Origin of the sequence: Agriterribacter sp., from assembly GCF_035497235.1 — a bacterium.
Lineage (GTDB): Bacteria > Bacteroidota > Bacteroidia > Chitinophagales > Chitinophagaceae > Agriterribacter.
In genome coordinates this window covers 1-43950 of sequence record NZ_DATJEB010000017.1, presented here as the reverse complement: position 1 = coordinate 43950, position 43950 = coordinate 1, and the positions used below count along the sequence as shown (strand labels likewise).

General features: G+C 42.5%; 40 protein-coding genes. 31 read left to right on the top strand and 9 right to left on the bottom strand.

Features of this window, described 5'->3' with window-relative positions; all coding sequences use genetic code 11:
• Window positions 1–97 precede the first annotated feature (97 nt).
• The 4 genes from VL121_RS05905 to VL121_RS05890 all read left to right on the top strand — a co-directional run bounded on the left by VL121_RS05905 (window position 98) and on the right by VL121_RS05890 (window position 2682).
• A complete protein-coding gene (locus VL121_RS05905; protein ID WP_325403154.1) occupies window positions 98–553 on the top strand; it encodes a thiamine pyrophosphate-dependent enzyme in 456 nt (151 codons plus the stop codon).
• Between the two features lie 44 nt (window positions 554–597).
• Window positions 598–1278 (top strand): tetratricopeptide repeat protein, encoded by a 681-nt coding sequence (locus VL121_RS05900; RefSeq protein WP_325403152.1) that lies wholly within the window; start codon window positions 598–600, stop codon window positions 1276–1278.
• 154 nt (window positions 1279–1432) lie between these two features.
• Window positions 1433–1936, top strand: coding sequence for a 6,7-dimethyl-8-ribityllumazine synthase (gene ribH / locus VL121_RS05895; RefSeq protein WP_325403150.1), 504 nt, complete (start codon window positions 1433–1435; stop codon window positions 1934–1936).
• A 26-nt stretch (window positions 1937–1962) separates the two neighbouring features.
• The gene (locus VL121_RS05890) at window positions 1963–2682 is read left to right on the top strand and encodes a (Fe-S)-binding protein (RefSeq protein ID WP_325403148.1); all 720 of its coding nucleotides are present in this window, start codon (window positions 1963–1965) and stop codon (window positions 2680–2682) included.
• Between the two features lie 51 nt (window positions 2683–2733).
• On the opposite strand, the gene VL121_RS05885 is transcribed toward VL121_RS05890, so the two are convergent.
• Both VL121_RS05885 and VL121_RS05880 read right to left on the bottom strand, forming a co-directional pair.
• The gene (locus VL121_RS05885; RefSeq protein ID WP_325403147.1) at window positions 2734–2952 is read right to left on the bottom strand and encodes a hypothetical protein; all 219 of its coding nucleotides are present in this window, start codon (window positions 2950–2952) and stop codon (window positions 2734–2736) included.
• A complete protein-coding gene (locus VL121_RS05880; protein WP_325403145.1) occupies window positions 2952–4007 on the bottom strand; it encodes an RHS repeat domain-containing protein in 1056 nt (351 codons plus the stop codon). Before VL121_RS05880 ends, VL121_RS05885 begins: the two co-directional genes overlap by 1 nt.
• A gap of 447 nt (window positions 4008–4454) precedes the next feature.
• Between VL121_RS05880 and VL121_RS05875 the strand changes: the two genes are divergently transcribed.
• The gene (locus VL121_RS05875; RefSeq protein WP_325403143.1) at window positions 4455–4862 is read left to right on the top strand and encodes an EVE domain-containing protein; all 408 of its coding nucleotides are present in this window, start codon (window positions 4455–4457) and stop codon (window positions 4860–4862) included.
• Window positions 4863–4866: 4 nt separating this feature from the next.
• On the opposite strand, the gene purB is transcribed toward VL121_RS05875, so the two are convergent.
• Window positions 4867–6213, bottom strand: coding sequence for an adenylosuccinate lyase (purB, locus tag VL121_RS05870; RefSeq protein ID WP_325403140.1), 1347 nt, complete (start codon window positions 6211–6213; stop codon window positions 4867–4869).
• Between the two features lie 132 nt (window positions 6214–6345).
• Between purB and VL121_RS05865 the strand changes: the two genes are divergently transcribed.
• The 8 genes from VL121_RS05865 (at window position 6346) to VL121_RS05830 (ending at window position 13592) form a co-directional block, all read left to right on the top strand.
• Window positions 6346–7104: a menaquinone biosynthetic enzyme MqnA/MqnD family protein gene (locus VL121_RS05865; protein WP_325403138.1), complete on the top strand. Its 759-nt coding sequence runs from the start codon at window positions 6346–6348 to the stop codon at window positions 7102–7104.
• Between the two features lie 111 nt (window positions 7105–7215).
• On the top strand, window positions 7216–7971 hold the full coding sequence (locus VL121_RS05860) for a TerC family protein (protein ID WP_325403136.1): 756 nt from the start codon (window positions 7216–7218) through the stop codon (window positions 7969–7971).
• Window positions 7972–8057: 86 nt separating this feature from the next.
• Entirely contained in the window at window positions 8058–8306 is a 249-nt protein-coding gene (locus VL121_RS05855) for a type B 50S ribosomal protein L31 (protein WP_325403133.1), read from the top strand.
• 83 nt (window positions 8307–8389) lie between these two features.
• Entirely contained in the window at window positions 8390–9553 is a 1164-nt protein-coding gene (locus VL121_RS05850; RefSeq protein WP_325403131.1) for a putative sugar nucleotidyl transferase, read from the top strand.
• Window positions 9550–10311, top strand: coding sequence for a triose-phosphate isomerase (gene tpiA / locus VL121_RS05845; protein ID WP_325403129.1), 762 nt, complete (start codon window positions 9550–9552; stop codon window positions 10309–10311). The genes VL121_RS05850 and tpiA overlap by 4 nt, the downstream gene beginning before the upstream one ends.
• A 139-nt stretch (window positions 10312–10450) precedes the next feature.
• The gene (locus VL121_RS05840) at window positions 10451–11665 is read left to right on the top strand and encodes an MATE family efflux transporter (RefSeq protein WP_325403127.1); all 1215 of its coding nucleotides are present in this window, start codon (window positions 10451–10453) and stop codon (window positions 11663–11665) included.
• A gap of 12 nt (window positions 11666–11677) precedes the next feature.
• Complete coding sequence (locus VL121_RS05835; RefSeq protein WP_325403125.1) at window positions 11678–12412, top strand: methyltransferase domain-containing protein; 735 nt, start codon at window positions 11678–11680, stop codon at window positions 12410–12412.
• Between the two features lies 1 nt (window position 12413).
• Window positions 12414–13592 (top strand): glycosyltransferase, encoded by a 1179-nt coding sequence (locus VL121_RS05830; protein ID WP_325403123.1) that lies wholly within the window; start codon window positions 12414–12416, stop codon window positions 13590–13592.
• Here VL121_RS05830 and VL121_RS05825 read toward each other — a convergent pair.
• The 3 genes from VL121_RS05825 to VL121_RS05815 form a co-directional block, all read right to left on the bottom strand.
• Window positions 13564–15459, bottom strand: a complete 1896-nt coding sequence (locus tag VL121_RS05825; protein ID WP_325403121.1) for an OstA-like protein — start codon at window positions 15457–15459, stop codon at window positions 13564–13566. The two genes, VL121_RS05830 and VL121_RS05825, sit on opposite strands and share 29 nt — an antisense overlap.
• A complete protein-coding gene (locus VL121_RS05820) occupies window positions 15456–16463 on the bottom strand; it encodes an MlaD family protein (RefSeq protein WP_325403119.1) in 1008 nt (335 codons plus the stop codon). Before VL121_RS05820 ends, VL121_RS05825 begins: the two co-directional genes overlap by 4 nt.
• A gap of 191 nt (window positions 16464–16654) precedes the next feature.
• The gene (locus tag VL121_RS05815) at window positions 16655–17629 is read right to left on the bottom strand and encodes an N-acetylmuramoyl-L-alanine amidase family protein (RefSeq protein WP_325403117.1); all 975 of its coding nucleotides are present in this window, start codon (window positions 17627–17629) and stop codon (window positions 16655–16657) included.
• A gap of 94 nt (window positions 17630–17723) precedes the next feature.
• On the opposite strand from VL121_RS05815, the gene VL121_RS05810 reads away from it, so the two are divergent.
• Window positions 17724–20504 carry a putative LPS assembly protein LptD gene (locus tag VL121_RS05810; RefSeq protein ID WP_325403115.1) on the top strand — a complete coding sequence of 927 codons (2781 nt, stop codon included), beginning with the start codon at window positions 17724–17726 and terminating at the stop codon, window positions 20502–20504.
• Here the strand turns inward: VL121_RS05810 and VL121_RS05805 are convergent.
• Entirely contained in the window at window positions 20491–21243 is a 753-nt protein-coding gene (locus VL121_RS05805) for a lysophospholipid acyltransferase family protein (RefSeq protein ID WP_325403113.1), read from the bottom strand. The genes VL121_RS05810 and VL121_RS05805 overlap by 14 nt on opposite strands.
• Window positions 21244–21807: 564 nt before the next feature.
• Here VL121_RS05805 and VL121_RS05800 point away from each other — a divergent pair.
• The 16 genes from VL121_RS05800 (at window position 21808) to rpiA (ending at window position 40790) form a co-directional block, all read left to right on the top strand.
• On the top strand, window positions 21808–22500 hold the full coding sequence (locus VL121_RS05800) for a 3-keto-disaccharide hydrolase (protein WP_325403111.1): 693 nt from the start codon (window positions 21808–21810) through the stop codon (window positions 22498–22500).
• A gap of 27 nt (window positions 22501–22527) precedes the next feature.
• A complete protein-coding gene (locus tag VL121_RS05795) occupies window positions 22528–25653 on the top strand; it encodes a PVC-type heme-binding CxxCH protein (RefSeq protein ID WP_325403109.1) in 3126 nt (1041 codons plus the stop codon).
• 7 nt (window positions 25654–25660) lie between these two features.
• Entirely contained in the window at window positions 25661–25966 is a 306-nt protein-coding gene (locus tag VL121_RS05790; protein WP_325403107.1) for a Dabb family protein, read from the top strand.
• A gap of 27 nt (window positions 25967–25993) precedes the next feature.
• Window positions 25994–27244, top strand: a complete 1251-nt coding sequence (locus tag VL121_RS05785; RefSeq protein ID WP_325403105.1) for a Tm-1-like ATP-binding domain-containing protein — start codon at window positions 25994–25996, stop codon at window positions 27242–27244.
• 166 nt (window positions 27245–27410) lie between these two features.
• A complete protein-coding gene (locus VL121_RS05780) occupies window positions 27411–28274 on the top strand; it encodes a phosphoenolpyruvate hydrolase family protein (protein WP_325403103.1) in 864 nt (287 codons plus the stop codon).
• Between the two features lie 89 nt (window positions 28275–28363).
• Window positions 28364–28633, top strand: coding sequence for an HU family DNA-binding protein (locus VL121_RS05775; protein ID WP_325403101.1), 270 nt, complete (start codon window positions 28364–28366; stop codon window positions 28631–28633).
• Window positions 28634–28875: 242 nt separating this feature from the next.
• Window positions 28876–30573: a L,D-transpeptidase family protein gene (locus VL121_RS05770; RefSeq protein ID WP_325403099.1), complete on the top strand. Its 1698-nt coding sequence runs from the start codon at window positions 28876–28878 to the stop codon at window positions 30571–30573.
• 152 nt (window positions 30574–30725) lie between these two features.
• The gene (locus VL121_RS05765) at window positions 30726–31136 is read left to right on the top strand and encodes a septal ring lytic transglycosylase RlpA family protein (RefSeq protein WP_325403098.1); all 411 of its coding nucleotides are present in this window, start codon (window positions 30726–30728) and stop codon (window positions 31134–31136) included.
• Between the two features lie 75 nt (window positions 31137–31211).
• Entirely contained in the window at window positions 31212–32567 is a 1356-nt protein-coding gene (locus VL121_RS05760) for an OmpA family protein (protein ID WP_325403096.1), read from the top strand.
• Window positions 32568–33055: 488 nt separating this feature from the next.
• Complete coding sequence (locus VL121_RS05755; protein WP_325403094.1) at window positions 33056–33826, top strand: 3'-5' exonuclease; 771 nt, start codon at window positions 33056–33058, stop codon at window positions 33824–33826.
• 58 nt (window positions 33827–33884) lie between these two features.
• On the top strand, window positions 33885–34664 hold the full coding sequence (locus VL121_RS05750) for a polyprenol monophosphomannose synthase (protein ID WP_325403092.1): 780 nt from the start codon (window positions 33885–33887) through the stop codon (window positions 34662–34664).
• A gap of 82 nt (window positions 34665–34746) precedes the next feature.
• Window positions 34747–35616: a DMT family transporter gene (locus VL121_RS05745; protein WP_325403090.1), complete on the top strand. Its 870-nt coding sequence runs from the start codon at window positions 34747–34749 to the stop codon at window positions 35614–35616.
• A 50-nt stretch (window positions 35617–35666) separates the two neighbouring features.
• Window positions 35667–38624 (top strand): alpha/beta hydrolase family protein, encoded by a 2958-nt coding sequence (locus VL121_RS05740; RefSeq protein ID WP_325403088.1) that lies wholly within the window; start codon window positions 35667–35669, stop codon window positions 38622–38624.
• Between the two features lie 144 nt (window positions 38625–38768).
• The gene (locus tag VL121_RS05735; protein WP_325403086.1) at window positions 38769–39401 is read left to right on the top strand and encodes a hypothetical protein; all 633 of its coding nucleotides are present in this window, start codon (window positions 38769–38771) and stop codon (window positions 39399–39401) included.
• Window positions 39398–40102, top strand: a complete 705-nt coding sequence (locus tag VL121_RS05730; protein ID WP_325403085.1) for a DUF3307 domain-containing protein — start codon at window positions 39398–39400, stop codon at window positions 40100–40102. The genes VL121_RS05735 and VL121_RS05730 overlap by 4 nt, the downstream gene beginning before the upstream one ends.
• 13 nt (window positions 40103–40115) lie before the next feature.
• Complete coding sequence (gene rpiA, locus VL121_RS05725) at window positions 40116–40790, top strand: ribose-5-phosphate isomerase RpiA (protein ID WP_325403083.1); 675 nt, start codon at window positions 40116–40118, stop codon at window positions 40788–40790.
• Window positions 40791–40884: 94 nt separating this feature from the next.
• Here rpiA and VL121_RS05720 read toward each other — a convergent pair whose 3' ends face one another.
• Window positions 40885–41637 (bottom strand): DUF4197 domain-containing protein, encoded by a 753-nt coding sequence (locus tag VL121_RS05720; RefSeq protein ID WP_325403081.1) that lies wholly within the window; start codon window positions 41635–41637, stop codon window positions 40885–40887.
• A 311-nt stretch (window positions 41638–41948) separates the two neighbouring features.
• Here VL121_RS05720 and truA point away from each other — a divergent pair, with 311 nt between their 5' ends.
• A complete protein-coding gene (gene truA / locus VL121_RS05715) occupies window positions 41949–42701 on the top strand; it encodes a tRNA pseudouridine(38-40) synthase TruA (RefSeq protein WP_325403079.1) in 753 nt (250 codons plus the stop codon).
• 89 nt (window positions 42702–42790) lie between these two features.
• Here the strand turns inward: truA and VL121_RS05710 are convergent, their stop codons facing one another.
• Window positions 42791–43693 (bottom strand): alpha/beta hydrolase, encoded by a 903-nt coding sequence (locus tag VL121_RS05710; RefSeq protein WP_325403077.1) that lies wholly within the window; start codon window positions 43691–43693, stop codon window positions 42791–42793.
• Window positions 43694–43950: the final 257 nt, after the last annotated feature.

Sequence of the window (43950 nt, the reverse complement as noted above, 5' to 3'; positions counted from 1 at the left end):
GGCCAGCAGCGCGACATTGTCGCTCCCGGTCAGGGCTTCGATGCGATAGGCCGCCGGATGGCGCCGGATCAGATCGACCGTGTTCAATAACTATGCCATGGGCACTTCTGTACAAAGAACGTCTAATGTAATGGATATTTATAAACTTGCCGATGCATACGATATGCCGGGTGATACGGTAGACGGCATGAGTCCGGAAGCCGTGCATGAAGCTGTAGGACGCGCGGTAAAAAGAGCCAGGGAAGGTGGCGGACCTACATTGCTGGAAATAAAAACATACAGGTATAAAGGACATTCTATGAGCGATCCGGCAAAATACCGTACCAAAGAGGAAGTGGAAGAATATAAAGATCGCGATCCTATTGAATATGCCAAAAGCAGGTTAATTAATGCCTTTAACGTTTCGGAAGCGGAAATTGAAGTTATTAACGAAAGAGTAAAAAAAGAAGTAGACGAATCCGTAAAATTTGCTGAAGAAAGCCCCTGGCCCGATGATGATGAATTGCTAAAGGATGTATATAAACAGGAGGACTATCCTTTTATAATGGACTAAATAAACCCCAATTAAAATAATAACAAAGAATACCGAGTTATACAATGAGTGCAATAAAAAAACATGAAACGGTTAAGCATACAGACAGGCTGATGGATGCGCAGGACTTCTGGGAAAGAAACAATAAAAGTATCATTATTGCCTTATCTGCTGTAATTGTACTGGCAGGCGGCTATTTTGCATATAAATACCTGTACCGCCTTCCGGAAGAAAAAAAGGGAGTGGAGGCTATTGCCAAAGCGCAGCAGTATTTTGCCAGCGATTCCCTGCAACTGGCATTAAACGGAGATGGCAGAAACGCGGGCTTTTTAAAAGTGATCAGTAAATACGAAGGAACGCCTTCGGGCAATCTTGCCAAACTATATGCGGGCGAAACCTACCTGCAGTTAGGAGATTATAATAACGCATTAAAATACCTTAAGGATTTTGACGCTAACGGCTCTGTGCAAACCCAGGCATTAGTATACGGACTGATGGGAGATGCTTTATCCGAATTAAAGAAAAATGACGAAGCGCTGGAAAATTATAAAAAAGCGGGTACTACTTTTGAACAAAACCAGGCCCTGTCTTCTGAATATTTATTCAGGGCCGCCAGCCTGTACGAAGTAATGGGCAAAAACAAAGAAGCCATTGCGCTTTTTCAGCAGTTAAAAGATAAATTTCCAAGAACGGAAAGAGGATTTAGCGCTGAGAAATACCTGGGCAAATTAGGGGCAACGGAGTGATTTTAGGTATCAGGTATCGGCGGATAATTACTGACGACAGGATGGATATTCCTTTTCTGCTCATAGCTGAAAGCTGATTGCTGACAGCCCATATGATTTGAATTTTATTTGGTTCTTGTTATTTGTTTTTTGGTTCTTATTATTTACACTAACCATGGCTGAAATAACTAACAGTAATTTATATCATTTAGATGCAGGCATTCTACCAGAGGATGCCTGTGTTGTAATTGTGCGTACCGAATGGAATGCGGCAATAGTAGACAAGTTAGAAGAAGGATGCAGGCAGGTTTTAGCGGAACACAAGGTAGCGTTCCGGGTAATTACGGTTCCGGGCGCTTTTGAAGTGCCTTTTGGAATAACGGGTTACTGGAATGCTCATGCAGCGCGCGTGAACCGGCCCGATGCATTTATTGCCCTGGCGTGCGTAGTAAGAGGCGGCACACCACATTTTGACTATGTATGCAAAGGAATTACCGATGGCATTGTTCAGCTTAACCTTAGCTTACCCGTGCCTTCTGTTTTTGGCGTGCTTACGGTAGACACGGATGAGCAGGCCGAAGAAAGAACCGGCGGCAGGCATGGGCACAAAGGAAAAGAAGCGGCTATTACCGCATTAAAAATGATCGCTTTGAAGGCGTCATTTAATAAAGCTATTTAAATGATTATGCCGGAGGTGTAATTGCCATGGATGTTCAATTATTTGTTCCCTGCTTTATAGACCAGTTGTATCCGCAAACGGCTTTTAATATGATAAAAGTGCTGGAGAAACTGGGATGTAATGTACACTACAATACCAACCAAACCTGCTGCGGACAACCTGCTTTTAATGCCGGCTTTTGGGATGATGCCAGGGACGTATGCAATAAATTTCTTACCGATTTTCCGGGCACTGATTATATTGTTTCACCGGGTGCCTCCTGCACAGGCTTTGTAAAAAACTACTATCCGCGCCTGTTCGACAATTCTTCATTGCACAATGAAGTAAAGGATACCGGTAAAAGGATGTTTGAATTCAGCGCGTTTCTTACCGGTATACTAAAAATTGAAGATGTGGGCGCCGAACTTCGCGGAAAAGCTACGTATCATGATTCCTGCGCTGCCCTGCGTGAATTGCATATTAAATCAGGCCCGCGCCGGTTGCTTAACCATGTAAAAGGACTTGAACTGGTGGAAATGAGCGATGTAGAAACCTGCTGCGGGTTTGGCGGCACGTTTGCGGTTAAGTTTGAAACAATTTCTGTAGCTATGGCCGATCAGAAAGTGGTACATGCCAGCAATACCGGCGCCGATTATATCATATCAACAGATATGAGCTGCCTGATGCACCTTGATGGGGTAATTAAAAGTAAAGGACTGGCTATTCAAACCATGCATATCGCGGATGTACTGGCCAACGGATGGTAAGGGGATTTAAGATTTGAAATTTGAGATTGCGTATCACTTCGAATTTCGGATTTAACCTAATTTCAATTGCAATAATTTTTGTTTTGCTTCTTCTAAAGCAGCAATAAAATCCTTAAATATAAAAATTGCTTTTTGAGTATTATACAGCTCAACTTTTAACTCTTCCTCTTCTTGATTTATCTCTGCGAGAAGATTTTCCTCATACCATATTTCAGCAACTAAATTGCTTCTATCTGGAACACTTGTAATTTCAATTTTAAACTTTTTCATTATTCAATAAATCCTATGAATGTATTGCCATCAGCACTAAACCTTTCCCCTTGTCCGCTTGGTAATTTATATTCCAAGATATTACCAAACCTTGCATGATGCCTTGTAACTGTGGTAACACTTGGGTTAGTAATAATATCTTTTAAAACAGCCTCACCCTGTGCATTTATAGATACTGAATTTCCTGTTACTTTTGGAAATACACTACCAGCACTACTCCCATGCTTTTGCAATGCCCTTCCAACTGCAGTAAGGTCTCCTCTATCTATGACTTTACCAGCATTTAATAATCGCTCAACTGTTTTCTTTGCAGCATCCGTAGCTTTCGCTGTATTAATGGTAATCGTGGCGGGTTTGATTACAGCGTTAGGAAGCGTAACACCCATACCTAAACCAAGAGTTCTTTTCCCAGCCTGGTCTGCATCTAAATTTGGATCCCATAAACCAAGTTGGGTATAATCTTCTTTAATTTTATCACTACGATCTTGATCCTCTATTTGTTCTACAGCATTTGAAAATCTATTTCTGCCTTTTCCATAATGAACAGTTACAGTTACACCACTTTCAGCACCTCCATCTGAGGCTTGGCTTACAAAATACTCTCCATAACCATTTTTGCCAATCTCACCTCCTCCGTTAAAAATTTTGTAAAGCCATGCCCCAACCCTTGTTGCAAAATCTCCTAACGGGTCAGCATTGCTGATTGGATTATTATACATGCTTGCATATGGAGAATACTCTTCCAGCATTTCAGTTTCGGGGTCTACCTGCCAAAACCTTCCTATCTGCGGATCAAGATTACGATAAAACGCATCGTACATGTTTAAATCAAAGTCATTATTATGTTCGATACCGTTGTATTTGTATTTATTCTCAGGCTCTCCGAACGCCAATGCCTTGGAGGATATCCCCGCCATTGTCAACCCGAATGGATAATAATGTGTCTCCTCCAGTATCGCTCCCCTGGTATGTATCACCTGCAAATTATCAAAGAACACATCAACGGGACTCTCGTTGCTCACGTAAATATACACATATCCGCTTTTGGTTGCCATTAAATTTGTAAGATCGGTATGGCTTTTTACCACGCTGTTGCTGCCTGCCTTGCTGAACCCGGCAGTTACGCATATTCAACATATTTTGACATGTGAATGGATGCCGGGATTTGCTTCTCTCCAAAAAACAGTGTTGGTTTTGGAATAAGGTTTGGAAATGATTCCTGAAAATTTACTAAGTTGCGCCTTAAAACGAGATTTGAGATAGGTCTCAGGTATGAGGTGTAAGTAAAGCTGTCAGATCAGCCTTCGGCTATCGGTGAGTAACTACTAACAACAGGATGAATACTCCTGCTTTGTGCTGCACTAAGCTCAAAGCCGATTCTGATTGCTTCTTTCGGATTTAGGATTTCTGACTTCAGATTTAGTGTTTAAGATTTATTTGTTTCTTGTTATTTGCTTTTTGTTTCTTCGTATTTTGCCTGAAATCATAAACCTCTCAACATTATGGCATACTGGCTTGTAAAATCGGAACCTTTTACCTACAGTTGGGATCAGCTTGTAAAAGATAAACAAACCTTCTGGGATGGCGTGCGCAATTATGCCGCACGGAATAACCTTAAAGCAATGAAAAAAGGAGATGAAGTTTTATTTTATCATAGCAATGAGGGACTTGAAATTGTAGGGATAGCCAAAGTGGCAAAGGAACATTATCCCGATCCCACGGCCGATGACGATACATGGGTAGTGGTGGATATAAAACCTTATAAAAAGCTGCAGCAGCCCGTTAGCCTCGCTCAAATCAAATCAGACAAGCGCCTGGCTGATATGGCATTGGTTAGATTGGGACGTCTTTCGGTGCAGCCCGTTACCGAAAAAGAATGGCAGATCATTATGGAAATGGCCGCACAATAAAATGTTAGAAATCCGGGTTCACCCCGGTATAATTTAGTGGTGTAATGGCTTTTAATTCTTTTTTAAGTGATGAAGAAATCCTGAGCGTGTCAATGAACCGGTGCATGGTTTTTTGATTCATATCCGCCGCACCCCTCGTAAGTTCCTTTAATGCTTCATAGGGATTGGGATAACGCTCACGTCTCAAAATGGTTTGTATTGCTTCGGCTACTACCGCCCAGTTCTGCTCCAGGTCCTGTTTTATTTTGGCTTCATTTAATAATAATTTCCCCAATCCTTTATCAAAAGATTTTAATGCCAGCATAGTGTGTGCAAAAGGAACGCCTATATTTCTCAGCACGGTAGAGTCGGTAAGATCCCGCTGCAGCCGCGATACAGGCAATTTAGCCGAAAGGTGTTCCAGCAGCGCATTGGCCATTCCAAGATTGCCTTCCGCATTCTCAAAATCTATCGGGTTTACTTTATGCGGCATTGCCGAAGAACCTACTTCTCCTTTTTTTACTTTCTGTTTAAAATATTCAAGCGAAATGTATGTCCATATATCGCGGCAAAAATCAATCAAAATAGTATTGATGCGTTTTATGCCGTCAAAATGAGCGGCAATATGATCATAATGCTCAATCTGGGTGGTAAATTGCTGCCGCTGTAACCCCAGCGATTTGCTGCAAAAATCATTGGCGAACTTTATCCAATCTGCTTTAGGATAAGCCACATGATGCGCGTTAAAATTGCCGGTAGCACCGCCAAACTTGCAGGAATAGGGAATGGATTGCAGCAACTGCAACTGCTGGCCTAACCGTTCGGCAAATACCATGAACTCCTTACCCAAACGGGTAGGCGAAGCCGGCTGCCCGTGTGTGCGTGCCAGCATAGGTATATTTTTCCATGTTACGGCCATTTTTTTTATTTGTAAAATGAGGGTGGCTATTGCAGGATAGTATTCATTTTCTAAGGATTCTTTCCACAATAACGGAACAGCGGTATTATTTACATCCTGTGAAGTAAGTCCGAAGTGGATCCATTCTTTAAGCTGGCCAAGCTTTAACGCATCCAGCTCCTGTTTAATATAGTATTCCACCGCTTTTACATCGTGATTGGTGATCTTTTCTATGTTTTTTATTTCCGTTGCCTTACCGGGTGTAAAATGCTGGTATATTGTTCTTAATGATTTAACCTGGGCGGGTTTTAACGCAAAATATTTCTTTTGGCTTAGTGCTATGAAATATTCTATCTCAATAAGAATACGATAGCGGATTAACGCGAATTCAGAAAAATACTGGTCTAATTGATGCACCTGGTTCCTGTATCTGCCATCCACCGGTGAAAGAGCAGTAAGCGCTGATAAATCCATTGCTGTATAATATTTGAAGTTATAATAAAAAGGGATTAACCTACATTTGCGGGCAAACCTACATGAAAAAGTTGAAAATTTTTACCGGTACTGAATGGCACAGGTACATGGATGATTTAATTGTAACCAAACATGAGAAATAAAATAAGCGTTGGCATAATTGATTATCTGAATGTAAAGCCGCTTTTATATGGCATTAAGCATTCTCCGGTTATTAATGATATAAACATTGTAGCAACCTATCCTTCAAAACTGGCCGCCATGCTTCTCTCCGGGGAAGTGGATATGGGAATTGTGCCTGTGGCGATCCTTCCTGAAATGCAGGAATCTTATATTGTTTCGGATTATTGTATCGGATGCAATGGACCTGTAGCTACTGTTTGTTTATTCAGCGAGGTTCCGGTAAACCGCATTGAAACCGTATTGCTCGACTACCAGTCAAAAACATCCGTGGCCCTGGCAAAAATACTATTGGAGCAATACTGGCAAATTGCACCTGAATTCGAGTATGTTAAAGAAGAAGAGTTCCGGCATCGTATAACAGGCGCCACGGCGGCCGTAGTAATAGGCGACAGGGCATTTGAACAAAGAAACAAATCAACATATATTTATGATTTGGGCGAGGCCTGGAAAAACCTTACAGGACTGCCCTTTGTATTTGCCGCCTGGATAGCCAATAAACCCCTGCCCGATGGATTTATTCATGCTTTTAATGAGGCCAATGCATTTGGACTAATGCATATGGAAGAAGTAGTACAGGAAAGTCAGTATAAATTATTTGATTTGAACCAATACTATAAGTACAATGTTAATTATGTATTAGATGAGAAAAAGAAAGAAGGCTTAGCGGCATTCCTGTTGCTGTTAAAGCAGGCACAATCGCCGGCATAGAACGGAACCCCTTACACTATATAAACGGCCGGATTATTATTTTTTGCAAAACGCTTTATTTTTTTTGGCGGCACCATACGGAGACTTATTTTTGAAAAATTTTACGCTAATATGGAATGGCTGGCAAACCCTGAAGCATGGATATCGCTGCTAACGCTTACTGTACTGGAAATTGTTTTGGGCATTGATAACATTGTTTTTATTTCCATCATCTCCGGAAAACTTCCTCCCCATCAGCAAAAAAAAGCCAGGAGAATAGGACTGTCACTTGCAATGATCACAAGAGTATTATTGTTGCTTTCCATTAGCTGGATAATGACGTTAACTGCTACGCTTTTCAGTATAGGGGATTGGTTTGGTATAGAAGAGGGAGACTTATTTGAACAATTAAAAATATCAGGCAGGGATATTATACTTATTGCGGGGGGATTGTTCCTGATCTATAAAAGCACCACCGAAATTCATGAAAGGGTAGAGGGGCATGCAGCGCAAGCAACTAAAAAAACGCCCAGGATCATTTCATTCAGCAGGGTCATCATTGAAATAATATTATTAGATGTTGTATTTTCCCTTGACTCTGTAATTACCGCTGTTGGTATGGCAGATCATATAGAAATAATGATAGCGGCAGTAGTTATTGCTGTACTCATCATGTTCGTGTCTGCAGAAAAGATCAGCAGTTTTGTAAATGACCACCCAACAGTAAAAATGCTGGCCTTGTCTTTTCTGCTGCTGATTGGTATTTCGCTCATAGCGGAAGGGTTAGACCAGCACATCCCCAAAGGATATATTTATTTTGCAATGGCATTCTCCGTTTTTGTGGAAGCGCTTAACCTGAGAGTGGCTAAAAAGCGTCAGCAAATATAATTTTGCATTTCACCCGTTCCCATTTACCTTTGCGCTTCTTTTAAACGGTACGGCAAAATCCGTACAACCTTAAAACATTGATAATCATGAAACAAGGTATCCATCCGCAAAACTACAGGTTTGTAGTTTTCAAAGACATGAGTAACGGGTCTACATTCCTTACCCGTTCAACAGCAGGTTCCAAGGAAACCATCAAATGGGAAGACGGAAATGAATATCCGCTGATCAAACTTGAAATTTCCAATACTTCGCATCCTTTCTTTACCGGGCAGAAGGTATTGGTTGATACAGCAGGACGTATTGATAAGTTCAAAAAGAAATACGCGAAAAAATAATTTCTTCGTCCAATCGAATAATGATCCCCCCGTTTTACCGGGGGGATTTTTGTACACGGTAAATTTGCATTTATTCTTCAGGCATGCCGATCATATTATTTGACACACCGCAGAGAGACCTGTTGTATCCTTTTACAGGCATTCGCGCTATAGCCGATATACGTGCCGGTATACTTACCGTTAAAGAAAGATGGGAAAAGTTGACAGGTCAAAAAGTATATGTGCTTACAGCGCCCTATTTGCAGGCAGCTTATTCCTATCCCCCGGCCGGAGAAAAAATATTAGTGAATGCCGCTGTAATTCCGGATGAAAACCTGGTAAGCCTGATCATGAATTTACAGGTGCAGGAAGCTATTGTAAAGGATGGAGCGGTTATTGCCGCGGTTTCGCCTGACGATCAGGACTGGAACATACATACAATTGTTCCGGAAAAATTTGAAAACCGCATCCCATATGATCCTGCCCTTAAAAAAATAGTGCACCCCTGGCATATCTTTCAATGGAATAACGATTTGATCCGCGGCGATTTTGCTTTAATAACCGCTAACCGGCTGCACCAGTCCGCTGCAAATATTTACGGATGGACGGCGCCGGAGCATATTTTTATAGAAGACGGAGTGGTCATATCACATTGCTTCATTAACGCATCGGAAGGACCTGTTTACCTGGGAAAGCATGCCGTTATTATGGAGGGCTGTATGATACGGGGACCTTTTGCAATGGGAGAGGGAAGTGTGTTGAAAATGGGAACTAAGATATACGGTGCAACCACCCTTGGGCCTTATTGTACCGCCGGCGGTGAAATTAAAAATAGTGTAATGATGGGTTACAGCAGTAAAGCCCATGACGGCTATTTGGGCGACTCGGTAATAGGAGAGTGGTGCAACCTTGGCGCAGGCACATCCAATTCTAATGTAAGGAATGACGCCGCTGTGGTATATAGCAATAAGGGGCAAACCAATAGCATAGCTGTTGGGTTTAAATGTGGATTATTAATGGGCGATTATAGCCGCAGCGCTATTAATACTTCGTTTAATACCGGTACTTTTGCAGGAATAGCCGCTAATATATTCGGACAGGGTTTTGCACCCAAACACCTGCCCGATTTTACCTGGGGTTTTACGCAACGCTATATCTTTGATAAAGCCATTACACATATTGCTAACTGGAAAAAATTGAAACAGCACGATTTAACATCTGGCGATATACAAATACTTGAGCATCTTTATAAACAAACCATACCATGAGACAACAAATAGCGGCAGCCAACTGGAAAATGAATTTAACGCTTGATCAGGCAGAGCGTTTAATAGACGAAATATTAAAAGCGCCCCATCATTTGCAAGCGCATCAAAAAGTTGTGTTTGCGGTTCCATTTCCCTACCTGCTGCCGGCACAGCAGAAAGTATCGGAAAAACTCAATTTTTTTACCGCGGCGCAAAACTGCTATACACAAAGCCGCGGCGCGTATACCGGCGAAACCTCAGCGGAAATGCTGCAATCCATTGGTGTGGAATATGTGGTATTGGGCCACTCGGAAAGGCGGGAATATTTTGGTGAATCCAATGCAATGCTTGAAGAAAAAGTGGGTATGGCATTAACATATGGCTTAACGCCTATATTCTGCTGCGGTGAAGCGTTGCAGGTCAGGGAATCGGGCACCCAGAATGATTACGTGGAAAAGCAATTGAAAGAAAGTCTTTTTAATCTTCATGAAGAGCAAATGCAGAAACTGGTAATTGCTTACGAACCTATATGGGCGATAGGCACAGGTAAAACAGCCACTGCTGCACAGGCCCAGGAAATGCATGCACACCTGCGCAATGTACTTGCCAGGCAGTATGGCGATATTGTTGCCGGCGCAGTTCCCATTTTATATGGCGGCAGTGTAAAGGGCAGCAACGCCAAAGAGCTTTTTGCACAACCCGATGTAGATGGCGGTTTGGTAGGCGGCGCTTCCTTAGTTGCGGCAGATTTTGCGCAAATTATAGATGCGTTGAAGTAGGCCGATTATATATATCTTTTTTAGCAGTATTTTCTATGATTGGGCAATCCGCATTAAATGCATGATATTTCAACGCCTTATATACCAAAGTATATTGTGGAGGGGAATATATTTTGTTTCGGTCTTAGGATTAAATATAATGATTGCCCGTTATTATGAAGCTGCGGATAGCGGGCTTATTTATTTTATTACCAATAGCCTGGCCTTAGTTGTTACGATCAGCAGCCTGAGCCTGGAATCGGGTATTGCTTATTATATTGCTTCTGGGAAAATGGAATCATCCGTGCTTTCCAATTTTGCGATAGCCTGGTCGGTGATCTCCGCAGTATTGATCTATCTGCTATTGAAAATCTTAATATTTTCAGAAGCCATCCCTCCATTTTACAGCTCCTATTATTTTGAAACGATCTGTTATATCGGAGGTTGTGTTCTGATTAATTTTTTTACTGCGATTTTTTATGCGGAGAGGGATTTTTTTACGCCTAATATCATTATGACGTTGGTTAATTTTCTATTGATATTACTTATGCCTTTTAGTGAAGGATACTGGATTGATCAGAATCAATATACAACCATCTACTTTTGGGGATTTTTAATGCAGGGTATTTTAGTAGGGAGTTGTTTTGTATTGCGGAACCGGAAAAGATGGAAAATAGTATTTCCTTCGAAGAAAACCCTGCTACCTGTATTCCGATATGCATTTAAGGCCTTTGGAGCCAACCTCCTTTTCTTTCTTCTGTACAGAATTGATTACTGGTTTGTTGAAAGGTACTGTTCTGCCGATGACTTGGGTAACTATATACAAGTATCTAAATTAGTACATGTGTTCCTTGTGATACCGGCAATAATGGCCAGCGCAATATTTCCAATCGCTGCAGGGAATAATAAGGAATCAGCGAGAAAATCTGTATTATTTCTTTCCAGGGTAATCACCTGTTGCTATATTTTCATATCACTCATTTTGATAGTTATTGGGTATTGGTTTTTTCCTTTCCTGTATGGAAATACTTTTGATAATATGTATATTCCCTACCTTTTACTGCTTCCTGGTATCTTTTTCCTTAGTATATTAAATTTGCTTGGCGCTTACTTTGCGGGGCGAAACAGTGTAGTACTGAATATTATTTGTTCCGCACTTGGACTTGCAGTAATAGTTGCCGGCGACATTATTTTTATTCCTGCAAATAGAATTAAAGCAGCCGCATTGGTAAGCAGCATGGGATATTTTGTAAGTCTTGTATTTCTTATTCGTATGTTCGCTCTGCAATACACTTTAAGTTTGAAGGAATTGCTGGTATTGCAGAAAAGAGATATCCAAACAATCAAAACCTGGCTTATTCATAAGTTTCATTAACTACAGTTTAATATGAAATGGTTAAACAAACTGAGATGGGCTAACCTGTTTGCCGGCTTACTTTGGCTAAGAAGCTCATTGAAGCGCAGGATAACTCCTGCGGCAGGTATCATTTTCCCATCTCCGATTGCACTTGTAAACCGGATTGATTACATTTTGCAATATTGTTCAGGTAAAACGGTTTTGCATTTCGGATTTACAGACTATCCTTACACCCGGGAGAAAATTGATACGGGCGAACTTTTACATCTGCAACTCAAAAAAGTTACTAAATACCTTTTCGGCATTGACAACCAGGAAGTATCTTTAAATAAGTATATTCAGATTACAGGAGATAGCCGGGTGAGTAAAGGAGATATTTTAGACAAGGAATCACTAAAAATAATTGATCAGTCATTTGATATTGTATTATTAGGTGAAATCCTTGAACACCTTAAAGATCCACACCAGGCTATAGAAAATTTATACAATATATTTCCTCCTGCTACTGTTTTTCTGGTTACCGTACCCAACTATACGTCATTAAACGCCATTGCCGGAAGCCTTCACGGCAAGGAAATGATTCACCCGGATCATTACTGGTATTTTTCACCGGTTACCCTTTTGCGTTTGTTCCCGGATGACAAATTTGAAATAGATGATGTTATGTGTGGGATGTACTTTCAAAAAGATAAGCGGATTAATTTTGTTTTGCAAAAGTTCCCTTTACTTGGAGACTGCATAATAGGCGCTTTTAAACGAAAATAGTATGAAAGTACTCTGGCTCGTAAGCTGGTATCCTAATCAATTTAATCCATTTGACGGCGATTTCATAGAACGTCATGCAAAAGCTGTATCCCAATATTCAGCTATCACTGTTATACATGTAGTACAATACGGTCCCCAAATTGAAGTTCCCCGGAAAAAGGTTGAAATAAAAGAAGCTGAAAATGTAAAAGAATACATCATATATTTTGCCTTTAAAAGAACAGGTATTCCGCTGCTTGATAAAATAATATACAATGGAAAATATTATTTAACGTATAGCCGGTTCATCCGGAATTATTTTAAAGAGGCAGGTCTTCCTGATCTTGTACACGTTCACGTTCCAATGAAATCCGGGGTAATTGCAAAGTGGATAAAAAAGAAATGGAATATACCGTATATTATTTCGGAACATTCCTCCGCTTACTATAAACTCATTCCAGACAATTATTTTAACCGCAGTGCTTATTACCGGCATACGGTGTCCGGAATATTTAAACATGCCGCTAAAGTTACAACAGTATCAGCGGCACTGGGTAAGCGGCTACAGGAAATTTTCAGCCTGCCATCTTTCCTCGTTATTCATAATGTAGCTGACACGAACGTTTTCTTTCCCGGTAAAAATCAGTCCCCGGTATTCCGGTTCTTTCACGCGTCAACGATGAATCATCCCAAAAACGTTGAAGGAATTTTATACGCCCTGGCCGGGCTCAGCACTCAACGGGGCAATTGGGAATGCATCCTGGCCGGGTGGGAAACGCCTCAATTAAGGCAAATAGCTGCTTCACTCGGACTTGATAAAATGATCAAATGGACAGGCGTTTTAACTCATGAGCAGGTAGCCATGGAAATGCAATATGCTCACGCCTTAGTTATGTTCAGCAGATACGAAAATTTTCCCTGCGTAATCATTGAAGCATTGTGTTGCGGGTTACCGGTAATTGCCACAAATGTTGGGGGTATCCCGGAAGCCATTAGTGATTCAAACGGATGGCTGGTTCCATCTGAAAATGAAGGAGATCTGCTTAAAGCAATGATCCGGATGATAGACAATTATGATGCATTTAATCGCTATGAGATTGCAAAAGACGCGGAAAATAAATACAATTATGGCGTAATTGGCAAACAATTTTATAGCCTGTATCAACAAGTACTTACTCAAACAATTCCATCCGCGTTTTAGGCCGGCGGGCGTCTTCCCATTTAAAGTTTTTAAATCTTCGTCTCTCCTCCGGCACCTGTGTTACCGGGTAAAACCCGCCTTTTACTTGGTATAACCATGTAATTTTATCCAGCTCCTTTTGTATAAAATACAGGTTAATTAAATCTGCCTGCGCGTAATTGGCGCCTGTATATGCGCTGTCGTTATCCTGCAAGTAATACAGGCTTTCGGCGCTGCCTTTGGCCATAATGTGGTCTATGTCGCCATCTTTAAAAAAACCATTGATCACATTTCCCTTTAACTGGTTATAAAAGCTATCATTACTTCTGCTGATGCTGAAAGCGTTTTCAAGCACTTCAATATGATCCGGCTTCTTGTTTTTGGTATACAGGTAAATGGTATCTCCCGTAATCTGGCTTTCTTTTGCCCACACAATAGGGTTCGTGTATAATCGAAAAATAGAATCTCTTCCCGAAAAGAACATGCTGTCGCAAACCGCCTGCATGGAATCAGAAAATATCCGTACGTGATGAAATGCCCGGAAAAAGCGTACACTATCTATCCTTTCAATATCCCGCACCTTAATTTCTTTAAAGGTATCTGCACCGGGTAATGCTATTGTATGCGTTGCCAGGCTATCGCTGTTATCCTTCTTGTGGAGCGAATCTTTAACCAACGGAAGTAGTGTGGAATCTGTTAAGGAGATGATAGGCGCATCTATCGGGGCATTTGCTACTATTTGCTGCTTTACTGCTTCAGCCCGGGGCGGTCTTTCTAACCGTTGCATTGCGGTATCCTTGCTGGCTTCAGCGGGTAGGGTGCTATCGTGCTGCGGAAAGAAGGCTGTTTGCGGGCTTAAAGAGCCGGCAAATGAACTGCTGTCTTTCACATATAAGGTATCCATTTTAATACCCGAATACAGGGAATCGCCGGTAATAAATAAGGAATCATTATCCTGCTTAATAATCATTACCGGTTTCCCGGTGGCGAGTACCGTTTTTGTATCCCGGTTAAAATCGCTTTTTTCCGATAAGAGCGTTACGCCCTGCGCTGTATCAATGTATACAAAATTACCTTCCGCGTGTCCTTCGCCTGTAGTTTTATTAAATTGAATATAATCAGCGGTAATATACTGCGTACTGTCTTCAATAACCGGACGTTTGCCAAAGTTGGCAAGCCCTTTATTCATATCATAATAACCATCGGATGTTCGTATAATGGATTTACCATCGTTAATGGTAGTGGGCGATACAAAAGTGGCAATTTGTGTGTTGGCGTTATATAAAAGCGTATCGGTTGCCATGGTATATTCAGGATCTATGAGATTCACTTTCTTCCTGAAATACGCATCTTTTGTATCCGCATAATAATATCCTTCTTTGCTGGTAAGCGTGGAGGTAGACGTTACAATTTTACCGCCATCTAAGTAAGTACCTGTTTTAGTATTAAGGTCATATTCCAGCGCTTCTGTAGTAAGCGTTGCTTTTCCATCGCTGAGCTTTACATTTTTCCGGAGATGGGCTATCCTGGTATTGCCATAATAGATAAGATACTGTGAATACACATTTACGCTGTCTGCATCATTAATATGAATATTGCCAAAAACCTCGATGATATTTTGCTGCTTATTCATAATAATACTATCGCCATTAAAAAAGGTATTTCCCTGGCGGAGCATTGCATTGCCAACTAATAATTGTAATTCAACACTGTCTTTCTTTTCAAATTTCAGGATATCCGAACGGATAAGGTGTACTTCGCGGATGCTGTCTTTTGGTTGCCCTGAAGAAAGGGGGGAACTGGCCGCTCCTGGTTTTTGCTGTGCCCATGCCAAATGAAAGAGGAGCAGGGAAAACACGGATAATACCAACCTTATTCTTGTATTCATTTCCTTTTTTTATCTGTAGCTGGCACTGTAGTTAGCGAATCAGGCAAAGGAGTCATTAAAGGGGCTGATTTATCTTTTTTGCCAAATACCAACCCGCCGGTATACCTGCGCGGATGTATGCGGAAGTCCTGTAATAAAACATTCAGGCTATTGGCTGTGGAATTAAGGTTCGTATATAATTTTTTGTCGTTCATCAGCAGCCCCAACGTACCATCGTTGTTGTTTACTTTATGTAAAGCAGTGCTCAGTTCAGTAACTGCTGCATCTAATCTTGTTAAAGTCTGCTGTAGTTCCAGCCCGGCAAGCTTACCTGTAGTATTTTTGAGATTAACGAAAATTTCGGTAATGGTATCATTGTTTTTTTTAAGATTCCCCGTAAAGGCGCTGGCATTAGACAAGGTTTGGGCTAATGCCCCGGTTTGTGTGTTCAGTAAACTGTTCAGGTGAGCGGTGGATATGGCCAGGTTGGCAAAAATAGATTGAAAATTATTTTGAGTGCGCGGATCAAAAACGTTCCCGATTAATTTTAATACGGAATCAAGCGTTTGTAAAGAGGCATTTATTTTTACCATTGCCGGATCAAGACTGCCTTTAACCTGGTCGAGCAAACCCAGGGTAGCATTCGTAGCAAGCGTATCGCCGCTTTTTGCAAAGGAACTGGCGTTACCCAGGTCTATATCTAAGGTAGTATTACCCAATAAGCTGCCGGAAATGTGAGCGATGGAATTTTTAGGAATATTGATGCTTTTGCTGAGATTTAAAGTAACCAGGATGCCACTGAGGTTTTGATCCGTTTCCTGCATTTTATATACTTTACCTACCTGCAGGCCATTGATCATAACGGCATTGGAAACCGACAGCCCTTCTACGGAATGGAAAATAGTATATACTGTAAAATTTTTTTCAAAAATGGGTTTTCCTTTTAAGAAGTTGAAGCCCAGTATAAGCAACGTAATAGCAATTGCTGTTAAAGCACCTACCTTGGTTTCATTAGAAATTTTCATCCCTTAATTTTTATTTTTGATCCGGATGCCGGATAAAACGAATTTGTTTTCAATATTACAATTAACCAGCCAAAAACCTCAGGATGAACGATCGCGACCTTTCACTTATTATTCAAAATTAATACATCATCAATACTTCTTTACAAAAATAGGATATTCGGGCAAAGCGCGGGTGTATTGCTTCTGAATGCTTAAGGACGCTGCACTTCCGGAGTCTTTGAACCGGATGAAGAAAGGGATGGCTGCTCTTTAACCGCTTCCGCATTGGATACGCCGGCAGCGTTTCTAAGGTTATCCTGTACATTTTTAAAATTCACTATAGCTTTTACAATAGCGGCCGACATTTCGTTCTGTCCCTTTTCACTGTTCAGGTAATCTTCTTCGTCTTTGTTGGTGATAAACCCCGTCTCAATCAGTACAGCAGGCATATTGGTGGCCTGTAATACCCATATGCCTTTTTCATTACGCTGTAACACGCCATCACTTTTTCGCCCGTTTTGCTCAAACTCAGATTCAATCATGGAGGCCAGCCGAACGCTGTTCTTAAAATATTTTTGCACCCATAACCTGCTGGCAATGGCGCCTTCCGGGGTAGAGGGGTCGGGCACGCCGGTTAGCTCTCCTTCCGATTCAAAACGTTCTGATACGGCATCGGCTTTATGCGTATCCCTGTCGGCAGCCCATACATAGGTACCTGTACCGTAGCGGGGGTTAGGTGTGGTCCATCTTTTATATACGGGTTCTTTTTTTGTATGCTTTTTTCTTTTGCTGCCTTTCCCGGTATAATAAGTGCGGGTACGGTATCCTGTAACCTGCGAATGACGGATGGCAGGAGCGGCATTTACATGTATACAAATAAAGAGGTCGCCTTTGTTTTCATTGGCAAAAGCCGCCTTTTCCCTTACAGGCTGGGTAATATCGCTGGTTCGCGTTTGAATTATTTTTGTTTCCGGCAATTCCTTTTCCAGTAGAGCACCTACTTTTAAAGCAAGTTGTAGTGTTATCTGGGCTTCGGTAGAATAACTTCCCTTAGCTCCCTGATCCACACCCCCATGTCCTGCATCCACAATAATCGTTTTAATACGGCTTTGGCTTTGCGAAAAACAAACCAGGGAAATAAAAAAAGAAAAAAGAAAAAAGGATGCAGCGATGATTTTTTTCTTCATGCCCTTGTTAAAATTTAATGGGGTTTAGTAATTCAGTTTCAATCTTCACGTTTTCTTACCTGTAATATGGCTATTTTTGTTGCCCAGTGTATGTATGAAAAATAAACATCGCAAATTTAAGCGAAATTACATATTTACCTCCACCTTACTGCTGCTTACTATTGCAATAACGCATATTGGAAGGGCAAAAATCCATCATCCATTTGCTTTTGACAATTATTTAACAGCGCTTACAGATACTATTCCGCCATCAATGGATTCCATTCCTGTTGCTGTAGCAGATACACTTATCAAAAAAAATAAGCCGGATTCTTTGCGCGGCGATTCTGCGCACAGGGTTAAAGTAGACACTTTTAGCGTGAAAATGTCTAAAGATTCTATTGATGCCCCTGTTGAATATGAAGCGAAAGACTCAATGGTGCTGGATGTAACTGCTCAGAAATTATACCTCTATGGTGAAACCGGTGTAAAATATAAAGATGTAGACCTTAAGGCGCCGGAAATTGTTTTTGACCAGCAAACCAATATGGTAAAGGCAAGAATGAAGCTGGATACGGCCGGCAAAATATTGGGACAGGCTACTTTGGTACAGGGAGATATGACCACGGTGAATGACAGCCTGGAATTTAATTTTAAAACACAAAAAGGACTTACGCATAGCAGTTATTTTCAGCAAAGTGAATTGTATAACTATGCCCAGGTAGTGAAAAAAGTTGACGCGCAAACCATTTATGCTTTTAAGGGCCGTTTTACCACCTGTAATTTAGATACGCCGCACTTTGCCTTTCGTGCAAGAAAAATAAAATACATCAGCAAAAAAATGGCCGTTACCGGCCCGGTGGGTGTAGAGTTTGAAAATGTGCCCGTGTTGCCCATTATCCTGCCTTTTGGTATGTTTCCCCTGCAGCAGGGAAGGCATTCCGGGTTTTTGCCTCCCCAGTTTACCGTTACAGATGGTTTTGGTTTGGGGCTGGAAGGACTGGGGTATTATAAAGTTATTAACGACAACTTCGATATTACTACACGGGCAGATATTTATTCTTACGGGAGCTGGCGATTAAACCTTAGCCCTACTTACCGGGTAAGGTACCGGTATAACGGCTCACTCAATTTTAGCTACCAGAATACGCACCAGGGCTTCAAGGGAGACGCGGATTATGCAAAGAACAAGAGCTTCTTTTTAACCTGGAGCCACCGGATGGACAGCAAAGCAAGGCCGGGCGTAAATTTTTCGGCAAGCGTCAACGCGGGGTCAAGTTCCTATACCAAATATTTGCCTACGAATGCCATTATTGACCAAAGCAACGGCGCGGGAGGATCTTATAGTCAGCCTCAAAGTTTTGCTAACCAGTTAAGTTCTTCTATATCTTATCAAAAAACCTGGATTGGAAAGCCTTATAACCTTTCGGTGAACTTAAATCATAATCAAAACAACAACACGAGCGTAGTTAATCTTAACCTTCCGGATATTAATTTTAATGTAAATACTTTGTATCCGTTTCAACCGCAGGAAATTGCGGGGTCAGGAAAATGGTATTATAAACTGGGTATCGGCTACACAGGCAGTGCACGCGGTATAACTTCATTTGTTGATACCTCGTTTACCTTTAAACAAATGATTGATACCTTTCAGTGGGGAGCACAGCATAATATACCTATTTCCTTAGCGCTGCCGCAATTAGGATCCATACAAATTTCACCGGGCTTCAGCTACCAGGAAAGAATGTATTCTCAAAAACTGTTCAGAACATGGAATAACCAAACCAATAAAGTAGACAGCACTGTTAGTAAAGGCTTTTACAGCGCCCGTGATATTTCGATGTCGGTATCTTTTAGTACGGCAATGTTCGGTACGTTAAACATGAAAGATAAGAATGCCAAAGTACAGGCTATCCGCCATGTTATGCGGCCGCAAATGAGTATAGGATATAAACCCGATTTGTCTAAATCGTATTATGTAAATACTCAAACAGACACAAGCGGCCGCAGGAGGATGTTATCGCAGTATGATGGCGGAGTATATGGTCCATTTGGGTATGGCCGATCGGGAAGCATAGGGTTTGGTATTGATAACTTTTTGGAGATGAAAGTAAGAGACAAGCCCGATAGCACCAGGGAGGAAGAGGGGGATGGCCTTAAAAAGGTAAAGCTGATTGACGGATTTGGCATAACGGGAAGTTATAATCTTCTCGCAGATTCATTTAAGCTTTCTACGTTTAACCTGTATGCACGCAGCACCCTGTTTGATAAGATTAATATTACGGCCAGCGCCAATATTGATCCTTATCTTATTGATAGCATGGGATTCAGGATCAATAAATATGCCTGGCAGGATAATAAGGTTTCCTTAGGCCGTTTTACCAATGGCAGCCTTTCTGTATCCACCAGTTTTAAAAGCAGGGAAAAAGATAAGGATAAAAAGGCGGCGAAGAATGAGTTACAATATGATAATTATGATAACCTCACGGCAGATGAAATAGAACAACAGATGGATTATGTTCGCAGAAATCCTTCCGAGTTTGTTGATTTTAATATTCCCTGGTCAATTAACCTTTCCTATTCACTCAGCTTTAGTAATGTACTCCGGAGAGACTATAGCGGCTTTGATACGCGACTTACTTCAAGCGCGCAGTTCAACGGTGATTTTAGCTTAACGGAAAAATGGAAAGTAGGCGCCAATGGCTATTTTGATTTTCAAACTTTAAAGATACCTTCTTTTTCCATGTTCATCTCCCGTGAAATGCATTGCTGGCAGATGTCTATTAATGTTACACCCTTTGGATTGTGGCGTTCTTTTAATATTTCTATCTATCCAAAGTCGGGCATGCTGCGCGATCTTAAAATAAACCGTACCCGTACTTTCAGGAATAATTAGCGGCATTCGATTTATAGTAATCGTACATGATCTTAAATACCTTCTCCTTTAAGTCGGCCGCTGTATCACCGGGCTGTACCGGAACCGGCGCAAGGAAATCCATTCGCAGGGTTGCCGGCCACAAATAAAAAGGTTTACTGCTGCCCGGCATTACTTTCCTGGTATTGAACAACAAGGCGGGTATGATAGATTTACCGGTATCTGCTGCCAGCTTAAAAGCCCCGTCATGAAAGGATTTTAAAGGCTCATTGGTTTTATTCCTTGTTCCTTCGGGATATATGCACATATGAAGCCCTTGCTCCAGCACGGCTTTCATTTTACTATAGCTTTCTTTACGGCTGCGCTCACTTTTACGATCAACTAATACGGAACCCCTTGCATAGATCAACCCAAACAGGGGTATTTTTGCCAGTTCTGATTTGGCTATTGTTTTATTGGGGCCGGGAATTTGCGGTGTGGTAACGGGTATGTCCATGTAGGAATTGTGATTACTAACCACGATATAATTCTGCTTTGGGGAAAAATGCGCTTTGCCTTTTACAACGATCCGGCAACCGATCATAAAAAGAAAAAAATCCATCCATGCTTTTGATATCCTCCGAAATATTTCCGTACCATGTGGCTCCTTTATATAATTGGTTAGCCAGATAGGTACAACCGCTATAAGCAAGGTGGCAATAAATATAATGGCTCCCCAAAAAGCCCATATACGACCAAGTATGTTTTTGATAACAACCATATTAAATCCGGATACTGATCCCGCACGTTTGCAACGAAATTCGATATAAAAGCATCAGGAACCAAATAACAAATAAAACCTGTCTGCCGGGGTGGATTCAAATTTCAAATCCGGGCTTTGGCACTCCCTGTTAACACCGCTGTTGAATTTTCTGATGTATGGTTTATCATTAAAAAAACCGTACTTTCATTATTCCAACTCACCAAACAAAAGGAGGTATTCATGAAATCTGCAGTATATTCATGGAAGCCTTCGGTTAGTATCGCCTAACCGGGCTTATTCCATAAAAATAGCTGAGGCCACCTGTTCAACCAGGTGGCTTTTTTATGCATGGCATCCAATACATTAAAAACAGCATTACATACGGTGTTCGAAGGAGTACACAAAGCAATGATTATTTATTATTTTTTTGAAACGGCAATTTAAATGTATTGAAGACATCGGGATATCGCCAATGTTCAGTAATATTATACTCCGAAAATATCATACGCGCAATATTTCACCGATCTTTTACAAGATTGGTGAGGTATTCCAAAATGAGGTATTGTAAAAAATATAAAAAACATGAAGTTCAAATACGTTTTTAATTTAAAGCACAGCAGTTTTTTTCCATTATGGCTATTCCTGCCTATAATTATACTGCTATTGCTTTTGAATACCGGTATTGCAGCGCAGAATCTGGCTGTAAAAGCCACTTCCCTTTTTGATGGCAAAACACTGAAAGGCTGGAAAACCGTAAATCCTGCCGACCAGCGCCTCTGGTATGTTAAAGACAGCGTGATGATGTGTGGCGATGGCATTAATAACATCCCGTCTAACACCTACCTGCATACAGAAAAAGAATATGGCGATTTTGAATTTCGTTGCCTTTTCCGTTTGTCGGGCGATGAAAAAACGGGTATGATCAATAGTGGTATTCAATATCGTTCAATAATAAGAAATGGTGAAATTGTGGGCTACCAGGCAGATATTGGCAATGGTTACTGGGGAGATATTTATGATGAACATCGCCGTGGTAAGCTGGCTGGCGGAGACCTTAGCATTTTACATCGCCTGTTAAAACCCGATGGCTGGAATAGTTATATTATCCGCGTTAAAGGCAATTATCATGAATTGTACATTAACGGCGTTAAAACCTGCGAATACACCGAGAAGGATTCTACAATTCCGGCTAAAGGCGTTATTGCCGTTCAAATACACAGCGGAGGCGCCGGCATAGTTGAGTTCCGCGATATTACGATTACTGAATTACCCTGATCTTTTATTATTTACAATTTTCAACACATGAAATTTTCCGGCTTTCTCCTTGTTTTTACAAGCCTGTTTTTTATTTCCGCACCAACAACAGAAAGCATACAAAGCATTCCGCCCGACAGGGTTAATACGCCCGAAGAAGAATTGGCGGGCTTTAAAGTGCCTGAAGGCTTTGTGGTAGAGCTGGTAGCGAGTGAACGGGATGGTATTATTAACCCGGTTGATCTTACGTTTGATGATGCAGGAAGACTGTGGACGCAAACGGCCAGGATGTACCCGCTGGATCCCGTTGCGGATATACAATGGAACGATTTATTGAAGCTGATGGATGATCCGGAAGCGCAACGTAACCATCCCGCCTTTAAGCGTATCCTTGACCTGTACCAGGGTAAAACGAAAGGCACCGACCAGGTGCTTGTACTCTCTGGTTTGTATGGCAATGGCCCCGTAAAAACGGAAGTTTGGGCCGATGGGCTTACGATCCCCATGAGTATATTGCCATATAAAGACGGCGTGTATGTAGCGCAGGGATCGGAAGTTTTTTTCCTGAGAGACAGTAACCATGATGGCAAAGCCGATGAGCGCATTCCGTTGCTCACGGGCTTTGGCTTCACCGATACGCATACCATGCCGCATGTGCTGGTAAGAGCTCCCGGTAACTGGATCAACTTCAGCCAGGGAGCGCTTAATAAAGGAGAAGCGTCTTCCCTGCGCAGCGATGTTAAGCTGAAAATAGATTACAGTAAGATAGCCCGCTTTTCAATGGATGCCAAAAAGATGGAATTAGTAAATGCCGGTTTGAATAATATATGGGGCTACCAGCTCAGGAACAACGGGCAATGGTATGGCTGCGAAGCCAACGACCTTGGATATTCCATTGTTCCTATGGAGCCCGGCACAGGATACCCCGGTATTGGAAACGAACGCTTGCGCCCGTATCAGCCCTGGATGCCCGAACTGCATAAGTTTCGGGTAGGCGGCACCGGTATATCCGGACTGGCTTTTCCCGATGATCTTTCCGGATCGTTTCCGGCTCAATGGAAGAACGTGGCTTTTTTGGCCAACCCTATTACCAGCACTGTTAACGCCGTTAAAATTACGCGCAATGCCGATGGAACCGTTAGCGCAACACACCTGCCCGACCTGCTTACATCGGAAGACAAATGGTTTCGCCCGGTTAATATGGAGTTTGGCCCCGATGGTTGTTTGTATATAGCCGACTGGTATAATAAGATCATCTCGCACAATGAAATTCCTACCACCCATCCCGACAGGGATAAAACGCATGGCCGCATCTGGCGCATCCGCCATAAAAGTCAGCAACCCCGCGTTATTCCTGATTATTACCGGGTTAAAACAGAAGACCTGGTAAAAGGATTGCAGTCGCCATCCCTTTGGGAAAAACGCGCCGCATGGCATCAGGTTACCGACAGACCATTGGCGGAAACGCAAAAACTGGCCCAGCCACTCATACAGTTGGCCGCGGATGCCGGGCAGGATGAAATTACCCGCATTCATGCCCTGTGGTCATTAGAAGGCATTAAACAGTATGATGCCGGATTACTGCGGGCATTATTGCAAAGCCCGGCAGATGATCTGCGCCGCGAGGCTGTTCGCTCTTTAAACAGCTTTTCGCTTAGTGTGGCTGAAATAGCTGCGCAATTAAAAAAACTGGTGGAAGATAACAACCCAATGGTGCGTGCACAGGTGCTTCGCACACTTGATGAAGCGGGCGTGGCAAATGAGACCACAATTGATATATTGGTTCAGGCTTCAAAACCGGCGCTCGAAGGCAATGCCATGGGCGGCGCTTATGAAAGAAGCTTTGAGCGATTCCTCAGCCGTAAAGCATTAGAGCAATATCCCAATGAATTACAGTCCTATCTTAACAGCCCGGCCGCGGAAAAAATGAGCGGCGATCATTTGCTTTGGGCTATCCAGGCATTGCCTGAGGGGCAAAAAGAAACCGCTTTCCTGAAACTATGGCCCCGCCTGGGTATCAGTAAATTAGATGAGCCGGGCTTTGTATTTATTGCCGGCATGCTCAACAATACAACCATTTTTGAAACCGTAAAGCCGGTGATCCATAATAAAGCTAACGCCGCTGTATATACAAACCTCGCCTTGAAAAACCAGGCACAGTTGCAGTCGCCTGAACTGGCGGTGATGCTGCAGGAGCCGGTGGCTGTATTGCTGCGCAGCCGTTCGGAAGCTGATGTTAACCAGGCACTGGATGCCGCTGGTCGTTTTAATATTGAACAGGTACGCGCTGCCGTTATTGCCCGGATCAATGATCAGTCATCCGAAAAAACAGTGCAGTTAGCGTTGAAGGCATTAGAAAATAATCCTGCACTCAACAAAGAGATATTCGCCCGCGCGGTAAGGAATCAAAAGCTCAGCTCTGGCATCAGAACCGCGGCGCTTGCCAGTTTGGCAAAGGCAGACAAAACATCGGCACTTAGTATTGCCCGGCAATGGGTTCCCCAACTCAGTGCGGCACAGAAAAGTGAATTGGTAACAGGTTTATCCGCATCGGAAGAAGGCGCAGGATTGCTGATGGATATGTATGAAAAGAAACAGCTTGCACTGGCTTCGTTTGATTTGCCTGCGGCAGAACGTATACGCAACAGCCATAAGGAAGATACGCGGGCCACTGCTATTTGGGAAAGCGTTAAAAACAGGTACGAAGCGGAAAGGAAGGTATTTAAAGCCAGGCTTACCAAATACATGGCTATTGCCGAAAAGAAAAACGGCGATACAAAAGCGGGTAAAATACTTTTTCAAACCTGCCTGTTGTGTCATAAAGCAGGTAACGAAGGAAAGAATATAGCCCCGGCGTTAGATGGTTCGGCAAACCGCGAAAATGAAGCCCTGCTTACCGCCATCCTCGATCCGGATGCGGCCGTGGAATCCAATTACGCTGTTTACCGTGTTACCAAAAAAAACGGCAGCACCGTAGAAGGCTATCTCGTTAATAAAAATGACCGTGGTACTACCATCGCTTTTATGGGTGGCAGCCAGGTTTTTGTGGAAGCCGGCACTATTTTGAGCCAGGGCTTTTTAGGCGGGCGTTCCTTTATGGCTAAGGGACTGATTGATCATTATTCCGATAAACAGGTAGCAGATCTGCTTGCCTATATCCGTACACTTAAATAAAATAATTATGGTGAGACATTTCGGCGTGTTTAAATTTAAACCGGAAATTAATGAAGCGCAGGTAGATCAATGCTTTCGTACGATGAAAGCTATGGTAGGAAAGATTGACGGGCTATTAGATATGGAATATGGTCCGTATAATAGCAGCGAAGGTTTAAACGAAGATTTTACCCACGGGTTTGTGATGACCTTTGATACATTAACATCGCGCGATGCCTATCTTCCGCATCCTGTTCATGAAAAAGTAAAAGAATTTGTGGTACCCAAATTAGAACGGGTAATTGTATTTGATATTAATGTACCGCAAAATTGATCCTGTTATCATTTCAAGCTGAAATAAATGATGTCTCACAATAATAAATGTGTTTTAATACTGGGATGTTTTGATACGAAAGGTGAAGATTTTTCCTTTCTCCGGAACTGCATTACAGGGTTGGGAGAAAAAGTGATAACGATGAATACCGGGGTAATGGGAACTACGAAAGACTTCCCCGTTGACATTGAATCAGACCAGGTGGCATTGGAAGGTGGTTATGCCATAACGGCTTTAAGAAAAGGAGGAGACCGGGGCCATGCGGTAGACGTGATGGGCAGGGGAGCGGCGAAGCTGGTAGCCGGGCTGGTATCGGCAAACAAAATAAAAGCAGCAATTGGAATGGGCGGTGGCGGCGGTACTTATATCGCGCTTTCCGCCATGCAGGAAATTCCGTTAAGTATACCCAAACTTTGTTTGAGCACCCTGGCTGCCAAAGACCTGTCGAGGCAAATGGGAAGTAAGGATATTGTGTTAATGCCCTCCATTGTTGATGTGGCCGGACTGAACAATATCAGCAAGCTTCTAATCCGGCGTGCCGCGGCAGCCATATGCGCCATGGCAAAAATAACGGGCGAGAAAACAGGTACGGTTGCCGGAACTATTGCGATCAGTATGTTTGGTAATACATCGGCCTGTGTAGACCAATGCAGTGAGCTATTAAGGAAGCAGGGGTATGAAGTGCTGGCTTTTCATGCTAACGGGGTTGGCGGCAAAACAATGGAGTCGCTGATCCGGGAAAAATGTTTTGACGCCATTTTAGATATTACTACTACCGAACTGGCGGATGATTTATGCGGAGGCATTTGCAGCGCGGGGCCCGACAGGCTGAACGCCGCCGCCGAAATGGGCATTCCCCAGGTGGTGGTGCCCGGCTGTTTGGATATGGTGAATTTTGCGCAACCGGATACAGTGCCTGCACAATACCAATTACGGGAATTGTATAACTGGGCACCGGATGTAACTTTAATGCGAACCAACAAAGAAGAGAATAAAATACTGGGTGAAAGACTGGCGCAGAAAATAAACCGTTCGGAAGCGCCGGTAACGGTTGTATTGCCGGCAAAAGGTATTTCGCAGGTAGATGCCGAAGGAGGGGTGTTTTACAGTCCGGAAATTAACAGGGTTTTATTTGATACAATAAAGAAAAATACCAAAGCAACGATAGCTGTTATTGAAGCGGATGCGCATATCAATGACCCGCAATTTTCGGCTATGCTGGTAAGCGCATTGTTACAAGTGATGAAAAAGCGGCAGGAGCAGTTCAATACAGTTTAGCTATCTCCTATATGATGAAGAGAACATTAACACATAGAAACATAAGACACAATGGAGGGTTCAAGACCCTATATGTACCTATGATGCTATGTGCTGAAAAAACATATAGACACAATAGGAACAAAGGAGCATAATAGAAAAAAAATAAAAGCATAAATAAATAATTATGGCAAATCCATGGACTGGAAAGGGAAATCCTTATACGAAACAGGAAGTGAGGGAACGATTACAAAAAACGGTTGATCAAAACAAGGCGATTATTGCCGCCGGTGCGGGCACGGGCATTAGCGCTAAATTTATTGAGAAGGGTGGTGCAGACCTGCTCATCATATATAATTCGGGCCGCTTTCGCATGGCCGGACATGGTTCTACCGCCGGACTAATGGCGTATGGAGATGCGAATGCCGAAGCCATGAATATCGGTGAGTTTGAAGTGCTGCCGGTGGTGGAAGAAATTCCAGTGATTTGCGGCGTACATGGTTCCGATCCCCGCCGCAGGATGTGGCATCATTTATTAAAGGTGAAGGAAATGGGCTTTTCGGGCGTCAATAATTTTCCTACGCATTGTATTGTTGACGGCCATTTCAGGCAGGTTTTAGAAGAAACAGGGATGGGTTTTGACAAGGAAGTGGAAATGGTAAGGCTGGCTACTAAAATGGATTTGTTCTCTATTGTGTATGTAGCTAAAGCAGCAGAAGCCATACAAATGGCGGAAGCAGGCGCCGATGCTATTATTTCGCATGTGGGTACTACCGTAGGCGGCTCGGTGGGCGTTACAGGCGCTTCCTGTACAATGGATGATGCCATAGCGCGTACCCGCGAAATTATGGAAGCCGGCAAAAAAGTAAATCCCGGTATTTTTTTCCTGGCACATGGCGGACCTATTAATACACCCGAAGATGTACGTATGGTATTGGATAAAACAGCGGTGCATGGCTTTGTTGGCGCATCTTCCCTGGAACGGATGGGCGTTGAAAAATCCTTAACCGACTTAACGCGGAAATTTAAATCGCTTACCTTACAAATGTGACGAAATTCTCTGTAAAAAATATTTTTTACCTGATCAGAAGCATTTACTTCAACTATATTTGCATTCTAACCCAATAAATACATACTATCATGAACAAAGGAGAATTAATCGAAAAAATTTCCGCTGACGCTGCCATTACCAAGAAACAAGCCGGCGCCGTATTAGATTCATTTACCGAAGCGGTTGCAAAAACCTTAAAGAAAGGTAATAAAGTAACGCTTGTAGGATTTGGCACTTTTTCTGTCTCCAAACGTGCAGCCCGTAACGGCCGTAATCCGCAAACAGGCGCTGTTATTAAAATCAAAGCAAAGAAAGTGGCCCGCTTTAAAGCAGGTAAAGAATTGGCGGGAAAAATATAATTACCAGCATTTTATTTTTTAAAGAGGCTGCCGTAATTGTGCAGCCTCTTTGCTTTTGCTAACTGCGGCATATAAGCTATATCGGATTGTTTAATGCTAATAAAAGAAACCCAGGCAGTAAAAAAATGGTGTGAAGCATAATAATGGTGAAACGTGCTTGTTATTTCAGACATTATTATGCAATTTACATTCAATCTGTGATCAGCCTGATGCATTTCCCCCATTTCAATTCAACCCAGCTCATGATAAAACAATGCTGTAAAAGCATATGCCGGATATTGGTGCCGGTACTATTATTATTTGCCTGCAATGAAGCTTCGCAGGCGCCTAAAGCAGTGGAAATGGTTAGCAAGCCCGAAAATTTGAATAAAAAGACCAATGAAAATATTGCCATTACAATGGCTTTCGCCTCGGAGCATAACGGAAAGCTAAATGATAGCCTGATATTTAATATGCTGCCGGTAGTAAAGTTATGGTATACCGGGCTTGATTCCCTGCGTACCTGGAGCGACCAGGAGCGATGGTTGCCTATGGCTGATTCCTTATACTATTTTATCCGGCAAAGTGAAAAGTATGGTTTGTTTCCTTCAGATTACCATTTCAGCCATTTGGATATTATTCACCACAAATTAAAAACAGATTCTACGGCTATGCTGGACGCGGCGATGTGGGCACGCGGCGACCTGTTATTTACAGACGCGTTTATGCAAATCGTTAAGGATATTAAGCTGGGAAGGCTGGAAAAAGATAGTGTTACGCTCAGGAAAGATTCCGTAATTACCGATTCCTTTTATGTAGCCTTATTAAAGCAGGTACACAGCAGCAAAGCACTTACGCCTTTGCTTGAAGCACTTGAGCCTCACCACGAGGGATACGTGGAATTACGGGGCGCATTAAAAAGCTTCCTGGATTCAATGAACCGAACGAAGTACACCTACCTGTATTACCCTTTTACCGACCCGGCAGATTCACTGAATTTTATCAAAAACCTGCAAACCCGCCTGTACGAAGGCGGATATATATCATTTAATGACAGGGCGGCCGATACGGCAGCATTAACCGCAGCCGTAAAAGGGTATCAAAAAGAAAATGACCTGAAAGTGGATGGCAAAGCCGGTACAATGGTAGTGAAGTCGCTCAATAATAATGACCAGGAGAAATTTAAAACCATTGCTATTAATTTAGACCGGTACAAGCAATTGCCCGATACCATGCCGCAGCGGTACCTGTGGGTAAATATTCCTGCTTACCAGTTGCGCTTATGGGATACCGATACCCTAAAGCTGGAATCAAAAATAATTGTGGGGCAGCCCCAGACAAGAACGCCATTGCTTACCAGTACACTTACCAATTTTATTATTTTTCCGCAATGGACGGTACCCTATAGTATTATATTTAAAGAAATGCTGCCTAAAATCAGGGAAAATGTGGCATATCTTGATAAGCAAAACCTGATGGTAGTTGATAAAAATGACAGCATCATAGATCCTCATACCATTAACTGGTTCCGGTTAAACAAAAATTATTTCCCTTACCTGCTGAAGCAGCGGGAAGGTGATGATAATTCCCTGGGCGTTATAAAATTTAATTTCCGGAATAAGTACAGCGTGTATTTGCATGATACCAATGCCCGCTGGCTTTTTTCAAAAACAAACCGGGCACTCAGCCACGGATGTGTGCGGGTGCAGCAGTGGGATAAGCTATCTAAATACCTGGTGAAAAATGATTCGCTTCGTTACAAACCGGATACCTTAGCTGCGTGGATGAAAAGAAAAGAAAAGCACACCGTGAATTTTTCTCAGAAAATACCTATTTTCATACGTTATATAACCTGCGAAGCCCGAGACGGGCGCCTTGTGTTTTTTGATGATGTGTATGCAGAAGATAAAATGTCCCGGCAGGCCTGGTTTAGCAATAAATATAACCTGCTTACGTTATAGCCGCTACAATTCACTGTTTACCGGGGTAAACCTGTAAGACAGACCCTGATAATGATTTATACGCCTCAATAAAGGCACGCCTGCTCCCGGAGAAGATAACTGCGGTACCAGTTTTACAGGATGCTTCTTGTTTCATCAGGAAAAAAGGTTTAATGAAACCATTTCAATTGTTATTTATTTCGCTGTTTTGTAGCTGTACGTGTACAGTAGCACAGCATTCCCCGGCTAAGAAAACCGGCAAACATGTTGCGGTTCAGCAGGGCATAGCTAGTTTTTATGCAGATAAATTCCAGGGAAGGATGATGGCTAATGGAAAAAAATACGACCGCCATAAGCTTACAGCCGCGGCTAACTGCTATCCGCTGGGTACATGGGTGAAGGTAAGCAACCTTTCAAACAAAAAAACCGTCATAGTTCAGATTACCGACCGGATGCATCGCAAAAACAAACGGACGATTGATGTTTCAAAGGCTGCAGCGCAAAAATTGGGGTTCATCAAAAAAGGGCTTACAAGCGTACGTATAGAGATCATTAATAAACCGCAACAGGCTGAAAGACAATAATAAAACAAGTTAATAATTTGGAACGTTAATAATCAACCTTATACCTTTGCATAACTTTTAATTAAATTATAATTTATGAGAAAACTTATGAGAAAACTGTTAGTGAGCTTATTGGCAATGGGCATACTCAGCACCGCTTTTGCCCAGGAAAATGCCATCAAAAATCCTTACAAAAAGAAACCGGCATTTGGTTTTGCATTTACTTTTCATGATTTTAAAACGGCACAGGATTTAAAGAATACTTCCCTGAACCAGGTACTAAAAGACAAGCAATGGTATAAAACAGGACGTATGAGCCCGGGGTTGGCATTATCTTACTTCCAGGGCCTTACCAACCATTTTGATTTCATGGCCCGCTTAGGCGGTACCTTCACAGACTACCCTGTGCCGGATAAGCCACAGGGCGGTAATGATAAACTGCTTGCCGAACTGGATGCCAGTATTAACGCCAAGCTGCTTAGCGACAGGTATTGGGTTACGCCTTATTTAACTGCAGGTATTGGCGGTTCTCAATGGAATGGCTATTGGGGCGCATATGTGCCATTGGGTCTGGGTGTGCAGGTTAATTTATTAGACCAGGCGTTTATTAATTTTAATGCGCAATACCGTGTTGCGGTAACCACAGGTACCACTGCTAATCATTTGTTTTATAGTTTAGGTGTGGCGGGTTCTTTATTTGAGAAAAAAGAGCCTAAGGTTATTCCTCCGCCACCGCCGCCAGCCGATACGGATAATGACGGTATAGTGGATTCGCTGGATGCATGCCCCAATGTTGCAGGGTTGGCTCAGTTCAACGGCTGCCCCGATACCGATGGTGATGGCATACCTGATAAGGATGACAAATGCCCCACCGTAAAAGGTCTTGAAAAATATAATGGTTGCCCTATACCGGATACTGATGGCGATGGAATAAATGATGAAGAAGATAAATGCCCTAATGAAGCAGGTGTAGCCAAATACAATGGTTGTCCTATACCGGATACCGATGGCGATGGTGTAAATGACGAAGAAGACAAATGCCCGGCACTGGCTGGTCCGGCAAGCAACCAGGGTTGCCCCGAAATTAAGGAAGAAGTGAAGAAGCGTATTGATGTGGCAGCAAAGAACGTTTTTTTTGCTACAGGCAGTTCCAAACTGCTGGCAAAATCATTCAAGTCGCTTGCTGAAGTGGCAAAAATCCTTAATGAAGATCCTAATCTTAAATTGGATGTTGAAGGACATACGGATAACACCGGTAAACCGGATAAGAACCAGACTCTGAGTGAACAGAGAGCGCAGTCTGTGGTAGATTATCTTGTTGCCAAAGGAGGCGTTGATCCTACCCGCCTGATATCCGCAGGTTTTGGACAGGACCAACCTATTGCAGATAATAAAACCGCTGCAGGTCGTGCTCAAAACCGCCGCGTAGACCTGAAACTGCACTATAATTAATTGTTTTCCGAAGATAAAAAAGACCCCGGTTGATATTAGCCGGGGTCTTTCTGTTTAAAAAAGGTTACCATTAAGAATGATAACCTGGGTAATAATATTTGCAGTAAAAGAATTTATTTATAACCAACCATTCCTTGTGTAGCTTTACAGCCGCCTCTTGAAGAAGTGCATGAAGTAAAGGTGGCTCCCAGCACGATAGCAAATAGTGCGATAGCAAAAATTTTTTTCATTTTGAAGTTTTTTAGGTAAAACAATAACATTTACAAGCATGGCGCCCGTAGGAGTAGGAGATAATGTTATTTTTCAGGGGGGATTGGAAATACGCGGTTACGTAAAGAGACATGCAAATAAACATCTATTAAGCTTATTAAACAAACTTAATAACGCTTTTTCCGGGAAGTACAGATTTGTTTGACTTATGTTAACAGAACGCCGATAGTATTATATTTTTAACTATTTTGCCGCATTAAATAATTCTTGTTATTGATATGCCATTACAATTAACCCGTCCATTAGCTGTCATTGATCTGGAAACAACCGGAGTAAACCTTGCTGTTGATCGTATTGTTGAATTAGCTATTGTAAAAATTCAGCCGGATGGGAGTCGTGTGGTAAAGAGAAAACTGCTTAATCCGCAGATGCCTATACCTAAAGCCTCTTCTGATATCCATGGCATTACTGACGATATGATTAAGGATGCGCCTTCATTTAAGCAGGTTGCCAATGAGATACGCCAGTTTTTAGATAATTGTGATCTGGCGGGATACAATTCCAATCGTTTTGACCTTCCTTTACTGGTAGAAGAATTTTTGCGCTCGGGATTGGAGTTTGATGTTACCAGCCGGCATTTGCTGGATGTACAAAAGCTCTATCACATGATGGAACCCCGTACATTAAGCGCTGCGTATAAGTTTTATTGTGATAAAGACCTTGATAACGCGCATAGCGCAGAAGTTGACGCCGTAGCCACTTTTGAAATACTGGAATCGCAACTGCAGCGGTATCCCCAGGCAGGTTCCACAGTGGAATCTATTATCAAATTTACCGGGCAGGAACAAATTGTGGATTTTGCCCGCCGGTTTATTATGGAAAATGGGATAGAAATCTTTAATTTCGGGAAACACAAGGGCAGGGCCGTAACCGAAGTACTTAAAGCCGAACCGCAATATTACGACTGGATGATGAAAGGAGATTTTCCCATGCATACCAAGCAAAAACTTACTGAAATACTTAACCGCACCTTGTTAAAGAAAGCGTAAAATCAATTTTAAAAACGACACATTAACTAATTTTATAGCGTATAAAATATAATATCTGTTGGAAAAACTGGTGATCATACCTACGTATAACGAGAGCGAGAATATTAAGCCTGTTCTTCATGCTATTTTAGGCATGAATTTGGATTTTCATGTTTTGGTTGTTGATGATAACTCTCCCGATGGTACTGCCGCACTGGTGCGTGAAATGCAAAACAACTATCCCGGTCAGTTGTTCCTGCAGGTACGGGAAGGCAAACAGGGCCTCGGTACAGCCTATATTTACGGATTTAAATGGGCGATAGACAGGGGATACAGGTATATTTTTGAGATGGATGCGGATTTTTCGCATAACCCCAAAGACCTTGAGCGATTATACCAGGCTTGTACACGAAACGCGGATGTAGTGGTAGGTTCACGCTATGTAAAAGGAGGTGAAACGGTGAACTGGAGCCGTTACAGAAATGTGCTTTCCAAGGGTGGCGCGTTGTACACACGGATACTCACCTGGATGCCTGTTAAAGACCCTACCGCCGGCTTTATTTGCTACAGGAAAGAAGTGCTGGAAACGATTAATTTTGATCAGGTTAACTTTGTCGGTTACGCGTTCCAGATAGAAATGAAATTTGCCGCCTGGAAACTTGGCTTTAAAGTTATTGAAATTCCTATCACTTTTGTTGACCGGAAATTCGGCACTTCAAAAATGAATAAAAATATTGTAAAGGAAGGCATATTGGGCGTGCTTAAAATACAGTGGCAAAGCATGTTTAAGAACTACCGCCGAAAAGTACGCAATACCTTTATACCCGCATCAACGCTCCGCGCTGAAGCATTAAGCTAAGCTGCAACGGTTAGCCGTATATAACATGGTGTTTAGTACCGCGGCGCCCCTTTCCGTTGTATATCATTAATCAGTTTTTTTAATGAAGAAGGCTTTTTTGTCTTTGCATGCGGCCATATTCCTGGCGGGTTTTACAGGCATTTTGGGCAGGTTAATTACACTTAATGAAGGATGGCTGGTATGGTGGCGGCTTTTTATTACTTCATGCACATTGGCCGTCATTTTTTTATTTACAGGCCGCCTGCAAAAAGCTTCGCTTTCACTGCATTTTCGTATACTGGGCACAGGTGCTGTTGTGGCCTTACACTGGGTGTTTTTTTATGGCAGTATTAAATACGCCAATGTATCTGTTGCACTGGTATGTTTTTCTGCTATCGGTTTTTTCTCCGCCTTTTTTGAGCCATTGATCCTGCGAAAAAAACTGGATTGGATAGAGGTGCTGTACGGCGCTTTGGCTATTGCGGGTATATGGTTGATTTTTCATTTTGATAAACAGTACAAGCTGGGGATACTGCTGGGCATTATATCTTCTTTGTTTGCCGCATTATTTCCGGTCTTTAATAAAAAATTAATTGAACAGTTATCTCCTCAAAGCCTTACGTTTTACGAGCTTACGGGCGCGCTTATTATATTAACTTTAGGAATGCCTTTTTATATCAGCCATTTTCCCGGTGACCATATTTTGCCAACGGTTTCCGATTTTTTATGGCTGCTGGTGCTGAGCTGGCTTTGCACGGTGCTTGCTTTTAACCTGTCGCTTCAGGCGTTAAAAAAAATATCTCCATTCGCGGTAAACCTCAGCTATAATCTTGAGCCTATATACGGCATTGCGTTGGCTTTTATCGTTTATAAAGAAAATGAATACCTGGGCGGCGGTTTCTATTATGGTGTATCCCTGATACTCCTGACCGTGGTTTTGCAAACACTCAGGCTGTACCGCCGGAGGGGATAAAAGAAGTTTAATCTTATCTTGCGAACTGATTCAGAAAATTTAAAATGAATATGGGAAGGATATTTTTTGTTATAGTAATACTGCTGACAGCAGATGTACATGCACAAAATAAAAAACCGCTTGATCATACCGTATACGACAACTGGCAGTCTATTGGCGAACGTAAGATAAGTAACAACGGCAGATGGATCATATATACGATTGACGTACAGGAAGGAGATGGCACGCTGGTTATACAGTCTTCCCATATGCCATACAGGGAAACCATACCCCGTGGCTATGATGTAACGATAACAGAAGACAGCCGGTATGCTGTTTTTAAGATAAAACCAACTTATACTGATATAAGGCAGGCCCGTATAAAAAAGAAAACGCCCGATGATTCACCCAAAGATTCATTAGCTATTGTTGAGTTAGGTAAGGGGGTTGTTGTAAAAGAAGCCCGTGTTAAATCGTATAAAATACCGGAAAAAAACGCCCAATGGGTAGCCTGGCAAATAGAAAAGCCGGTACCCGACAGTTCCCAAAAGAAAGGAGTACCCGGCCCGCTGGCAATGAAAATAGATTCATTAAAAAAAGCTGTTAAAGAGCCTACGGTTGAACAGGCTAAGAAAAGACGGAAGGTTACCAATCCGCCGGTTATAAAAAATGATAATAGAACAGTTGTATCGGATGATCCGTATTTCAATGGTAACGATGCGGATGAAGTACCGGGCGTTGGTCCGAAAAAAGAAGAAGGAACGGCATTGATTATTTATAATTTACGCGATAGCGTTAAACAAACGGTTCATTTTGTAAGTGAATACATCTGGAGTAAAACAGGGAATATCCTGGTTACGGAAACAACAACGGCAAAGAAAGACAGCTTACGGAAACCCACGGTATGTATTTTCAGAACAACGGAGAACAGGTTCGATACGATTATGAAAGGAGGAAATGATTTCCGGCATTATGCCATTGATGAAGAAGGGTACCGGTTAGCCTTTGTTGCTGAAAGAGACAGCAGCGCCAAAGCATTACAGCAATTGTACAAGCTGTGGTACTGGCAAAACGGATACGATAGCGCGTTGATGATTGCCGATAAAAACATTGCCGGTATGCCCGTTGGCTGGAACATAAGTGAAAACACGAACCTGCATTTCAGCAAATCGGGTAAGCGGCTGTTTGTAGGTACTGCACCGGTTCAGCCTCCAAAAGATACAACGCTCATTGATATTGACCTCGTGAAAGTGGACATCTGGAATTATAAGGACGACTACCTGCAAACTATGCAGTTGAAGAACATGGACAGGGAGCTTAAAAAAAGTTACCCCGCAATGGTTGACTTAAATACTAAAAGCTTTGTTCAGCTGGGAGATAAAGAAATGCCCGATGTATTACTGGGTAAAGAAGGCGATGCAGATTTTTTTGTGGGCATAACCGATGCAGGCAAACGGATTGCCATGCAATGGGAGGGGAGAACATTAAAGGATATATATGTAATAGACCCGAAAAGCGGTTCGAGGAAATTGATTAAGGAAAATCTTTCAGGGTATGTTAGCGCATCGCCGGATGGCAAATATGTACTGTGGTATGATGCTAAAGTTCGCCAGTATTTTACCTGGAGAAATAATAAAATAAAGAACATTTCTTCAGGCGTTAAAACAAAATTATATGATGAAGATTTTGATATGCCCACCGAGCCTTCTTCCTATGGGATAATGGGCTGGACGCAGAGCGACCTGGCCGTGCTGGTATACGACAAATTCGATATCTGGCAGCTCGATCCTGACGCGGTGGTGCCTCCTGTTAATATTACCGCCGGGGAAGGACGAAAAAATAAAATAACGTACAGGTATATCCGCACCAACCCGGATGAGAAATTCATTTCCCCCGCACAGGAAATATTGCTGCACATGTTTTCGGAAAATAATAAACACGCGGGACTGGCTACCTGTAAAATGCTAAGTACAGCCCAGCCTCGTACCGTAGTACATGGCGCCTTTGCCATCAATAACAGGCTGGCTAAAGCAGAAGACAGCAACACTTATATCTATACCAAAGAAAGCTATGTAAACTCTCCCGACCTTTATGTAAATACAGATTGGCAGAAAGAAACAAAGCTGAGCGCTATTAATGCCCGGCAGGCAGATTACAACTGGGGTACCGCAGAGCTATTTCAATGGAAAGCCTATAATGGAAAGCAGGCAACAGGTATTGTATATAAACCGGGAGATTTTGATCCGAAGAAAAAATATCCTGTCATCTGTTATTTTTATGAAAAGCTGAGTGACGGATTGTACCAGTATATTCCTCCTGCGCCTACCCCCAGCCGTTTGAATATTTCTTTTTTTGTGAGCAGGGGCTATATTGTTTTTGTTCCCGATATTTCCTACACTACCGGACACCCCGGTAAAAGCGCTTATAATTATATTGTAAGCGGCGCAAGGGCATTGGTTAAAAAGGGATGGGCCGACAGTACACGCATGGGCTTGCAGGGACAAAGCTGGGGCGGTTATCAAACGGCTTATGTGATTACGCAAACTCAATTATTTAAGGCTGCATGGGCAGGCGCCCCGGTGAGTAATATGACGAGCGCCTATGGTGGTATACGGTGGGCAACCGGTATGAACAGGCAGTTCCAATACGAAAGAACGCAAAGCAGGATAGGCGCTACCTTATGGGAAAAGCCGCAATTATATATTGAGAACTCACCCTTATTTCATTTGCCAAAAGTGCGTACGCCGCTGGTGATCATGCACAACGATAACGATGGAGCGGTACCCTGGTACCAGGGTATTGAATTGTTTACCGGGCTCCGGCGTTTGGGCAAACCCGTATGGCTGCTCAATTACAATGGTGAAGAACATAACTTAATGGAAAGAAAGAACAGGAAGGACATACAGATCAGGGAGCAGCAATTTTTTGACTGGTTGCTGAAAGGGCAGCGTCCGGCGCAATGGCTGAGCGAAGGCGTTCCTGCCACTATGAAAGGAAAAGTATGGGGGTTGGAAGATATGCAGCAATAACACGGCGTGGTGGATAATTTTTTCAGTTTTTTATAAACCGTATAATTTGAAGGACATTTTATGAATATCGCCTTTTTAAGCTATATTTTATGAATATCGCCTTTTTAGGCTATATTTTATGAATATCGCCTTTTTAGGCTATATTTGAAAAACAAACAAATGGGTATGCCTGTTGCCGCTGTTATAACCGCTGATATTGTAAACTCCACGGCCTCCGTAGCCACTATGGGCAAAAAACTGGTAACACAGCTTAGCGCCGTTTTAAAAAATCATACATTCGAATTTTACCGGGGCGATAGCTTCCAGGCGTATGCCGGAGATCCGCTGGCCGCATTAAAATTATCTTTTCAGTTAAGAGCCACTGCCAAAAGACTTTCTGATATATATGATGTCCGGATCAGTATCGGTATTGGGAAAGTGACTGCTCCTGTACGCAGTTTGCGAACCGCTAATAGTGAGGCGTTTGTTTTATCAGGAAGAATGTTTGACCAGTTAAAAGACGATCAGCGGTTATGGATTCAGTCGGCAAATGCCAATGCCAATATTGCTTTCAGGGTTATTGCAAATTTTTCAGATTATATTCTGAAACGCTTAACATCCAAGCAGGCAGAAGTGGTGGTGGAGCTTTTGAAGGAACAGACACAAACTCAAATATCGAAAAAATTAAAAAGAGAGCAGTCCACCATCAACAAACATGCGCGTTCGGCCGGATGGCCGGAAATGGAAAAACTGCTGTACGAATACAATCAGGTCATTACTCAATTTAACCTGGCATGAGCACACTCTGGCTAATAAAACTAATACTGTCGCACCTGCTGGCCGATTTTATATTCCAACCTAAAAAATGGGTGGATAACCGTTGCGCTCAACATTTTTTATCTCCCTGGCTTTACCTGCATACTTTGATAGCGGCATTATTGGCGCTTATGTTCATAGGTTTTCAGTACTGGCAGTTGGGCCTCGCGATCTTTATATCACACACCCTTATTGATGGCTGGAAATCTTACCGCCCTCAAACAGTTGTATATTTTTTAATTGACCAGTTCATGCACCTGCTGGTTATTATAGCCTGCTGGTATTATGCTTTTTATGCCTTAGCGGATATAAAGGAATGGCTCCGGTTAATGAGAGGCGATAATACATTTTGGTTGCTTACCACCGCTTATATATTTTTGAGTTTCCCGGCAGGTATAATGATCGGGCAAATGACCCGCAAATGGAGCGACCAGTTACCCCGCAGCGCCGGACTGGCTAATGCAGGGAAATGGATCGGTATTGTAGAACGTATACTTATTCTCACGTTTCTGCTGCAGGATCAATACGCGGCTATCGGGCTTTTAATTACGGCAAAGGGCTTGCTCCGGTTTAGTGAAAAAGACAGGCAGGAAGAGAAAACGGAATATGTTTTAATCGGGTCGCTGATCAGCTTTTCCATATCCGTAATAACAGGTATTATTGTAAAACACATTGCCACTTAAAAATTGAAATGATATGAATGCGAAACAGGCTGCGGCCTATAAAGCCGTGGGGCATATTAAAGACAGAATGATTGTAGGCCTCGGAACGGGTTCTACGGCCTACTGGGCAATACAGTACCTGGCGGAAAAAGTGAAACAGGGGTTGCAGGTTACGGCAGTGGCCACATCAGCAGAAACGGAAAAAATAGCGCTGCAATGCGGAATAACTATTGTTGCCTTAGATACGGTTGATCATATTGATATGGATATAGACGGCGCCGATGAAATAGATGACCGCATGAACCTGGTGAAAGGAGGGGGAGGGGCTTTGTTAAGAGAAAAGATTGTTGCCGCAGCCAGCCGGGAATTTATTGTTATTGCCGGTAACAACAAGCGGGTGGATGTGCTGGGAAAATTTCCGCTGCCGGTAGAGATCATCCCTTTTGGATGGCAGCATACTGCCCGGCAACTGGCGTTATTGGGCTGTGGCACATCACTAAGAGAAAAAGATGCGAAAATATTTATTACGGATAGCGGTAATTATATACTGGATTGCCATTTTGATTCTATTCCTGAACCTGCCGTTCTGGAGCAGCGGATCAATAATATCCCCGGCGTTGTGGATAACGGGCTTTTTGTGAAAATGGCCACGAGGGTAATACTGGGTTGTGACGATGGCACGGTAAAGGAGTTTTCTGATATGCAATAAGTCCTTCAGATAAAAGACAAAGATATGTTCCGGCTGTATTTATTATTGAAACGCGTTAATAAACCATACTGCCGCAACAGCTTCAGGTAATATACTAATTAGAACCAAATACTTTCTTTAGTATTTCAGATGTCCGGGCTACAGGGTCTTTCCTGATCTGCTGTTCTTCCTGTGCCACCTGGAAAAAAATTCCGGTCAGTGCTTTTTCCGTTACATAAGCCGAAAGGTCCGGGTTGATCTTGTCTGCCGTAAACTTATTGTAGGCAGAAAATACCGTGTTCCAGTATTTGGTAGCGTCTGCCTTTTCTAATGATTTTTCTATCACCGGGCGAAAAGATTCGGTAAGTGCAGAAGTAGTTTTGTCTTTCAGGTAATTTGTAGCGGCATGGTCTCCTCCTTTTAAGATGCCCGCTGCATCCTGTATGCTCATTTGTTTGATGGCATTTACGAAAATTGGAGCGGCAGATTTGGCAGCATCTTCCGCCGCACGGTTCATCGAAAGGATGGCCTCATCTACCTGTTTGCCCAGCCCGATGGCTCTCAGCTTCTGTTCCGCTTTTTTAGCTTCCTCCGGCATTAATATCTTAATAGCGGCATTGGCAAAATAACCGTCTATGGAAGAAAGGTTTTTACCTGCTTTTTCGGCGCCAACAGACAGGGCTTCTTTAAGCCCGGCAGCAATATCATCTGTACTTAAATTGCCCGTTCCTTTTCCGAAAACATTACTGAGCACATTAGAAGAATCCTTTTTATCACCCAGCACTTTTTTAAGCAATTGGGCATGAACAGAAGAAGAAGCGCAAAATGTAACAACGGTTAGATAAATAAATATTTTTTTGATTTTCATAAGAATGATTTTAAATGCTTTCGCAAATATACTGCCACATAGCAGCGGCTTGCCATAAAGAAAGATTAAAATATACTAAAACAGGGTTTTATATGGTGTTTCATCAGACAGTCATCGTTGAATGCCCTATCTGTATTAACGGTAATAGGGTGATAAAAGTATGATCAGGCGTGAGGTATTGGTGTTGGTAGTATGCTATTGCCAATGTGGAAAGGGAGTGAGGGCAAGGATGAATTTAATTGAACATTCCTGTTCATTACATGCCGCTTATCTTTAGTTTTGCGGTCATCCGGCTTAAAGCCTTTATAGCAATGCAAAGATATTTTATAGAAGTAGCATATACAGGTGCAGGGTACGCCGGTTTTCAGATACAGGAAAATGCGGTTACCATACAATCGGAAATCCGGCAGGCGATGGCTGTTTTGTTTAAAGAGGAGATATTACTTACCGGGTCATCGCGAACGGATGCTGAAGTAAACGCGCTGCAGAATTTTTTTCATTTCAACTTTGATCAGGCTATACAGGAGCGGCATATCTACAATCTTAATGCGCTGCTGCCGCCTGCTATTGTTATTAAACAGATCATTCCTATGGCTGCCAATGCCCATTGCCGGTTTGATGCTATAAGCCGGGAATACAGCTACCATGTGTATAAAAATAAAAACCCCTTCCTGTACAACCAGGCTTATTACTTTCCTTATACTGTTAATTTTGATTTGTTGCAGCAGGCAGCATCGGCAATATTAACGTATACGGATTTTACCAGTTTTTCCAAACGCAACACACAGGTAAAAAATTTCATTTGCCATATTGCCGAAAGCCGGTGGAGCAGGGAAGAAGACCATATGGTTTATCATGTAAAAGCCAGCCGTTTCTTAAGAGGTATGGTAAGAGGGTTGGTGGGAACCATGCTACAGGTAGGGAGAGGAAAGGTTAGTATTGAAAATTTTCATGCAATCATTACAGGCAGGGATTGCACCAAAGCGAATTTTGCCGTACCTGGTCATGGATTGTTTTTAGTAAAGGTGAATTATCCTTCTGATTATTTTATGCTGCAATCTTAAACCATGCAACTTACAGTAGCGGTGATATGCTGATCGCCGCGTACTGAACATAGTAAGTGGCTGATGGTAAGTCGGCCGCCGGGGTATGTTTACGGGTAATATTTCTCCAGCCAGGCAATCATCGTGGCAAATACACCGGCAGCTACGGGTGGACGCAGTTCGTGTTTTTCGCCGGGGTATAATTTTATTTGCGAGGGAATACCCAAGTCCTGCAGTTTCTTATATAATTTTTCCGACTGGTTAACATGTACCAGTTCATCGGCTGTGCCATGAAACAAGATAGTGGGAACACCCGTTTGGCTGGTGAGCTGAAAGTAAGGACTGGCCTGTTCTACAATTTTTACGGATGCCTCCGTTGTTCCCAGGAAGTTGCTAATAATGTCATTGCTTTCCGACCCCGCTTTCCGAACAGTTTCATCACTCAAATCTGTTGGACCAAAAATATCCACTACTGTTTTTACCTGCTTCAAACTATCATAACCGTAAGCATACAACATGGCGAGATGAGCGCCGGCGCTTGCGCCTATTAATGCAAAACTATTGCCGTTATACCGGTATTCGGCAGCGTGTGCGGAGATAAAAGCCAGCGCTTTTTTTACATCCTCTATTTGTGCGGGGAAAATATTTTTTCCATCTTTTACCAGGCGGTAGTTTAAAGAAGCCAGTGCGTATTTGCGTTTACCTACCAGCTCTTCTATCAGTGGTTTTGGGAACTCCGTTTTATCACCCTGTACCCAGCTTCCGCCATGAATGTATACGATTACTTTGGTATGGCTGTTCCTGTCATCCGGTAAGTACGCATCCAGCAGGTTATCATTATTACCGGCATCACCGTACTGCACATCCGGTATCCGGGTATAGGACTGGTGCCTGGTAACAGCCCCGTGCTTTACATAGTTAGCCGATGACGGAACACCATTCCCGTTGCGGTGGGAAGTTAATAAAGTGGATACGAAAATAATAAACGCACAGAGGTACTGACCTATCTGCATGGCAAAATTTTTATCTTTTCAAACAGGGTTTATTAGCCCTTGCAATATAAAGGAAATACAATCAACTACAGGAGGCAATTCCTTCCTTTTTATTCATATCTAACCGGTAATTTGTATAATAAAAATCCTGTTTTACAGGTGCAGATTTGTCACCCGAAGCCGGGGGCTTCTCTTCATTTACTTTAACCGGAGTATAACCTTATCTGATGTTTTTTGTGAAGCAAGTCCTGCACCCAATAAAACTCCAGGGTAACAGT

Excerpts from the sequence above, each read along its gene's own strand:
- VL121_RS05815 (WP_325403117.1), bottom strand. The coding sequence starts at position 17,629 with ATGAAGAAAAAAATCATCGCTGCATCCTTTTTTCTTTTTTCTTTTTTT.
- VL121_RS05790 (WP_325403107.1), top strand. The coding sequence starts at position 25,661 with ATGGTGAGACATTTCGGCGTGTTTAAATTTAAACCGGAAATTAATGAA.
- VL121_RS05760 (WP_325403096.1), top strand. The coding sequence starts at position 31,212 with ATGAGAAAACTTATGAGAAAACTGTTAGTGAGCTTATTGGCAATGGGC.
- VL121_RS05820 (WP_325403119.1), bottom strand. The coding sequence starts at position 16,463 with ATGAAAATTTCTAATGAAACCAAGGTAGGTGCTTTAACAGCAATTGCT.
- VL121_RS05850 (WP_325403131.1), top strand. The coding sequence starts at position 8,390 with ATGCCGATCATATTATTTGACACACCGCAGAGAGACCTGTTGTATCCT.
- VL121_RS05900 (WP_325403152.1), top strand. The coding sequence starts at position 598 with ATGAGTGCAATAAAAAAACATGAAACGGTTAAGCATACAGACAGGCTG.
- purB (WP_325403140.1), bottom strand. The coding sequence starts at position 6,213 with ATGGATTTATCAGCGCTTACTGCTCTTTCACCGGTGGATGGCAGATAC.
- VL121_RS05710 (WP_325403077.1), bottom strand. The coding sequence starts at position 43,693 with ATGCAGATAGGTCAGTACCTCTGTGCGTTTATTATTTTCGTATCCACT.
- VL121_RS05795 (WP_325403109.1), top strand. The coding sequence starts at position 22,528 with ATGAAATTTTCCGGCTTTCTCCTTGTTTTTACAAGCCTGTTTTTTATT.
- VL121_RS05860 (WP_325403136.1), top strand. The coding sequence starts at position 7,216 with ATGGAATGGCTGGCAAACCCTGAAGCATGGATATCGCTGCTAACGCTT.
- VL121_RS05740 (WP_325403088.1), top strand. The coding sequence starts at position 35,667 with ATGGGAAGGATATTTTTTGTTATAGTAATACTGCTGACAGCAGATGTA.
- VL121_RS05865 (WP_325403138.1), top strand. The coding sequence starts at position 6,346 with ATGAGAAATAAAATAAGCGTTGGCATAATTGATTATCTGAATGTAAAG.
- VL121_RS05825 (WP_325403121.1), bottom strand. The coding sequence starts at position 15,459 with ATGAATACAAGAATAAGGTTGGTATTATCCGTGTTTTCCCTGCTCCTC.
- truA (WP_325403079.1), top strand. The coding sequence starts at position 41,949 with ATGCAAAGATATTTTATAGAAGTAGCATATACAGGTGCAGGGTACGCC.
- VL121_RS05730 (WP_325403085.1), top strand. The coding sequence starts at position 39,398 with ATGAGCACACTCTGGCTAATAAAACTAATACTGTCGCACCTGCTGGCC.
- ribH (WP_325403150.1), top strand. The coding sequence starts at position 1,433 with ATGGCTGAAATAACTAACAGTAATTTATATCATTTAGATGCAGGCATT.
- rpiA (WP_325403083.1), top strand. The coding sequence starts at position 40,116 with ATGAATGCGAAACAGGCTGCGGCCTATAAAGCCGTGGGGCATATTAAA.
- VL121_RS05745 (WP_325403090.1), top strand. The coding sequence starts at position 34,747 with ATGAAGAAGGCTTTTTTGTCTTTGCATGCGGCCATATTCCTGGCGGGT.
- VL121_RS05885 (WP_325403147.1), bottom strand. The coding sequence starts at position 2,952 with ATGAAAAAGTTTAAAATTGAAATTACAAGTGTTCCAGATAGAAGCAAT.
- VL121_RS05830 (WP_325403123.1), top strand. The coding sequence starts at position 12,414 with ATGAAAGTACTCTGGCTCGTAAGCTGGTATCCTAATCAATTTAATCCA.
- VL121_RS05800 (WP_325403111.1), top strand. The coding sequence starts at position 21,808 with ATGAAGTTCAAATACGTTTTTAATTTAAAGCACAGCAGTTTTTTTCCA.
- VL121_RS05775 (WP_325403101.1), top strand. The coding sequence starts at position 28,364 with ATGAACAAAGGAGAATTAATCGAAAAAATTTCCGCTGACGCTGCCATT.
- VL121_RS05765 (WP_325403098.1), top strand. The coding sequence starts at position 30,726 with ATGAAACCATTTCAATTGTTATTTATTTCGCTGTTTTGTAGCTGTACG.
- VL121_RS05805 (WP_325403113.1), bottom strand. The coding sequence starts at position 21,243 with ATGGTTGTTATCAAAAACATACTTGGTCGTATATGGGCTTTTTGGGGA.
- VL121_RS05720 (WP_325403081.1), bottom strand. The coding sequence starts at position 41,637 with ATGAAAATCAAAAAAATATTTATTTATCTAACCGTTGTTACATTTTGC.
- VL121_RS05855 (WP_325403133.1), top strand. The coding sequence starts at position 8,058 with ATGAAACAAGGTATCCATCCGCAAAACTACAGGTTTGTAGTTTTCAAA.
- VL121_RS05810 (WP_325403115.1), top strand. The coding sequence starts at position 17,724 with ATGAAAAATAAACATCGCAAATTTAAGCGAAATTACATATTTACCTCC.
- VL121_RS05875 (WP_325403143.1), top strand. The coding sequence starts at position 4,455 with ATGGCATACTGGCTTGTAAAATCGGAACCTTTTACCTACAGTTGGGAT.
- VL121_RS05785 (WP_325403105.1), top strand. The coding sequence starts at position 25,994 with ATGATGTCTCACAATAATAAATGTGTTTTAATACTGGGATGTTTTGAT.
- VL121_RS05890 (WP_325403148.1), top strand. The coding sequence starts at position 1,963 with ATGGATGTTCAATTATTTGTTCCCTGCTTTATAGACCAGTTGTATCCG.
- VL121_RS05755 (WP_325403094.1), top strand. The coding sequence starts at position 33,056 with ATGCCATTACAATTAACCCGTCCATTAGCTGTCATTGATCTGGAAACA.
- VL121_RS05835 (WP_325403125.1), top strand. The coding sequence starts at position 11,678 with ATGAAATGGTTAAACAAACTGAGATGGGCTAACCTGTTTGCCGGCTTA.
- VL121_RS05770 (WP_325403099.1), top strand. The coding sequence starts at position 28,876 with ATGATAAAACAATGCTGTAAAAGCATATGCCGGATATTGGTGCCGGTA.
- VL121_RS05880 (WP_325403145.1), bottom strand. The coding sequence starts at position 4,007 with ATGGCAACCAAAAGCGGATATGTGTATATTTACGTGAGCAACGAGAGT.
- tpiA (WP_325403129.1), top strand. The coding sequence starts at position 9,550 with ATGAGACAACAAATAGCGGCAGCCAACTGGAAAATGAATTTAACGCTT.
- VL121_RS05780 (WP_325403103.1), top strand. The coding sequence starts at position 27,411 with ATGGCAAATCCATGGACTGGAAAGGGAAATCCTTATACGAAACAGGAA.
- VL121_RS05905 (WP_325403154.1), top strand. The coding sequence starts at position 98 with ATGGGCACTTCTGTACAAAGAACGTCTAATGTAATGGATATTTATAAA.
- VL121_RS05840 (WP_325403127.1), top strand. The coding sequence starts at position 10,451 with ATGATTGCCCGTTATTATGAAGCTGCGGATAGCGGGCTTATTTATTTT.